This is a genomic window from Enterobacter cloacae complex sp. 2022EL-00981 (assembly GCF_028737495.1).
GTDB lineage: Bacteria > Pseudomonadota > Gammaproteobacteria > Enterobacterales > Enterobacteriaceae > Enterobacter > Enterobacter cloacae.
This window is the reverse complement of the sequence record NZ_JAQZRK010000006.1, coordinates 115,344-171,451: the sequence shown is the minus strand read 5'-3', so window position 1 is coordinate 171,451 and position 56,108 is coordinate 115,344. Positions and strand designations below refer to the sequence as shown.

54 protein-coding genes, 2 tRNA genes and 1 pseudogene (2 of these 57 cut by a window edge) are annotated in these 56,108 nt (G+C 56.9%); 26 read left to right on the top strand and 31 right to left on the bottom strand.

Going from position 1 to position 56,108, the window contains the following annotated elements:
- The 5 genes in view from PUZ33_RS08355 to PUZ33_RS08335 are tightly spaced (at most 57 nt apart) and all read right to left on the bottom strand, a layout consistent with a single transcriptional unit that may run on beyond the window.
- On the bottom strand, positions 1-1,285 hold the 5' portion of the coding sequence (locus PUZ33_RS08355; protein ID WP_058680351.1) for a beta-galactosidase. The gene continues 773 nt to the left of window position 1, outside the view; only the first 1,285 of its 2,058 coding nucleotides appear in the window; the start codon lies at positions 1,283-1,285; the stop codon falls past the left edge of the window.
- Positions 1,286-1,314: 29 nt separating this feature from the next.
- The gene (locus PUZ33_RS08350; RefSeq protein ID WP_013097214.1) at positions 1,315-2,517 is read right to left on the bottom strand and encodes a glycoside hydrolase family 53 protein; all 1,203 of its coding nucleotides are present in this window, start codon (positions 2,515-2,517) and stop codon (positions 1,315-1,317) included.
- A gap of 2 nt (positions 2,518-2,519) precedes the next feature.
- A complete protein-coding gene (locus PUZ33_RS08345; protein ID WP_013097215.1) occupies positions 2,520-3,371 on the bottom strand; it encodes a sugar ABC transporter permease in 852 nt (283 codons plus the stop codon).
- 11 nt (positions 3,372-3,382) lie between these two features.
- Positions 3,383-4,687, bottom strand: coding sequence for a carbohydrate ABC transporter permease (locus PUZ33_RS08340; RefSeq protein ID WP_058680350.1), 1,305 nt, complete (start codon positions 4,685-4,687; stop codon positions 3,383-3,385).
- Between the two features lie 57 nt (positions 4,688-4,744).
- Positions 4,745-5,959: an extracellular solute-binding protein gene (locus PUZ33_RS08335; RefSeq protein WP_058680349.1), complete on the bottom strand. Its 1,215-nt coding sequence runs from the start codon at positions 5,957-5,959 to the stop codon at positions 4,745-4,747.
- Positions 5,960-6,280: 321 nt separating this feature from the next.
- Between PUZ33_RS08335 and PUZ33_RS08330 the strand changes: the two genes are divergently transcribed.
- Positions 6,281-7,396, top strand: a complete 1,116-nt coding sequence (locus PUZ33_RS08330) for an ABC transporter ATP-binding protein (RefSeq protein ID WP_029883249.1) — start codon at positions 6,281-6,283, stop codon at positions 7,394-7,396.
- On the opposite strand, the gene hpxK is transcribed toward PUZ33_RS08330, so the two are convergent.
- The 7 genes from hpxK to hpxU all read right to left on the bottom strand — a co-directional run bounded on the left by hpxK (position 7,393) and on the right by hpxU (position 13,741).
- Positions 7,393-8,631, bottom strand: a complete 1,239-nt coding sequence (gene hpxK, locus PUZ33_RS08325; protein ID WP_058680348.1) for an allantoate amidohydrolase — start codon at positions 8,629-8,631, stop codon at positions 7,393-7,395. The genes PUZ33_RS08330 and hpxK overlap by 4 nt on opposite strands.
- Entirely contained in the window at positions 8,628-9,869 is a 1,242-nt protein-coding gene (locus tag PUZ33_RS08320) for a pyridoxal-phosphate-dependent aminotransferase family protein (RefSeq protein ID WP_058680347.1), read from the bottom strand. Before PUZ33_RS08320 ends, hpxK begins: the two co-directional genes overlap by 4 nt.
- A gap of 13 nt (positions 9,870-9,882) precedes the next feature.
- Positions 9,883-10,620: an amino acid ABC transporter ATP-binding protein gene (locus tag PUZ33_RS08315; protein WP_013097221.1), complete on the bottom strand. Its 738-nt coding sequence runs from the start codon at positions 10,618-10,620 to the stop codon at positions 9,883-9,885.
- Positions 10,601-11,257, bottom strand: a complete 657-nt coding sequence (locus PUZ33_RS08310; protein WP_020689664.1) for an amino acid ABC transporter permease — start codon at positions 11,255-11,257, stop codon at positions 10,601-10,603. Before PUZ33_RS08310 ends, PUZ33_RS08315 begins: the two co-directional genes overlap by 20 nt.
- Positions 11,257-11,922 (bottom strand): amino acid ABC transporter permease, encoded by a 666-nt coding sequence (locus PUZ33_RS08305; protein WP_020689665.1) that lies wholly within the window; start codon positions 11,920-11,922, stop codon positions 11,257-11,259. Before PUZ33_RS08305 ends, PUZ33_RS08310 begins: the two co-directional genes overlap by 1 nt.
- A gap of 4 nt (positions 11,923-11,926) precedes the next feature.
- Complete coding sequence (locus PUZ33_RS08300) at positions 11,927-12,709, bottom strand: transporter substrate-binding domain-containing protein (RefSeq protein ID WP_023620992.1); 783 nt, start codon at positions 12,707-12,709, stop codon at positions 11,927-11,929.
- Between the two features lie 192 nt (positions 12,710-12,901).
- Positions 12,902-13,741, bottom strand: a complete 840-nt coding sequence (gene hpxU, locus PUZ33_RS08295) for a MurR/RpiR family transcriptional regulator HpxU (RefSeq protein WP_014831361.1) — start codon at positions 13,739-13,741, stop codon at positions 12,902-12,904.
- Positions 13,742-13,886: 145 nt separating this feature from the next.
- Here hpxU and hpxW point away from each other — a divergent pair, with 145 nt between their 5' ends.
- From hpxW to hpxZ, 4 genes are read left to right on the top strand one after another with little or no spacing between them, the layout of a single operon-like run.
- Complete coding sequence (gene hpxW / locus PUZ33_RS08290; protein WP_058680346.1) at positions 13,887-15,470, top strand: oxamate amidohydrolase; 1,584 nt, start codon at positions 13,887-13,889, stop codon at positions 15,468-15,470.
- Between the two features lie 10 nt (positions 15,471-15,480).
- Entirely contained in the window at positions 15,481-15,669 is a 189-nt protein-coding gene (gene hpxX / locus PUZ33_RS08285) for an oxalurate catabolism protein HpxX (RefSeq protein ID WP_058680345.1), read from the top strand.
- A complete protein-coding gene (locus tag PUZ33_RS08280) occupies positions 15,666-17,063 on the top strand; it encodes an AtzE family amidohydrolase (protein ID WP_058680344.1) in 1,398 nt (465 codons plus the stop codon). Before hpxX ends, PUZ33_RS08280 begins: the two co-directional genes overlap by 4 nt.
- A complete protein-coding gene (hpxZ, locus tag PUZ33_RS08275) occupies positions 17,060-17,446 on the top strand; it encodes an oxalurate catabolism protein HpxZ (protein ID WP_047024024.1) in 387 nt (128 codons plus the stop codon). Before PUZ33_RS08280 ends, hpxZ begins: the two co-directional genes overlap by 4 nt.
- 115 nt (positions 17,447-17,561) lie before the next feature.
- Here hpxZ and puuE read toward each other — a convergent pair whose 3' ends face one another.
- From puuE to PUZ33_RS08260, 3 genes and pseudogenes are all read right to left on the bottom strand, one after another.
- On the bottom strand, positions 17,562-18,461 hold the full coding sequence (gene puuE, locus PUZ33_RS08270; protein ID WP_376739894.1) for an allantoinase PuuE: 900 nt from the start codon (positions 18,459-18,461) through the stop codon (positions 17,562-17,564).
- Positions 18,379-19,255 (bottom strand): annotated as a pseudogene (hpxA, locus tag PUZ33_RS08265) (allantoin racemase). The gene puuE and the pseudogene hpxA overlap by 83 nt, the downstream one beginning before the upstream one ends.
- The gene (locus tag PUZ33_RS08260) at positions 19,255-19,971 is read right to left on the bottom strand and encodes a GntR family transcriptional regulator (protein WP_058680341.1); all 717 of its coding nucleotides are present in this window, start codon (positions 19,969-19,971) and stop codon (positions 19,255-19,257) included. The pseudogene hpxA and the gene PUZ33_RS08260 overlap by 1 nt, the downstream one beginning before the upstream one ends.
- Before the next feature lie 144 nt (positions 19,972-20,115).
- On the opposite strand from PUZ33_RS08260, the gene PUZ33_RS08255 reads away from it, so the two are divergent.
- Positions 20,116-21,624 (top strand): NCS1 family nucleobase:cation symporter-1, encoded by a 1,509-nt coding sequence (locus PUZ33_RS08255; protein ID WP_058680340.1) that lies wholly within the window; start codon positions 20,116-20,118, stop codon positions 21,622-21,624.
- Complete coding sequence (gene guaD, locus PUZ33_RS08250; RefSeq protein WP_058680339.1) at positions 21,624-22,940, top strand: guanine deaminase; 1,317 nt, start codon at positions 21,624-21,626, stop codon at positions 22,938-22,940. Before PUZ33_RS08255 ends, guaD begins: the two co-directional genes overlap by 1 nt.
- Here the strand turns inward: guaD and uraH are convergent.
- Both uraH and uraD read right to left on the bottom strand, forming a co-directional pair.
- Complete coding sequence (gene uraH / locus PUZ33_RS08245; protein ID WP_013097234.1) at positions 22,920-23,243, bottom strand: hydroxyisourate hydrolase; 324 nt, start codon at positions 23,241-23,243, stop codon at positions 22,920-22,922. The two genes, guaD and uraH, sit on opposite strands and share 21 nt — an antisense overlap.
- Positions 23,240-23,740 carry a 2-oxo-4-hydroxy-4-carboxy-5-ureidoimidazoline decarboxylase gene (uraD, locus tag PUZ33_RS08240; RefSeq protein WP_045295752.1) on the bottom strand — a complete coding sequence of 167 codons (501 nt, stop codon included), beginning with the start codon at positions 23,738-23,740 and terminating at the stop codon, positions 23,240-23,242. The genes uraH and uraD overlap by 4 nt, the downstream gene beginning before the upstream one ends.
- A 240-nt stretch (positions 23,741-23,980) precedes the next feature.
- On the opposite strand from uraD, the gene hpxO reads away from it, so the two are divergent.
- The 3 genes from hpxO to PUZ33_RS08225 are packed head-to-tail and all read left to right on the top strand — an operon-like array spanning position 23,981 to position 27,150.
- The gene (gene hpxO / locus PUZ33_RS08235; RefSeq protein ID WP_058680337.1) at positions 23,981-25,135 is read left to right on the top strand and encodes an FAD-dependent urate hydroxylase HpxO; all 1,155 of its coding nucleotides are present in this window, start codon (positions 23,981-23,983) and stop codon (positions 25,133-25,135) included.
- Positions 25,136-25,152: 17 nt separating this feature from the next.
- Positions 25,153-26,187 carry a molybdenum cofactor-independent xanthine hydroxylase subunit HpxD gene (gene hpxD / locus PUZ33_RS08230; protein WP_038985564.1) on the top strand — a complete coding sequence of 345 codons (1,035 nt, stop codon included), beginning with the start codon at positions 25,153-25,155 and terminating at the stop codon, positions 26,185-26,187.
- Positions 26,188-26,199: 12 nt separating this feature from the next.
- The gene (locus PUZ33_RS08225; protein ID WP_058680336.1) at positions 26,200-27,150 is read left to right on the top strand and encodes a PDR/VanB family oxidoreductase; all 951 of its coding nucleotides are present in this window, start codon (positions 26,200-26,202) and stop codon (positions 27,148-27,150) included.
- 44 nt (positions 27,151-27,194) lie between these two features.
- On the opposite strand, the gene PUZ33_RS08220 is transcribed toward PUZ33_RS08225, so the two are convergent.
- Positions 27,195-27,282 (bottom strand) — tRNA-Ser (locus PUZ33_RS08220).
- 236 nt (positions 27,283-27,518) lie between these two features.
- Here PUZ33_RS08220 and PUZ33_RS08215 point away from each other — a divergent pair.
- From PUZ33_RS08215 to PUZ33_RS08205, 3 genes are read left to right on the top strand one after another with little or no spacing between them, the layout of a single operon-like run.
- A complete protein-coding gene (locus tag PUZ33_RS08215) occupies positions 27,519-28,523 on the top strand; it encodes an ABC transporter substrate-binding protein (protein WP_058680335.1) in 1,005 nt (334 codons plus the stop codon).
- Positions 28,523-29,554, top strand: a complete 1,032-nt coding sequence (locus tag PUZ33_RS08210; protein WP_058680334.1) for a FecCD family ABC transporter permease — start codon at positions 28,523-28,525, stop codon at positions 29,552-29,554. The genes PUZ33_RS08215 and PUZ33_RS08210 overlap by 1 nt, the downstream gene beginning before the upstream one ends.
- Complete coding sequence (locus PUZ33_RS08205; RefSeq protein ID WP_058680333.1) at positions 29,551-30,324, top strand: ABC transporter ATP-binding protein; 774 nt, start codon at positions 29,551-29,553, stop codon at positions 30,322-30,324. Before PUZ33_RS08210 ends, PUZ33_RS08205 begins: the two co-directional genes overlap by 4 nt.
- Positions 30,325-30,373: 49 nt before the next feature.
- Here the strand turns inward: PUZ33_RS08205 and PUZ33_RS08200 are convergent.
- A tRNA-Ser gene (locus PUZ33_RS08200) sits at positions 30,374-30,461 on the bottom strand.
- 143 nt (positions 30,462-30,604) lie between these two features.
- Positions 30,605-32,233 carry an ABC transporter substrate-binding protein gene (locus tag PUZ33_RS08195; RefSeq protein ID WP_045295746.1) on the bottom strand — a complete coding sequence of 543 codons (1,629 nt, stop codon included), beginning with the start codon at positions 32,231-32,233 and terminating at the stop codon, positions 30,605-30,607.
- A gap of 269 nt (positions 32,234-32,502) precedes the next feature.
- Between PUZ33_RS08195 and yccA the strand changes: the two genes are divergently transcribed.
- Entirely contained in the window at positions 32,503-33,162 is a 660-nt protein-coding gene (gene yccA / locus PUZ33_RS08190; protein WP_013097244.1) for an FtsH protease modulator YccA, read from the top strand.
- A gap of 87 nt (positions 33,163-33,249) precedes the next feature.
- Entirely contained in the window at positions 33,250-33,579 is a 330-nt protein-coding gene (tusE, locus tag PUZ33_RS08185; RefSeq protein ID WP_013097245.1) for a sulfurtransferase TusE, read from the top strand.
- Here the strand turns inward: tusE and yccX are convergent.
- Complete coding sequence (yccX, locus tag PUZ33_RS08180; RefSeq protein ID WP_013097246.1) at positions 33,576-33,857, bottom strand: acylphosphatase; 282 nt, start codon at positions 33,855-33,857, stop codon at positions 33,576-33,578. The genes tusE and yccX overlap by 4 nt on opposite strands.
- 92 nt (positions 33,858-33,949) lie before the next feature.
- On the opposite strand from yccX, the gene rlmI reads away from it, so the two are divergent.
- Entirely contained in the window at positions 33,950-35,140 is a 1,191-nt protein-coding gene (gene rlmI / locus PUZ33_RS08175) for a 23S rRNA (cytosine(1962)-C(5))-methyltransferase RlmI (RefSeq protein WP_013097247.1), read from the top strand.
- A gap of 60 nt (positions 35,141-35,200) precedes the next feature.
- On the top strand, positions 35,201-35,518 hold the full coding sequence (gene hspQ / locus PUZ33_RS08170) for a heat shock protein HspQ (protein ID WP_013097248.1): 318 nt from the start codon (positions 35,201-35,203) through the stop codon (positions 35,516-35,518).
- Between the two features lie 33 nt (positions 35,519-35,551).
- Here the strand turns inward: hspQ and PUZ33_RS08165 are convergent, their stop codons facing one another.
- Positions 35,552-35,968 carry a CoA-binding protein gene (locus PUZ33_RS08165; protein WP_020689684.1) on the bottom strand — a complete coding sequence of 139 codons (417 nt, stop codon included), beginning with the start codon at positions 35,966-35,968 and terminating at the stop codon, positions 35,552-35,554.
- Positions 35,969-36,139: 171 nt separating this feature from the next.
- On the opposite strand from PUZ33_RS08165, the gene csgI reads away from it, so the two are divergent.
- Positions 36,140-36,802 carry a curli synthesis inhibitor gene (gene csgI, locus PUZ33_RS08160; RefSeq protein WP_023619904.1) on the top strand — a complete coding sequence of 221 codons (663 nt, stop codon included), beginning with the start codon at positions 36,140-36,142 and terminating at the stop codon, positions 36,800-36,802.
- 80 nt (positions 36,803-36,882) lie between these two features.
- Positions 36,883-37,341: a methylglyoxal synthase gene (gene mgsA / locus PUZ33_RS08155; RefSeq protein WP_013097251.1), complete on the top strand. Its 459-nt coding sequence runs from the start codon at positions 36,883-36,885 to the stop codon at positions 37,339-37,341.
- An 83-nt stretch (positions 37,342-37,424) separates the two neighbouring features.
- Here the strand turns inward: mgsA and helD are convergent, their stop codons facing one another.
- Complete coding sequence (helD, locus tag PUZ33_RS08150; RefSeq protein WP_038985577.1) at positions 37,425-39,479, bottom strand: DNA helicase IV; 2,055 nt, start codon at positions 39,477-39,479, stop codon at positions 37,425-37,427.
- A 122-nt stretch (positions 39,480-39,601) separates the two neighbouring features.
- Here helD and PUZ33_RS08145 point away from each other — a divergent pair, with 122 nt between their 5' ends.
- Both PUZ33_RS08145 and yccS read left to right on the top strand, forming a co-directional pair.
- Positions 39,602-40,048 carry a YccF domain-containing protein gene (locus PUZ33_RS08145; protein WP_058680331.1) on the top strand — a complete coding sequence of 149 codons (447 nt, stop codon included), beginning with the start codon at positions 39,602-39,604 and terminating at the stop codon, positions 40,046-40,048.
- A gap of 19 nt (positions 40,049-40,067) precedes the next feature.
- A complete protein-coding gene (gene yccS / locus PUZ33_RS08140; protein WP_014831317.1) occupies positions 40,068-42,230 on the top strand; it encodes a YccS family putative transporter in 2,163 nt (720 codons plus the stop codon).
- On the opposite strand, the gene PUZ33_RS08135 is transcribed toward yccS, so the two are convergent.
- Entirely contained in the window at positions 42,187-42,813 is a 627-nt protein-coding gene (locus PUZ33_RS08135) for a TfoX/Sxy family DNA transformation protein (RefSeq protein WP_038985580.1), read from the bottom strand. The two genes, yccS and PUZ33_RS08135, sit on opposite strands and share 44 nt — an antisense overlap.
- Positions 42,814-43,030: 217 nt before the next feature.
- Between PUZ33_RS08135 and sulA the strand changes: the two genes are divergently transcribed.
- Together sulA and ompA are read left to right on the top strand one after the other, a co-directional pair.
- Complete coding sequence (gene sulA, locus PUZ33_RS08130) at positions 43,031-43,540, top strand: SOS-induced cell division inhibitor SulA (RefSeq protein ID WP_013097256.1); 510 nt, start codon at positions 43,031-43,033, stop codon at positions 43,538-43,540.
- A gap of 354 nt (positions 43,541-43,894) precedes the next feature.
- On the top strand, positions 43,895-44,950 hold the full coding sequence (ompA, locus tag PUZ33_RS08125) for a porin OmpA (protein ID WP_028027914.1): 1,056 nt from the start codon (positions 43,895-43,897) through the stop codon (positions 44,948-44,950).
- 63 nt (positions 44,951-45,013) lie between these two features.
- On the opposite strand, the gene matP is transcribed toward ompA, so the two are convergent.
- On the bottom strand, positions 45,014-45,466 hold the full coding sequence (gene matP, locus PUZ33_RS08120) for a macrodomain Ter protein MatP (RefSeq protein ID WP_013097258.1): 453 nt from the start codon (positions 45,464-45,466) through the stop codon (positions 45,014-45,016).
- Between the two features lie 186 nt (positions 45,467-45,652).
- Between matP and PUZ33_RS08115 the strand changes: the two genes are divergently transcribed.
- Both PUZ33_RS08115 and fabA read left to right on the top strand, forming a co-directional pair.
- Positions 45,653-47,413 (top strand): AAA family ATPase, encoded by a 1,761-nt coding sequence (locus PUZ33_RS08115; protein ID WP_058680330.1) that lies wholly within the window; start codon positions 45,653-45,655, stop codon positions 47,411-47,413.
- 68 nt (positions 47,414-47,481) lie between these two features.
- On the top strand, positions 47,482-48,000 hold the full coding sequence (gene fabA / locus PUZ33_RS08110) for a bifunctional 3-hydroxydecanoyl-ACP dehydratase/trans-2-decenoyl-ACP isomerase (protein WP_000227926.1): 519 nt from the start codon (positions 47,482-47,484) through the stop codon (positions 47,998-48,000).
- A 72-nt stretch (positions 48,001-48,072) separates the two neighbouring features.
- Here the strand turns inward: fabA and rmf are convergent, their stop codons facing one another.
- The 6 genes from rmf to rlmKL form a co-directional block, all read right to left on the bottom strand.
- On the bottom strand, positions 48,073-48,240 hold the full coding sequence (gene rmf / locus PUZ33_RS08105) for a ribosome modulation factor (protein ID WP_013097261.1): 168 nt from the start codon (positions 48,238-48,240) through the stop codon (positions 48,073-48,075).
- A gap of 256 nt (positions 48,241-48,496) precedes the next feature.
- Complete coding sequence (gene pqiC, locus PUZ33_RS08100) at positions 48,497-49,063, bottom strand: membrane integrity-associated transporter subunit PqiC (protein WP_020689691.1); 567 nt, start codon at positions 49,061-49,063, stop codon at positions 48,497-48,499.
- Positions 49,060-50,700, bottom strand: coding sequence for an intermembrane transport protein PqiB (gene pqiB, locus PUZ33_RS08095; RefSeq protein WP_045295738.1), 1,641 nt, complete (start codon positions 50,698-50,700; stop codon positions 49,060-49,062). The genes pqiC and pqiB overlap by 4 nt, the downstream gene beginning before the upstream one ends.
- 4 nt (positions 50,701-50,704) lie before the next feature.
- The gene (pqiA, locus tag PUZ33_RS08090) at positions 50,705-51,958 is read right to left on the bottom strand and encodes a membrane integrity-associated transporter subunit PqiA (RefSeq protein WP_028027912.1); all 1,254 of its coding nucleotides are present in this window, start codon (positions 51,956-51,958) and stop codon (positions 50,705-50,707) included.
- Between the two features lie 13 nt (positions 51,959-51,971).
- Positions 51,972-53,879, bottom strand: coding sequence for an ABC transporter ATP-binding protein (locus PUZ33_RS08085; protein ID WP_029883226.1), 1,908 nt, complete (start codon positions 53,877-53,879; stop codon positions 51,972-51,974).
- 12 nt (positions 53,880-53,891) lie between these two features.
- Positions 53,892-56,000, bottom strand: coding sequence for a bifunctional 23S rRNA (guanine(2069)-N(7))-methyltransferase RlmK/23S rRNA (guanine(2445)-N(2))-methyltransferase RlmL (gene rlmKL, locus PUZ33_RS08080; protein ID WP_038419040.1), 2,109 nt, complete (start codon positions 55,998-56,000; stop codon positions 53,892-53,894).
- 100 nt (positions 56,001-56,100) lie between these two features.
- Here rlmKL and PUZ33_RS08075 point away from each other — a divergent pair, with 100 nt between their 5' ends.
- Positions 56,101-56,108: the start of a YcbX family protein gene (locus PUZ33_RS08075; RefSeq protein WP_058680329.1), read on the top strand. 1,102 nt of this gene lie beyond the right edge of the window; 8 of the gene's 1,110 nt are visible here — the first part of the coding sequence; it begins with the start codon at positions 56,101-56,103; its stop codon lies beyond the right edge, outside the window.

Genomic DNA, 56,108 nt, shown 5'->3' with positions numbered 1-56,108 from the left:
CCATTCCCATATTGCGCGGACCTTCGGCATCATCCAGCGCCCAGCGGTTTTGCTGGTCGAAGACAATCGCCACCCGGGCCTCGGTACGGCAACCTGCGACCTCCGGCAGGCGTGCCAACATCTCGCCCAGGCGCGTCACTTCACGCCCGACGCGGGTATCCAGATGACCCACGTGGTCGATAACCGCGCCGTGGAATTTCTCCACCGACCCGCGGCTTTTACGCCACTGGAAGTACTGCACCGAATCCGCTCCGTGCGCCACCGCCTGCATCGACGAGAGAATATGCATCCCCGGCTTTTTCAGCTTGCTGGTTGGCTGCCAGTTGGTGGTGCTCGGCGTCGACTCCATCAGCACGAAGGGCTTACCGCCCTTCAGGCTACGCATCATGTCGTGATACATGGCGGTGTAGCAGGCGAGCGCCGTTTCGTCTTTCTCCTTGTGCCACATCGGATAGCTGTCCCAGGAGATAAAGTCGATCGCCTTCGCAAGCTGCCAGTAGTCGTAGTCGTAGAAATACTCCATAAAATTGGTGGTTACCGGCAGTTCCGCATTCGCTACTTTTAGCGGGGCCACTTCATGGCGGCAGAAATCGGTCACCTGTGCGGTATTGAAGCGACGCCAGTCGAGGTTGAGGCCGTGAATCGACACTTCTCCCTGCGGCGCAGGGGACTCTATCTGCGACCAGTCGGTGTAGGTGTGGCTCCAGAAGGTGCTCCACCACGCGTGGTTCAGCGCGTCCAGGGTTTTATAGCGCGCCTTCAGCCAGTCGCGAAAACGTGCCTGACACAGGTGACAGTGACATTCGCCGCCGTATTCATTAGAGATATGCCAGCCCAGCACCGCCGGATGGTGTGAATAACGCTCCGCCAGCAGGCGGTTAATGGTGAATGTCTTCTCACGGTACACTGGCGATGACATGCAGTGGTTATGCCGGCCTCCGTGCAGCGCGGGCACGCGGTTGCGCCCGACGCGCAGCACCTCAGGGTATTTTTGCGACATCCACGCCGGACGCGCGCCGCTTGGCGTAGCAAGGAAAATATGAATACCTGCCGCATACAGTTTTTCAATAATATTATCCAGCCACGCAAAATCATATTCCCCTTCACGCGGCTCCAGCTTTGCCCAGCTAAATATGCCCACCGACATCACATTACATTTTGCCTGCTGCATCATGGCAATATCTTTTTCAATAATACCGGGATAATTCTCCCATTGCTCCGGGTTATAGTCGGCGCCATGCAATAACGCCGCGACCTTTGGGCTTAAAGGCGCAAATTTATTCATATTAAAAACGTCCTGAATGAAGATAAAAATTATTTAAATACCGTTATTGATGGCAGCACTTTTCCCTGGCAATCAAATAACGCCTGATTCTCGCGGGCATTCCCCTCTTTCCATTCGTCATGGATATATTTCATGCCGGCTTTGGTCGCCCACGTGGTGCCCGGTACGGCAATCCATGTCGGCTCCCAATAAAAGATGCCTTTGCCACGGTGGTCCGGAACATCAATAACGGACTGCATTAAATCGTGAATATAATCGTACTGGCCCTGAACGGTACCCGGATAGCCGCCGTCTTTTTCTTCTTTCGCCTGGAAGCTGTTCTCAGCGTTATCGCAGTTGTCCAGCGTATAGCCGTATGCCGCTTCCACCACAATCACGTCTTTGTTATAGCGCCTGCTGATGTCATCCATATTGGCCTTCAGCGCGCTAATCGGGCCGTTCCAGTAGGTGTACATTGACAGGCCGATGATATCGAATGGCACGCCGCGCTTCGCGATTTCGTCAAACCACCAGCGGAAGGTGTCATTTTTAGTGCCTTCGGCCAGGTGCAGCATGATTTTCACCTGCTCGCCGCCGGTCAGATTCTCTTTTAGCCCGCCAATCGCGGCGTTGAGCAGTCCGGCCAGACGGTCAAACTCGCCGCCGCCCTGCCCCCAGCTTTTGCCTTCCGGCCACAGCATGCCGCCGTTGATTTCGTTACCGATTTGCACCATGTCCGGCAGTACGCCCTCTTGCTTAAAGCGGGCGATGGTGTCGCGGGTGTAGTCATGGATCGCCGTTTTAAGCTGCGGGTAGTCCATCTTCTCCCAGGCTTTCGGCTTGAACTGTTTGCCCGGATCGGTCCAGAAATCGCTGTAGTGGAAATCGAGCAGCAGCTTCAGGCCCTGCGCCTTCACGCGCTTCGCCAGCGCAATCGTGTTTTCCAGGTTGTTACTGCCACCGCCATAGGTCTTGCCGCTCGCATCCTGTGGATCAACCCACAGGCGCAGGCGTACATAGTTCACGCCGTTGGCCTTCAGGATCGCAATCGCATCCTGCTGCTGGCCGTTCTGGTTATAGAATTTCGCGCCGTGTTGTTCGGCTTCCAGTAGGGTCGAAATATCCGCCCCCTTAATAAAATCTGCAGGCATGGCGTTAAACGGACGCGTTTTCACCGCGTCGGCAGCAAAAGCACTCGCGGCAAGGCCACATGAGAGGCAAACGGCGAGCAAAGCGGGTTTGAGTCTTTTCATGGTTATCCTTTGGTACTCCCGGAGGTCAGGCCGGAGACGAAGTATTTTTGTAACGCCAGGTAGAGGATCGCCACCGGCACCGCAATCAGGACCGCGCCTGCCGCGTAGGTGGTGTAGCTGGCACCCATTTTTTGCGCCACCAGGTTATAAAGCCCGATGGGTAAGGTGTATTTGTCCGGGGTGCGCAAAATGGTGCTGGAGAGGATGAAATCCCCCAGCGGCCCGGTGAAGGAGAACAGCGCCACCACCGCCACAATCGGCTTCGAAAGCGGCATGATAATTTCGATGAATATCCGGAAATTACTGGCCCCGTCCATGCGCGCGGATTCATCCAGATCTTTCGGGATGGCATCGAGGTAGCCTTTCATCAGGTAAGTGTTCATCGGGATCATGCCGCCCACGTAGATCAGCACCAGCGCCAGATGACTATTGATAAGGCCCAGCAACTGCGACAGCACGAAGATGGCAATCAGCGCCGAGAACTGGGGGATCATCTGCAGCAGCAGGAACAGCATCAGACCGTTCTGGCGCCCCTTAAAGCGAAAGCGCGAAAACGCGTAGGCGGTAAAGCTGACGCTGATTAAGGTCAGTACCATGGTCAGGAAGCTGATTTTCATTGAGTTCCAGTACCAGGTCATGTAGTTCACCTGGCCGTTGAACAGGTCGGCATAGTGCTGTACCGAGAAGTTCTCTGGAATAATCGACGAGCTCAGCAGGCTATTACCCGCGTTAAACGACGCACCGACCGTCCACACCAGCGGGTAAATGATGATTATCGAGACCAGCACGATAACCAGCCAGGAGAGCGAGAGGCGAACCCACTTCTCACGTTTAATACTTTGTGATTGAGCCATTGTTACGTTCCTTACGCCATGTCGTCATTTTTGAACGATTTCGTGGCGCGGAACTGCCACAGCGCCAGCCCGACGACAAAGATCGACAGCAGGATAGTGATGGTCGCCGCAATCGCATATTGCGAAGAGGACATCGTCAGTTTGTAGATCCACGACACCAGGATATCCGTCCCACCCACATTCGACCCTACCACCGCCGGTCCGCCGTTATTAAACAGGTAGATGATGTTGAAATTATTGAAGTTGAAGGTGTATTGAGTGATCAGAATCGGCGCAATCGAGTAAAGCACCAGCGGCAGCGTGATGGTACGCAACTTAGTCGCGCTGCTGGCGCCGTCCATGGTCGCCGCTTCGTACAGATCGTCCGGAATGGCCTGCAGCACGCCGGTGGTCATGGCGAAAACAAACGGGAAGCCGAGCCAGGTCTGCATCATAATCAGCGCCGTTTTGGTCCAGAACGGATCGGTCATCCACGCTTTTGGCGCGATGCCGAAGAAGGCCAGAATGGCGTTGTTGATCACCCCAAAGGAGTCGTTAAACATTCCGGCAAACACCAGGATGGTGACAAAGCCCGGCACCGCCCAGGGCAGAATGAAGATGGTGCGGATCAGCGGCTTAAAGCGCAGATCTTTCTGGTTCACCAGAATAGCCAGCAGCACGCCTACCGAACATTGCAGCGTGGTAGCGAGCAGGGTCCAGACCACCGTCCACTGCAGCACGTCGAAGAAGGTCGAACGCCAGATGGAGAGCGTGAAGATATTGATGAAGTTCTTAAACCCAACCCAGTCCACCAGCTTAGCCGGCGGCGTGTGATAGAGGTTGTAGTTGGTAAAGGCGATGGCAAAGCCGAACAGGATCGGGAAAACCACTACAAACACCAGCAGGATAAAGCCGGGCGTGATCATCAGATACGGGAAGCCGTCGCTCAGCAACATCTGGTACTGCTTGCGCACGCTGTTAAGCGTAAGTCCCGCATCGCGTTTTCTGCCATTCACCCACGCATCACGCATCGACAGGTACCAGACCATCACGCCAAACGCGGCGATCAGCACGCTGATGATCCCCTCAGCCAGCAGGAAGATGGAGTTGTCCCGCGGCACCTCCTCGCCCAGCGTCACCAGCCCCCATAGCCCTTCGCGCAGAAAATCGGCAAATACGCCGAGAAAACTGACCAGCAGTACCAGGAAGATGATCCCTTTCAGCCACTGACGATGGTAGAACTGGCCGAAGCCGGGGATGAACGCCAGCAGCAGGCCGGTCCAGGCATGGCGCCCGGCCCCGTGCGGTCTGGCAAAATTTTCCGGGATGATACTCACAGACAACTCCTTTCAAAAAAACGGGAGAGAGTCCTCCCGTTTTGCGACGGCAGAAAATTACTGGTTGCTGGCCTGCATGGCTTCGATCTGCATCTGGACCTGTTTTTCTGCGCTATCCAGCGCGGCTTTAGGATCCTGTTTGCCGGTCAGGCTCAACTCCAGCGCGGCGTTGGCTGGCCCCCAGACTTCACCCATTTCAGGGATGCCCGGCATGGCAGTTGCGCGCGCCGACTGTACCGCGACGGCACTCGCTTTTTCGTCGTTTTTGATAATCGGATCGTCGATCATCGCGGTAATCGGCGGGATTTCACGCGTGGCGATGTAGCGCGTTTTCACATACTGCGGCTGGTTGATGAATTCGATAAATTTCTGCGCCAGGGCTTTGTCTTTGCTCCACGTGGAGACAACGTAGCCTTTCACGCCAAGGAAAGAACTCATAGGCTTGCCGTCGGGCAGCGTTGGCAGCGGCGCAACGCCGTAGTTGATCCCTGCCGCTTCATACGGCTGGAATGCCCACGGCCCATTGATCACGGCTGCCGCTTTCTTCTCGGTGAACAGGGAGTCAATGGCGTTCAGACCGTTGTCACCGACTATCCCGGCCGGGAAGATCCCGTCGGCGTAGAATTTTTTAAGGTACGTCACGGCCTCTACCGCGCCCGGCTTGTTCAGGCCAACGTCGCTGGCGTTATAGCCGCCCTTGTCGTTATGACCGAAGATGTAGCCGCCCATCGGAGAAATTGCCCCCCAGCTGTAGTAAATCTGGTCGAACTTGGCGAGCAGGCCGTACTGGTTTTTCGCGCGCTGCTGTTTCGAAAAGTCATACCAGTCCTGCAGCGAATTGAGGGGCTTGTCGATGAGGTCTTTGTTGTAAATCAGCACCAGCGTCTCGACCGCTTTCGGTACGCCGTAGAGGGCATTATCCATTTTGAAGGCATTGATTGAGGCCGGGGTGTACTGTTCGGTCTGCTTAGCCTCCAGATTCAGGGGGGTCAGCAACCCTTGCACTACGGCGCCGCCCAGCTGATCGTTAGGGATCACCAGCACGTCCGGGCCAATGCCCGCCGGGCCATCCAGACGCAGTTTTTCCAGCTGTTGGGCGTAAGGGGTTTCCTGGACGTTGACCTTAACGTCGTACTGTTTTTCAAAGTCAGCCACCGCCTCTTTTATACCGGATGACTTCTTGATGTCTTCCCAGACGTTAAGCTGCGTGGTGGCATGTACCTGCACCGAGAGCGTAGAGAGGATCAGAGCGGCAAGTAGGTTCTTTTTCATTACAAACCTCATGTGAAGGTATAACAATTTTATGGTTGTTATGACATTTAACGCCTTATCTGCCTCATCTAAAATTCAGCAAAATCAGATGCTGCACGTATGACGTCAAATATCTTTGATTTGGTATACGCTACCCTTCACATCATGATAACTCTACAAAAAACTGTAAGTTGTGTGATCGTCATAACATTAATGGAAAATCTGTATAGGGCGCATGAATACTGGAAGTTATAGTCAATACAGACAAATTGCACCGTCCAGCTATGTTGAACCTGATTGTTATACGTAAAACATAGACAGCGGTTTACTCGGGGAACACTGATGTCAAACATACAGTTAAGGAATGTCACCAAGCGCTTTGGCGACACCGTCACCTTGCACAACGTGAATCTTGAAATTGAAGACGGGGAATTCGCCGTCTTTGTTGGCCCTTCCGGCTGCGGTAAATCGACCATGCTGCGCATGATTGCCGGTCTGGAGGAGATTAGCGAAGGTGAAGTCTTAATCGGTAATGAGGTCATGAATGACGTCGCGCCTTCCCACCGCGGCGTGGCCATGGTGTTTCAGTCCTACGCGCTCTATCCGCACATGACGGTCGCCGAAAACATGGGCTACGGGCTGAAAGTGAATAAGGTCCCAAAAGAACAGATCCGTCACCAGGTGGAGATGGTGGCAAAAACGCTGCAGCTCTCCCACCTGCTGGACCGCAAACCTAAACAGCTTTCGGGCGGGCAGCGCCAGCGCGTGGCAATAGGCCGCGCCATCGTGCGTAACCCGCGCGTCTTTATGTTTGATGAACCGCTCTCTAACCTGGACGCCGAACTGCGCGTCGAGATGCGTCTGCACCTTGCCCGCCTGCATCAGGAGCTGAAAACCACCATGGTGTATGTCACGCACGACCAGATCGAAGCGATGACCCTGGCCGACAAGATCGTGGTCATGAACTATGGCAAGGTTGAGCAGATGGGCGCCCCGATGGATCTCTATTACAAACCGGCAAATAAGTTTGTCGCCGGGTTTATCGGTTCTCCGAAGATGAACTTTCTGCCGGCGACCGTTGAAGCCTGGCAGCCAGGTAAGCTTACCGTCAGGCTATCGCAACAGAAGTCGCTCACGCTCGCGATAACCACCACACCGCTGCAGCCGGGAAGTCAGGTCACGCTGGGCATCCGCCCGGAACATTTAACCACCGACCTTCACCGCGGCACGCGGCTGGAATTTAACTGTGAAGTGGTGGAGCGACTGGGAAACAATACTTACCTGTTTGGGCAATGCTATGGCCATGACAACGTGAAGATCTTGCTGCCGGGCGACGTGAAGTTCGCGCCCTGGCAGAAGATAGACGTGGCGTTTGACGACCATCACTGCATGGTTTTTGACGACCAGGATGTACGGGTGAGCGCTGATATCGAAGATGCGGTGCGTTCGGTGGCTTAACGCGCGCCACCGTCAGCCAGCGCTCTCACCGCCCGCCCAAACGCCTCAATCGCCAGCGCGACATCCTCAGCCATCACCGACTCCGCCGGATGGTGGCTGATGCCCCCCTTGCAGCGCACAAACAACATCCCCACCGGCCAGCGTTCTGCCAGCGCAATGGTGTCGTGCCCGGCACCGCTCGGCAGCGATAGCGTGCAGCCCTGAACCGATGTCACGGCCTCCCCTAACAACGATTGCAGCCTGGCATCGCACGGCGTGGCGGCGATCCGGTAAAACTCCTCGGCGCTGAAACTGAGCCCACGCCGGGCTGCGATCTCTTCCGCCTGAATGAGCAGTTCAGTGAGCAATGCGTCCAACGGGGCATCCTGCGGGCCGCGAATATCCAGCGAGAGCGCCACCTCGCCGGGAATCACATTGACCGCGCCGGGCAGGCAGCGTAACGCCCCCACCGTGGCAACCAGATTGCCGCCGCGCTGTCGGGTGGTGTTTTCAACCTGCACCATCCATTCGGCAGCTGCGGCCAGGGCATCTTTGCGGTGAGCCATCGGCACGGTACCGGCATGCCCGGCTTCGCCGGTAAAGAGACAGTTCAGACGCCGCGCACCGTTAATGGCTTCTACTACCCCCAGCGCCAGCCCCTCCTGCTCCAGACACGGCCCCTGTTCAATATGCAGCTCCAGACAGGCGCTGAAATCGTCCTGATGCCGCGCGGCAAGCGCTACCCGTGCGGGATCCAGCCCCGCCTGCACCATCGCCTGCGCCACGCTTATGCCACTGGCATCACAGGTATCAAGCCAATTCTCCGGCCAGGTGCCAGTCAGGCCGCGACTGCCTAACAGCGTGATGCCGAAGCGGGTTCCCTCTTCGTCGCAGAAGCCAACAATCTCGATACCCTGCGCCAGGCGCACGCCCTGCTGATGCAGACTGTCCACCACTTCAATGGCGGTGAGCACGCCAAGCATGCCGTCGTAGCGCCCGGCATTGCGCACGGTATCCAGATGCGAACCAAGCAATATCGCCGGTGCACCCTCCAGCTGCGCCTCATAGCGCCCGCAAATATTCCCGACGCTGTCCTGCCAGACGGTCATGCCCGCCTGGCTCATCCACTGCCCGACCAGCTGGTTGGCCTGCAGATGCTGCGTGGAAAGATAAACCCGCGTCAGGCCTTCCGGGGTTTCGCTGATGGCGGCCAGCGCATCGGCACGGGCCATCACCCGCTCTGCCGCCGGGCTCATTGTGACGTCTCGCGGCGATAATGATCCCACGCGGCCTGCATCGCCGCCCCCTGGGGGGTGGTGAATTTCAGGTAGTTCAGCACCGACTCCAGCGCGCTCAGGGTGGTCATCACGCAGTCTTTACGGGCGTTATAACCCATGGTGCCAATGCGCCATACCTTGCCGTGCAGCGGGCCAAACGAGGTGCCAATTTCGATACCGAAATCTTCCAGCATCAGCTTACGCACCTGATCGCCGTTAACGCCCTGCGGGATCACCACGCCCAGCACGTTGTTCATCTTGTGCTTCAGATCGCCAAAGGTCTCCAGCCCCATCGCCTGAATGCCTTTCAGCAGCGCATCGCCGTGCAGCTTGTGCCGGGCGATGCCGTTGTCCAGCCCTTCCTGGAGGATCAGCCGCGCGCATTCGCGGGCGCCAAACAGCGCGGTGGTGGCTTCAGTGTGATGGTTCAGCCGCTCCGGCCCCCAGTAATCCATCACCATGCCGAGATCGAAATAGTTGGAGTAGATCATCTCCTCGTCGCCGTCGCGATGGGCGTCGGTGCGGATCCCCTCCTCGACGCATTTGCGGCGGCGGATCGCCTCTTCCATGCGTGGGCTCAGGGTGATCGGTGACGTGCCGGACGGACCGCCAAGGCATTTCTGCATGCCAGCGGAGACGGCATCCAGCCCCCAGGCATCGGTTTCCAGCGCGTTCCCCCCCAGCGACGCGGTGGCGTCGGTGTAAAACAGCACGTCATAACGGCGGCAAATCGCGCCGAGCTCGGCCAGCGGCTGCAGCATGGTGGTGGAGGTATCCCCCTGCACGGTCAGCAGCAGACGGGGACGAATACGTTTGATGGCATCCTCCACCTGATCCGGGGTAAACACCTCGCCCCACGGCACCTCGATGGTATGCACTTCCGCCCGGCAGCGGCGGGCGATTTCGCACAGCAGATGGCCGAAGCGGCCAAACACCAGCACCAGCACTTTATCGCCCGGGCGAATGGCCGACACCAGAATCGCCTCAATGCCCGCGCGGGAGGTGCCGTCCACCAGCATCGTCCAGCGGTTTTCGGTGCGGAACACCCCGCGATAGAGCGCCATTACTTCGTTCATGTAGTGGGTCATCGCCGGGTCGTACTGACCAATCAGCTGGCTCGACATGGCGCGCAGCACGCGCGGATCGGCATTGATCGGCCCCGGCCCCATCAGCAGACGCTGCGGCGGATTAAGTTGCGGAAATTGAGCGATATCCATTGTTAAGTCCTTATCAGTTGAGGCCGCGCACGGAGGAGATGAACTGCTTCAGTTCGGTGGTCTGCGGGTTGGCGAAAAGCGTTTTGCTGTCGCCCTGCTCCCAGACTTTCCCCTGGTGCATAAACACCACGCGGTCGCCCACTTCGCGGGCAAAATTCATTTCATGGGTCACGAGAATAAGGGTCATCCCTTCTGCTGCCAGCTGCTCCAGCACCTTAAGCACTTCGCCCACCAGTTCCGGGTCGAGCGCGGAGGTGATCTCGTCACAAAGTAAGACTTTTGGCGACATCGCCAGCGCACGGGCAATCGCCACGCGCTGCTGCTGGCCGCCGGAGAGACTCGACGGGTAGTAATCCAGACGATCGCCGAGGCCGACTTTCTCCAGCATCTGCTGTGCCAGCGCCCGGCATTCGGCGGCGCTTTTCTTCAGCACCCGACGCGGGGCGAGCATTACGTTTTCCAGCGCCGTCATGTGCGGGAACAGGTTAAAGTTCTGGAACACCATCCCGACCGAGCGGCTGATTTCACGCGCCTGGGAATCCCGGTCGGTGATGGTCATGCCGCCAAGCTTGATGCTGCCGTCCTGATACCCTTCCAGACCGTTGATGCAGCGCAGCAGGGTGCTTTTGCCGGATCCGCTGCGCCCGATAATCGAAATCACCTGGCCCATGTCGATATCGAGATCGACCCCCTTCAGGACATGGTTATCGCCGTAGTACTTCTGCACCTGATTAATGGTGATGAGAGGCATTGAATTTCGTCTCCAGATAACGGCTGTAACGCGACAGCGGATAACACAGAATGAAGTAGCCCAGCGCCACCAGCGCAAAGACCTTAAACGGTTGATAAGTGACATTGGTGAGCATCGTCCCGGCTTTGGTCAGCTCGATAAAGCCGATGATTGACGCCAGCGCCGTGCCCTTAATCACCTGGACGGCAAAACCGACCGTCGGCGCAATCGCAATCCGCAACGCCTGCGGCGCGACCACCCGATAAAGCGTCTGGCCAAAGGTCAGCCCCAGACAGCGCGACGCTTCCCACTGCCCTTTGGGCAGCGCGCGAATGCTGCCAAACCAGATATCAAGCAAAAACGCGCTGGTGTAGAACGTGAGGGCCAGCGATGCGGCGGTCCATGGCGAGACATCGATGCCGAACAGCGCCACGCCGAAGAACGCCAGAAATAGCTGCATCAGCAGCGGTGTACCCTGAAACAGTTCGATATAGCCGCGGATCAGGCGCATGATCATTCGCCCGCCAGTGAGACGCAGCAGCAGCAGCGGCAGGGTCACCACCGCGCCGCCGACAAACGCCACCAGCGACAGCAGTATCGTCCAGCGCCCGGCCAGCAGCAGGTTGCGAATAATGTCCCAGTCGGTAAAGGTGGTCATCATGCCTGCACCCCCAGCCATTTGCGTCCTGCCGCCATCATCAGCTGACGCAGGGTAATCGACAGCGCTAAGTAAATCCCGGTTGTCACCAGATAAACCTCAAAGCTCAGAAACGTTCTGGACTGGATCAGGTTGGCGGCAAAGGTCAGCTCTTCATACGAGACCTGCGACACCACCGACGAGCCGAGCATCACGATAATGCACTGGCTCACCAGCGCCGGATAAATACGCTGTAGCGCAGGCGGTAACACCACGCGAATGAAGGTCTGGGTGCGGGTCAGCCCCAGCACGCGTCCGGCCTCCCACTGCCCTTTGGGTGTCACCTGAATGCCCGCCCGGACAATCTCCGTGCTGTACGCGCCCAGATTGATCACCATCGCCAGCAGTGCCGCCTCACCCGCCGTCATCTTCAGCCCCATATTGGGCAGGCCAAAGACGATAAAAAACAGCTGCACCACAAACGGCGTGTTACGGATAATCTCCACGTAACCGCCCCAGATCCGGCTAAACCACGTCGCCCGCCCGCTGCGAATAGCCGCCCCGAAAATACCAATCGCCAGACCGCCCAGGGTCGCCATCACCGTCAACTGGATGGTGACCCACAGCCCGGCCAGCAGCGCCGGCCAGTGCGGCCAGAGCTCAGAGAAATGGAGTTGCTCTGTCATTGCCTTACACGCCAAGGCTTGCCGGCAGCGGCGCCTTGAGCCACTGCTCAGAGAAGCCGTTCAGGGTGCCGTCTTTAATACCCTGTTCAATCAGCGCATCCACTTTCGCCTTCAGCGCTGGTTCATTTTTCTTCAGCCCGATAAAGCACGGTGAATCTTTCAGCATAAAGCTCGGCACCGGAGCTTTCTCCGCGTTCTGGCGCGAGATGGCCGCCACCACGAGGTTGCCGGTGGCCACATACTGTACCTGTCCGGACAGATACGCCGACAGCGTGGTGTTGTTGTCCTCATAGCGTTTTACGTCTGCGTCTTTCGGCGCCAGGCTGGTCAGCACCATGTCCTCGACCGCGCCACGCGTCACGCCGATGGTTTTACCGCTCAGGGCGGCGGCATCTTTCAGCTCTGCGCCTTTCGGGCCAAACACCCCGAGGAAGAACGGCGCATAGGCGCGGCTGAAATCGATCACCTTTTCACGTTCCGCATTCTTACCGAGGCTTGAAATGACAAGGTCAACTTTGTCGGTTTGCAGATACGGCACGCGGTTGGCGCTGGTCACCGGGACCAGTTGCAGCTTGACCTTCATCTGTTTGGCCAGATAACGCGCCATATCAATGTCATAGCCCTGCGGCTGCAGATCGGTTCCGACCGAGCCAAACGGCGGGAAATCCTGCGGCACGGCAATGCGAATGGTGCCGCGTTTTTCAATATTTTGAAGCTGGTCCGCCTTTGCCGGCAGGTTAGTGAAGAGACAAACGGCCCCGGCCAGTGCAATCAACAATTTTTTCATGGTGCTTCCCCGTAACGTTAACATGAAACAAAAGATTCTTTGAATTGGATTTTGCAACTAATGTGCCAGATAAAGCGAAACGCGGGATTTTGTTGTAAAGCCTGATAAAACAAAGGCGGGGCGAAAAAGCTGTCTCTTTTTCGCCCCGCCTCACTGCACCATTTCAATGCAAAGCACCACACCGATGCCCCATTATCGTTGTTCGAGCTCGTCCAGGTGCTGATACAGGGTGGCGATCTCATGAATGCGCGGACGGCCTTTATCGAGGATTTCATGCAGGAAGGCGTTTGCCAGCAGGTTGATCAGACTGTTGACCGAGGCGTAGCTGTCATAGGCTGAGACGCTGTCCAGCGGAGCGCAGAGCTGCCAGCTCGCCAGCGGAAACAGGCTGTGCGCCTGCGGCTCGCACATCAGCAGCACCGGAATACCACTGCCCTGAAGCTGCTGCAGCAGCGGGCGGATGATGCGCGGGCGGCGACGAAAGGCCATCATCACCACCAGATCGTCGGGGGTGAGATCCACCAGCTCTTCACTCAGGCTCTGCCCGGGCTGCGGCAACACCAGCACCTGCCCGCGCGCCTGCAACAGCTGCTGACGCAGGTGCAGCGCCGCGGGATAGGCGTTACGCATCCCGATAATGACAATGCGCCGTGCCTTTACCATGCACGCCATCGCGTCGGCAAACTGCCGGGCATCCAGGGCATTCACCCACTGGGTCAGATTAGCCATCTCCTGCTTATAGTGACGCGCCAGCAGCGTATTGCCCTGCACCGCGTCGCGGTTGTCCGTCAGCGGCATACCGCTCTGGCGCAGGGTACGCAGCTCATCGCGCATGTCTTTATACTTCTCATAGCCCAGACGCTTAAACAGGCGACTCACCGTGGCTTTCGACACCCCGCTCAGCTGCGCCAGCTCGGCGCTGTTGTAGCTGATCAGGTCGTCGAAGTGATCGAAAATAAAATCCGCCACCCGCTGCTCCTGCGGCGACAGTGACGCGTATTGTGCTTTCAGTCGTTCATCAAGCTGTTCCATAACGCCTCTGTAACGTTTGTTTCATCTCTTGCTCTCTATTCATTAAGCATGCCAGCTTATCAGCCGGGATGACATGAAACTTTTCTTTCATACCTGGAACAGCTTTTGCAGCGCCTTGTGACTTTCAGGGTTATGAGGACTGTTCATGCAAAGTAATGTCTCCGTACACGGAATGGCGGTTGCCCCCCATCATCTTGCCAGCCAGAGCGCGCTGTCTATGCTGCGCGATGGCGGTAGCGCGATTGAAGCGATGGTCGCGGCAGCGGCCACCATTGCCGTGGTCTATCCCCATATGAATGGCCTGGGCGGTGATGGCTTCTGGCTTATCGTGCCCCCCGGCGGCGAACCGATTGCCATCGATGCCAGCGGCGCGGCGGGATCGCTGGCGACGCTTGCCGCCTATGGCGATCTGGCGCACATCCCCCACCGCGGCCCCCGTGCGGCGCTGACCGTGGCGGGTACCGTCAGTGGCTGGGCGGAGGCGCTTAAGGTCTCACACGCGCTGACAGGCAACGCCCTGCCGCTGACGCGCCTGCTGGCAGATGCCATTGACTATGCCCGCAATGGCACGCCGGTCACGGCCTCGCAGGCCACTGCCACCGCCAGTAAATTCGACGAACTGAAAGACCTGCCCGGCTTTGCAGAAACCTGGCTGGTTGACGGCAAACCACCGGAGGTCGGCAGCCGGTTTTATCAACCGGCGCTGGCCTCCACGCTGACGCAACTTGCCGAAGAGGGTCTGGAGAGTTTTTATCGTGGTCCGCTGGCGGCGCGTCTGGCCCGTGCGATGGAGACGCTCGGCCTGCCCATTACGCTGGCGGATTTGAACGCGCATGTCGCCCGGCGCACCACGCCGCTGAAATTAGCGCATCAGCAGGGTGAGGTCTGGAACCTCGCCCCACCGACGCAGGGGCTGGTCTCGCTGGCGATCCTCGGCATCACCGACCGTCTGGCGATGGCCGATGCCGACGACGCCGGGACAGTGCACCGCATTGTGGAAGCCACCAAACTGGCCTTTGGCCTGCGCGATGCCCACATCACCGACCCGCGCGAGCTGAAAACCGATATCCAGAGCCTGCTGGATCCTGCGGCGCTTCAGGCGCTCGCCGACCGGGTTGACGATAACCATGCCGCGCCGTGGGGCACCGGCAAAGGCCCTGGCGATACGGTGTGGATGGGGGTAATGGATAACAGCGGCCTGGCCGTGTCGTTTATCCAGAGCATTTATCACGAGTTCGGCAGCGGCGTAGTGCTCCCGGATACGGGTATCGTCTGGCAGAACCGGGGGGCGTCGTTCAGCCTCGATCCCGCACATCTTCTGGCTCTCGCGCCGGGCAAACAGCCGTTCCATACCCTGAACCCGGCCGCGGCGCGTCTGAACGACGGACGGGTGATGGTCTACGGCTCCATGGGCGGTGACGGCCAGCCGCAAACTCAGGCCACGCTCTTTACCCGCTATGTGGTGCAGGGTCTGCCGCTGCAGGAGAGCATCTCCCGTCCGCGCTGGCTGCTGGGGCGCACCTGGGGACAAAGCTCAGACACCTTAAAGGTGGAAGGTCGGTTTTCCCCTGAAACGATCGCACGCCTGCAGGCGCTGGGTCACGAGGTGGAGATCTTCCCGGACTTTAGCGAAGCCATGGGCCACGCGGGCGCGATTGTCCGCCACCCGAACGGGCTGTTTGAAGGCGCGTTCGACCCGCGCAGCAACGGCGGCGCCGCCGGATACTGAGGAGAAAACCATGACAACACAACAACCTGACTGGCATGCCTACCTGGCGCAGATGGAGGCCGTGCTGGGCATTGAGCTGGATGACGCCCGCCGCGCGGAGCTTCAGCAGCAGTTTAGCCGCATTGCCGCCATGGCCGCCCCGCTGATGGTGCTGCCGCTTGATGACCGTCTGGAGATCGCAGGAGTATACAAAGCATGAGGCTACACGAGATGAGTATCAGCGCGATCCAGCAGGCGCTGAGTGCAGGCGAGTTAAGCGCCCGCGAGATCGCCCGTCAGACGCTGGAAGATATTGCGCGCATCAACCCGCAGATCAACGCCTGGACGGCGGTTACCGAAGCGCGGATGCTGGCCGAGGCAGAAAATATCGACACCCTGCGCCGGGAAAAGCGCCCCCTGCCGCCGCTGGCGGGCGTGCCTTACGCGGTAAAAAACCTGTTTGATGTGGCCGGGCACACCACCCTCGCCGGAGCCGAGCTGTTCAGCCAGCGTTCCGCTGCCAGCGCAGACAGCTTTGCGGTTCGCCAGCTACGCAGCGCGGGAGGACTGTTGTCCGGGATGGTCAATATGGATGCCTATGCCTACGGCTTTACCACGGAAAACAGCCACTACGGCGCCACGCGTAATCCGCACGATCTGACGCGCATTGCAGGCGGCTCCTCCGGTGGCTCTGCCGCCGCCGTCGCCGCCGGGCTGGTCCATTTTTCACTGGGTACCGACACCAACGGGTCGATTCGCGTCCCGGCGTCCCTGTGCGGAATTTACGGCTTAAAACCAACCTTTGGCCGCCTGTCACGCTCCGGCAGCCACCCGTTTGTCGCCAGTCTCGATCATATCGGGCCGTTTGCCCGCCGGGTGTGCGATCTGGCGTCCGTGTACGATGCGCTACAGGGACGAGACACCAGCGACCCTTTTCAGGCAGAGTCCTCCCGCGAGCAGACGCGGCCTTTGCTCGATCGCGGTCTGGATGGTTTGCGCTGCGCCGTCCTCGGGGGCTATTTCAGCACGTGGTGTAACGACGACGCCCGGGAAGCCGTCGCGCGCGCGGCACGTGCTCTTGACGTCCAGGAGGAGCTGCAGTTTCCTGAAGCCGCGCTGTCCCGCTCTGCCGCGTTTATCATCAGCGCCTCCGAAGGGGGGAACCAGTACCTGCCGTCACTTCGCCGTGAACCGGAGCGTTTTGAACCACACTCCCGCGAACGCCTGCTGGCTGGGGCGATGATCCCTTCCGCCTGGTATATTCAGGCCCAGCGTTTTCGCGCCCACGCCCGACAGGCCTGTAAAGCGCTGTTTGAGCAGGCCGACGTGCTGATCGCCCCGGCAACGCCGCGCAGCGCCACGACGATTGGCGAGCAGACCATGGAGATTAACGGTGAGCCACTGCCGGTGCGCGCCAGCATGGGGATGCTGACGCAGCCGATTTCATTTCTGGGTTTACCCGTCACCACCGTTCCGCTACGCACCGCCCAGGGGACACCGATTGGTCTGCAACTCATCGCAGCGCCGTTTAATGAACAAGCCTGCCTGCGCGTGGCGCGGGTCCTTGAAGCGAGCGGGATAACCGATGCTCGTCCTGCGGAGATGGCACAATGATGAATCACGACGACATTAACCTTCCCTGGGTGGTGGCGGACGTCACGGCCGCGTTTTATCGCTATGAAGATGCGCTGGTGAGCAACAACATTGCGGTGCTGGATGAGCTGTTCTGGCACGACAAAAACACGGTGCGACTGGGCGCGGGGGAAAACCTTTACGGCATTGATGAAATCCGCGCCTTTCGGGCGGCGCGCCCCTCCGCCGGGCTGCAGCGGACGTTGCGCAATACCGTGATCACCACCTTCGGAGAAGATTACGCGGTGTGCAGCACCGAATTTACCCGCGAGGGCACAGAACGCATTGGCCGCCAGCAGCAGACGTGGGTGCGGTTTGCTTACGGGTGGCGCATTGTTGCGGCACAGGTGAGTGTGATGGTGTAACGCTGAAAAACCTGCCCGGTGGCGCTGCGCTTACCGGGCCTGCAATGTCCCGTATACCCTGCGGGTGCTGTAGGCCGGGTAAGGCGCAGCCGCCACCCGGCAAAACACGGCACACTTACTTCTGAAACGGATGCACGTCCCGCCAGTGGTCAGCAATCTGCTGGCGGGTACAAACCCACACCCGCTCGTGCTCCTGCACATAATCAAGGAACCGCTGCAGCGCGCGAAAACGTCCCGGACGCCCCAGCAGACGGCAGTGCATGCCGATGGACATCATCTTCGGCGCACTTTCGCCCTCTTCATACAGCACGTCAAAGCTGTCTTTCAGGTAAGTATAAAACTGCTCAGCGGTATTAAACCCCTGGGCGGTGGCGAAGCGCATGTCGTTCGCATCCAGCGTATAGGGAACGATCAGGTGCGGTTTACGGCTGCCATCGCTGCAGGTCACTTCCGTCCAGAAGGGTAAGTCGTCGCCATAGTAGTCGCTGTCGTAGTCAAAACCGCCGTGCTCAACCACCAGCTGGCGCGTGTTGGGGCTGTCGCGCCCGGTGTACCAGCCCGTAGGCGGTTTGCCAAACAGATCGGTCAGCACGTGCACCGCTTTCTGCAGATGTTCCCGCTCCTGGTTGATATCCATATTCTGATAGTGGATCCAGCGCCAGCCGTGGCTAACCACGTCGTAATCCGCCGCCTTGATCGCCGCGACAATCTCCGGATGACGCGCCAGCGCCATCGCCACGCCAAAGACCGTCAGCGGCATGCCGCGTTTCTGGAATTCATTGTGGATCCGCCAGAACCCGGCGCGGCTGCCGTATTCGTACAGGGAGTCCATGGACATGTGTTTGTCGGGATAGCTGGCCGCTCCAATGATGTCCGAGAGAAACTGTTCCGACCCGGCATCGCCGTGCAGGACGTGGTTTTCTGCCCCCTCTTCATAATTGAGCACAAACTGCACGGCGATGCGTGCCTGATTCGGCCACTGCGCATGCGGCGGGTTGCCTGCGTAGCCACGCAGATCCCGCGGATAATCCTCTTCAAAAAGCACCATTGCTACCCCCCCAAAAATTAAAATGGATTCAATGCCTGAAAATGTCCGCTTAACGGTTTGTTCTCCGGGAAGGCCAGATCCCCGTGCTTGCTGGTTGACAGCCCCAGCGCCACCAGCGATTCCACCATCTTCACCGCCGCACTGACACCGTCGATCACCGGCACGCGCAGCTCGCGCGTCAGCTCCTGGGCGAGCGTTGCCATCCCGCCACAGCCCAGTACGATGGCACCGCAGCCATCCTCTTTCAGGGCCTGTATACAGCGGGCGCGCACCTTCTCCTGCGCCAGACCGGTGCCATCTTCCAGCGCCAGCACCGGGAGATCTATCGCGTGCAGGGCCGCGCAGCGATCGTGAAAGCCATACTGGTGCAGCAGATGACGGGCAATGATCAGCGTGCGCGGCAGCGTGGTGACAATGGAAAAGCGCGTCGCCACCAGCGTGGCCATATGCATGGCGGCTTCGGCAATGCCGACAACCGGCCCTTGCGCCAGCTCGCGCGCGGCCAGCAGCCCCGGATCGCCAAAGCAGGCAATCACGTGACCCGCCACCCCCTGCTCTCTGCCTTTTTTGATCTGTTCAAGGACACCCACGGCGGCAATGGCCTCATCAAAATGACCTTCGATTGAGGGCACACCTGCACTGGGGCAGACCGCGAGGATCTCCGTGCCCGGTGCAGCCACCGCGCGGGCGGCCGCGCCGATGGTTTCCGTCATTGCGAGGCTGGTATTGGGATTAATGACTTGTATACGGACAGACGACATTACGACTCCTTGTGGCTGGCGAACAGGCGGGCAAAATCGGGCAGGCATTCACCTGCCCGTTCGAAACAGAGGCTCGCGACGATGTGTTCAAAATGGTGCATTAAGGCATCACTGAGGGGTTGCAGCGCTTTCTGACGCAGCAGCTCCACAAGCTGTTCGTGTTCATTGCAGAGACACCCCTGACGCCACGGTGCGCCCCAGGTGGCAATCACCAACGAGGAGCGCTGGCTCAGGCGGGTCACCATCTCCGTCAGGACCTGATTGCCGGAGATGGCCTGCAGCCGAATATGGAAATTTGCGGAGTGGCGGATCGCCGCCGGGCCGTCGTAAGCCTCATGCGCCTGCTGCTCCTGACGGATGATTGACGCCAGCGCGGCCAGATGCGGCGGCTGACAGTGCGCCAGCACGTCCGGTAGATTGGCGACCTCCAGTAGCGCGCGGGTGCGAAAGATCTGCCGGGCCTCTTCGACCGTCGGGCTGGCAACGTGTGCACCACGTTTGGGCGTTAAGGTGACCATTTGCACAGCGGCGAGTCGCTGCAGCACCTTACGGATGCCCGTACGACTCACGCCAAAGACCTCCGCCAGCGCCTCTTCCGGCAATTTGCTTCCCGGCAGCAGCTGATGTTCGACAATCGCGGTCATCAGCGCCTGAAAGATGGATTCGTCTTTGTCTTGCAGGTCTGGCGCGGCGTGCAGACTGTTCACGTTGTTCATTAACCACTCCACTTTTTACTTTTCGCTATCGAATCGTATACATAAAAATAAAATATTGCATACAATATTTATTATTTTGGCCTGAATCCTGCAACACCGTCTGCACTCCCACTCAACGGGTTTTCATTCACAGGAGCAGGTTTCATGCCAAACAGACAAAATACGCAACACGGTACGGCCGCTGATTCCGGTGCGGTATACAGCCCACGGCTTTGCAATGAGGATCTGGCACCGACGCGTGACCAGAACTGGAGCTGGTACAACATCTTTTCTTTCTGGATGTCCGACGTCCACAGCATGGGGGGATACGTGGTCGCCGCGAGCTTCTTTACGCTCGGGCTGGCAAGCTGGCAGGTGTTGCTCTGCCTGCTGGTGGGAATTTGCATTGTGCAGCTGTGTGCCAACCTGGTGGCGAAACCGAGCCAGATGGCGGGCGTGCCGTATGCGGTGATCAGCCGTCAGGCCTTTGGTGTGTTCGGGGCGAACATTCCGGCGGTGATCCGCGGGCTTATCGCCTTTGCCTGGTACGGCATTCAGACCTATCTGGCCGCTAACGCCCTGATGCTGGTGGCGCTGAAGTTCTGGCCGTCGCTCTCGTCGCTCACCACCGGCGCGTTCCTCGGACTGTCGCACCTGGGCTGGGTCTGCTTTGCCATTATGTGGGTATTGCAGGCAATGGTCTTCTGGCACGGCATGAATGCCATCAAGCGCTTTATCGACATCGCCGGCCCGGCGGTGTATGTGGTGATGCTGGCGCTGGCAGGATGGATTGTATACAAGACCGGATTCGACGGGATCTCCTTTACCCTCGCCAGCAAATCCCTGAGCGCGGCCGAGCAGACCTGGCAGATGATCACCGCCACGGCGCTGGTGGTCTCCTACTTCTCAGGCCCGTTGCTCAACTTTGGTGATTTCTCCCGCTACGGCAAAAGCATGGGGGAAATCCGCCGCGGCAACCGCTGGGGCCTGCCGTTTAACTTCCTGCTGTTCTCCATCGTGACCGTGGTGATTGTCTCCGGTACCCAGTCGCTGTTTGGCCGCATGATCACCGACCCGATTGAAACCGTCAGCCGCGTGGGCAACGATCTGGCGGTGGCGATTGGTCTGTTGACCATGATCACCGCCACCATCGGGATTAACATCGTGGCCAACTTCGTCTCCCCGGCGTTTGATTTCTCTAACTGTTCCCCGCAGAAAATCAGCTTCCGCACCGGGGGAATGATTGCCGCCGTCGGCTCGATCCTGTTAACCCCGTGGAATCTGTTTAACTCCCCGGAGCTTATTCATTACACCCTGGATGTGCTGGGGGCATTTATCGGTCCGCTGTTCGGTATCCTGATTGCCGATTTCTACCTGATTAAGCGTGGCAAGGTATCCGTGGACGACCTGTTCGATGACACGCCAGAAGGGAAATACTGGTACCGCAACGGCTTTAACCCGAAAGCCATCGGCGCGCTGATCCCCTCGGTTGCCGTCGGGCTGGTGATAAGCTTCATCCCGGCGCTGCATGAGGTGGCAAACTTTAGCTGGTTCATTGGCGTGTTCCTTGGCGGGGTAACCTACCGCTGGCTGGCGCGTGAAGAGCGCGAAGGGGCGTCCGCCGCTCACTTCACGGCACGCGAGGCCACGCAAACAATCAGACAGGAGCCGTGATGGATTACCAGACTGCGATACGCGGTGCATTTTTCGATATCGCCCGGGTCTGCGACAGCGCAGACCTGATTGCCGACCATGCGCGCTACCAGCAGGACGGCCTGCTGTTTATTTACCACGGGAAAATCGTGGCGCTCATGGCCTGGCAGGAGGGAGAGCAATATCTTGACCCGCACAAGGGTTACACCGACCTGCGCGGCAAACTGCTGCTGCCCGGCTTTATCGATACCCACGTTCATTACCCGCAGACCGAGATGATCGGCGCCTTCGGCGAGCAGCTGCTGGAGTGGCTGACCACCTATACGTTTCCGGTGGAGAGCCAGTTTGCCGACGAGAGCTACGCAAAAGAGATCGCGGAATTTTTCATAAATCAACTGGTGAGCCACGGCACCACCACCGCAATGGTGTTTTGCACACTGCATCCGCAATCGGTGGATGCACTGTTTACCGAAGCATCGCGCCTGAATATGCGCCTAATCGCCGGGAAGGTGATGATGGACCGGCACACCCCGGACTACCTGACCGAAACGGCACAACAGAGCTACCAGCAGACGCGGGATCTAATCCAGCGCTGGCACCACCATGGACGGCTGGGGTATGCCATTACGCCACGCTTTGCGCCCACCTCATCACCGGAACTGCTGGCGGCGGTGCGTTTACTCAGAGAGGAGTTTCCGGACACCTGGCTGCAGACCCATCTGAGCGAAAACCCGAACGAAGTGGCTTGGGTTAATGACCTGTGGCCGGAGCATGAACGTTATCTGGATGTCTATCACCACTACGGCCTCACCGGCGAGCGCAGCGTGTTTGCTCACGGGATCCATCTGCACCACAGCGAGTGGCAGTGCCTGCACGACACCGGATCGGCGGTGGCGTTTTGCCCTACTTCCAATCTGTTTCTTGGCAGTGGGCTGTTTCGGTTACCCGCCTGCTGGCATCACAAGGTGCGAATGGGTATCGGCACCGACGTCGGCGCGGGTACCACCTTCAGCATGCTGCGCACGCTGGGGGAAGCTTACAAGGTGGGTCAGTTGCAGAGCTATCGCCTGCGCGCCAGCGAGGCCTTTTATCATGCCACGCTGGGTGGCGCGCATGCCCTGCGTCTGGATGACAAAATTGGCAACTTCGCACCAGGCAAAGAGGCCGATTTTATCGTGATCGACCCGGCCGTCACCCCGCTGCAGCGCCTGCGTAGCGGGCGCTGCAAGGATATCTACGAGCAACTGTTTGTGCTGATGACCCTGGGCGACGAGCGTAATATCAGCCAAACCTGGGTCAACGGCGAGCCAGTGTGGTCAGCTGCCGCGGTAGGTTGACCAGCCGCCAGGGGCAATCACAAACGGCAGATGGAAGTGCTCATCTGCCGTTTCGCCGATAAGAAAATCAATCTGCGCGCAGGGATAGAGCGTGTCGCGCCCCGTTTCGCTAAACCAGGCGCCAGTCTCGGCCACCAGCCGATAGCGGCCCGCAGGTAGGACGGGAACAAATTCGGTGATGCGGCCCTGCGCGTTGGTCACGCCAGTTGCGATGATCTCCGCGTCCTGTTCAAGACGTACCGTCACCCCCTGCGCGGGTTTCCCCGTCGAGATATCCAGAATATGTGTACTGAGCGTGCTCATGCGCCAATGACTCCTTCCAGTCGTAATAAGGTAATTTCCCGCAGCTGATCCAGTGCGGCCTGCACCTCCTGCGCATCGCTGTTTTCCAGCCGCGCGTTCAGGGCCTGCAGGATCTCCTCCCCGCTGCGGCCTTTGGCGCGGATCAGAAAGACGCGCCCGAAACGGCTTTCGTAGCGGGCATTGCCTGCCCGTAACGCCTCAGCAAGCCGGGCATCATCATGATTCACCGCTCCCTGCTCCCGACGCGACAGCGCCGCCTCCGCCTGCGTGCCCATGGGCTTCTCACCGATGCGCGGATGCGCGCTCAGGGCCCGCGTGAGCGCGTGTTCATCCCAGCTTTTCGTCAGCGCCTGGGCCGCATCAAACAGAGCATCCCGGCTCGGATAAGGCCGCCCGGCGACCAGCGCCTCGGCCCAGCCGGGAATGGCCACGCAAGGGTGTAATAGCGTAAGCACCTCTTCGTGACTCCGGTAATTAAAATCGTCCAGCGTTATCATGGTTCCTCCCGTGTCATCATCGTCCCTGAACATTGCACAAAACACGCCACTCTTGCCTGAGACCTGAAACAGTTGATTCCTTAACCCTAAACCGGAAATTATTGATTCATAAAAAGGCATTCCCACCGCGATAACGCACCTTAGCAGTGCAAACATCCCTCCCACAACGCCCTTTACCGCACTCTGCAGCCTGGTACGCAAATTGCTGATGTTAATGACACCCGGCAAAAGGAGAGAAGCATGAAAGCAATCGTCATTGGTGCGGGCATTGGTGGCCTGAGCGCCGCTGTCGCGCTGGAAAAGGCGGGCATCGACTGTACCGTGTTTGAAGCAGTAAAAGAGATCAAACCCGTTGGCGCGGCCATCTCCATCTGGCCCAACGGGGTGAAATGCATGCAGCACCTCGGCATGGGCGACATCATTGAGACATACGGCGGGCCGATGCGTTTTATGGCCTACAAGGATCACCGGCGCGGCGACACGTTGACCCGCTTTAGCCTGGCCCCGCTGGTGGAGCGCACCGGGGGACGCCCCTGCCCCGTCTCGCGCGCTGAACTGCAGCGCGAGATGCTGGACTTCTGGGGTCGCGAGCGGGTGCAGTTCGGCAAGCGCGTCGAACACGTCCGGGAAGATGATGCTGGCGTCAGCGTAACATTTACCGACGGCAGCACGGCGACGGGCGATTTTCTGATTGCCGCCGATGGCAGCCATTCGGCGGTGCGCCCGTACGTGCTGGGGTATACCCCCGAGCGCCGCTACGCCGGTTACGTTAACTGGAACGGACTGGTGAAGATTGATGAAGAGATTGCCCCCGCCCACCAGTGGACCACGTTCGTGGGTGAAGGCAAGCGTGTGTCGCTGATGCCCGTCTCCGGTGGCCGCTTCTATTTCTTTTTTGATGTCCCGCTTCCCCTCGGTCTGGCGGAAGATCGCACCACCCTCATAGCCGATCTCACGGGTTACTTCCGCGGCTGGGCGCCGCCGGTGCAGAAGCTGATCGCCGCGCTGGATCCGGATACCACCAACCGCATTGAAATCCACGACATTGAGCCCTTCGACAGCCTGGTACGCGGCCACGTGGCGCTGCTCGGCGATGCGGCGCACAGCACCACGCCGGATATCGGCCAGGGCGGCTGCGCGGCGCTGGAGGATGCGGTGGTGCTGGGTGATTGTCTGCGCGAAAACCACAACATTACGCTGGCGCTGCGGCAGTACGAAGCCCTGCGCTGCGACCGGGTACGCGACCTGGTGCTGAAGGCTCGCAAGCGCTGTGACGTCACGCACGGTAAAGATATGGCGTTAACCAGAGCCTGGTATCAGGAGCTGAGAGAGGAGACCGGGGAGCGCATCATCAACGGTTTGTGCGACACCATTCAGGGCGGACCATTAGGCTGAACGTAAGAGGGATACACATGAATAAAGCACCTGTACCACCCGCCCATTGCACGTTTGAGCCAGAGGACTGGCTGCGTCTGGCAAAGTGCTGGCATCCGGTTGCGCGCGCCTGCGACATTGGCGCGGCGCCGGTTAAGGCGACCCTGCTGGACGAAGCGCTGGTTATCTACCGCGTGAACGGCCAGGTCGTGGTCGCTCGCGACGTTTGTCCACATCGCGGCGTGCCGCTGACGCTGGGCTTTCATGATGAGCACGGGATTATCTGCCCCTACCATGGCCTGCGCTTCGGGGAAGATGGCCGCTGCAACCGTATTCCCTCCAGCCCCGACCAGCCGGTACCGGCGAAGCTGAACCTGATTAACTACGCCGTGGAGGAGCGCTTTGGCTTGATCTGGACGTGTCTGGCGTTTGACCCGGACAACCCGATGCCGCTGCCCACCATGCCGCACTGGGATGACGACGGCTTTCAGCAGATCAACTGTCCGGCGTTTGAGGTGAATGGCTTCGCTGGCCGCCAGGTGGAAGGATTTCTGGATGTGGCGCATTTTGCGTGGATCCACACCAGCACCTTTGCGGACCCGGATAACCAGCTCGTCCCGACCTATCAGCCACAGGAAACACCGTTTGGTTTTGTAGCGGACTACTGGAGTTCGGTGAGCAATTATCCCGCCAGCGCTGACGTGCAGGCGCCGGAAGGTTTCCAGTGGCTGCGCCATTTTGAAATGCATTTGCCGTTTACCGCCACCCTGACGATCCATTTTCCGGGCGAATCCCGGCTGGTGATCATGAACGCCGCGTCGCCGGTCTCGTCACGCGTCACCCGCATGTTTGCCCCGATTGCGCGCAACTTTGATCTGCATATCCCGGTGGAAGAGGTGCATGCCTTTAACCTGCGGATTTTTGAGGAAGACCGCCTGATGGTCGAGACCCAGCGCCCGGAAAGTTTGCCGTTGGATCTGACCCTTGAAGCCCATATTCCCGCGGATAAAAGCTCGATTGCCTATCGCCGGGGGCTGAAAAAGATGGGTTTTGGCGCGTTTTTCCTGGTCTGATGGAGGGCTGTCATGAGTGATATTTTAAGCGTTATCGTCGACGGGCTGTGGCGGCAGGGGAACAAAAGCCTCGCCGTCAGGCTGGTGGCGGAAAACGGTGAAGCGCTGCCAGAGTGGCAGCCCGGTGCACATATCGACGTGCATCTGCCCTGCGGGGTTATACGTCAGTATTCCCTGACCGGCCCATGCGGGCGTGAAGGCTATCTGATCTGCGTGGGCCGGGAAACCGCCTCGCGTGGCGGGTCGCGCTATATTCATGAGACGCTGCGTCCCGGTCAGACGCTGCTGATCTCCGCACCGCGCAATCTGTTTGCCCTGCAGAAGGCCGAACGGGTGTTGCTGCTGGCTGCGGGGATCGGGATTACGCCACTGTATGCCATGGCCCTGCAGCTGGAAGCAGCCGGAACCCCGTTCACTCTGCACTATTATGTCAGACACGCTGAAAGCGCGGCTTTCGCCCGCGAGCTGGCGCAGCTGAAGCACGGCGAATGCGTTATCCATACCACCAGCCCGCGCACGTTGCTGGCAGAGCATATACCGGTGGCCGCGGCGGGTCTTCACGCCTGGGTCTGTGGCCCGGCCGGGTTTATGGAAAAAGTACGTGAGGTGGCGACGGCGAAAGGCTGGGATGGCGCCACGATCCACAGCGAGGCGTTTCAACCCGCTGCGCCTGATACCGGCGCTGAAAGCGGCGAGATCTTCACGGTTAAACTGGCCTCCTCCGGAGAGCGCTGGCCTGTGCCCGCAGATAAAACTATTGCCCAGGTGCTACAGGAAAACGGTGTGGCCGTTCCACTCTCCTGCGAGATGGGGATCTGCGGTGCGTGTCTGACACCGGTGATTGACGGCATTGTGGATCACCGGGACAGCGTACAGTCAGAGGCAGAGAAAAACGCCCCGAACCCGCATGTGGCGCTGTGTTGCTCAAGAAGTCATTCCGCTGAGCTGGTGATTGGGCTATAAAACGAAAAAACCCTGCGATAGTGCTATCGCAGGGTTTTCGAATTTGGCGGAAGCGTAGAGATTCGAACTCTAGAACCCTTTCGGGTCGCCGGTTTTCAAGACCGGTGCCTTCAACCGCTCGGCCACGCTTCCAAAGTGAGGCGCACTATAAACATCTCTGAGCATGATGTAAAGCGTGAAATTGCATAAAGTTACACTTGCTCACCATCACCCCGCCCTCTGGCGTCATGACTCACTTCGGCGACGTTAATCTGGATGTGAAGTTTCCCTCTCATTACAGGCACCGGCAAATGTCCGGCAGGCAGCGTGTTGCGCTCAATCACAATATATGCATTATGTTATAACATAACAATTTGGGATTGATTTTTATGCTTCTGAAAAAAGGGTTATTACTGACAGTACTGCTGGCCATGGCACCAGCCACGTTTGCAGCAACAACTTACCCGCTGACGATTGAAAATTGCGGCGTCAGGCAGACCTTTACGCAAGCGCCACAGCGCGTCGTTACCGTGGGTCAGCATGAAACGGAATTGCTGCTCGCGCTGGGGCTGGAAAAATCTGTCGCCGCAACTTCAGTCTGGTTCGGCAAACTCCCGGATTCGCTGGCTGATGCCGGAAAAAAACTCCCCCGGCTTGCGGATAACTCCCCCTCTTTTGAAGCCGTGGAGGGACAAAAACCGGAACTCGTCCTCGCTCAGTATCACTGGCATATTGGCCCGCAAGGCGAGGTGGGAACACGCGAGCAGTTTGCATCACTGGGGATCAAGACGTGGATCTCCCCTGCCGACTGCACGGACAAAACGGTGACGGCAACCTCAAACTCAGACGGGGCACGGAGCACGCCGTTTTCACTGGCAGAAATAAAACACGAAGTCACAGACCTGGCCGCCATCTTTGATGTTCCCGCGCGCGGCGAGCAGCTCAATCGTGAGCTGACAGAACGGATTCAGAAAGCGCAGGCGCGCATCTCAGCAAAACCCCTGAAGGTTGTCTTCTGGTTTTCAAGCAGCCGCCTGAATGGCGATCCCTGGGTGGCAGGGAATTACGGCGCGCCTGGCTGGATAAGCCGCACGCTGGGGTTAAAGAACGTTATTGACTCGCATGATGAATGGCCCGCTGTCACCTGGGAACATATTGCCCAAATGCAGCCAGACGTTATCGTCATCGCTCAGATGTCACGCAGGCTCTACCCTGCCGATGACGCCGCGGTAAAAGAGGCCTTTTTACGACGCGATCCGGTGACAAGAAACATTCCGGCGGTCAGGAATAATCAGATTATTGTGGTGCCCGCAATGTCGTTAAACCCTTCTTTGCGTAACGTCGACGCGGTTGAGCTTATCAGCGATCGGCTGGCTTCATTCCAGGACGAATAATGAGTCATGTATTTTCTCCCCGCCGCCAGCAAGGGTTAATGGCGGCAGGCGCCGTGGCATTGCCGCTGATGCTGGTCTTTGCCGCGAGTATCGGCGATATGCCGGTATCATATGCCGTTACCGGAAAAGCGATCCTCAATGGTCTTGGGCTGACTGCATACGTTCTGCCGCAACCCGAGGAAGGCATTGTCTGGCAGTACCGCATGAGTCGCGCACTCATGGCTGCTTGCAGCGGCGGCGGCCTGGCGCTGTGCGGGCTGGTGCTCCAGTCAATACTGCGCAACCCCCTGGCGGAGCCCTATCTGCTGGGCATCTCAGCAGGCGCTTCGCTGGGGGCCGTCTGCGTGATGCTGCTCGGTATCGGGGGGAGCGTGATTGGCGTGAGCAGCGGTGCGTTTGTTGGCGCCTGCGCCGCTTTTGCGCTCATCATGTTGATTACAAACGGCATGAGCGCAAGCCCGTCGCGCATTTTGCTGGCAGGCATTGCGGGCACACAGCTCTTCAACGCCATGACCGCGTATATCGTCAGCACCTCCGCCAATGCCGAGCAGTCGCGTAGCGTTATGTTCTGGTTAATGGGCAGCCTGAGCGGTGTGCGCTGGCCGGACGCGCTGCTGGCGCTGGTCGTTACGTTAACGGGCCTGCTGATGGTATGCCTCTTTGCGCGGGCGCTGGACACCTTTACCTTTGGAGACGAGGTCTCTACCACCCTCGGGATTCCGGTGACCGCTGTACGAATTATCCTGTTGCTGACCTGCGCGTTCGTCACCGCAACCCTGGTCAGTGCCATAGGCGCAGTGGGATTTGTGGGGCTGGTCATTCCCCATGTGACGCGCATGCTCAGCGGTCCGGGCCATCGCCGCACGATCCCGCTGACGTTTCTTATCGGCGCGCACTTTATGATCCTGGCCGATGTCGTGTCACGCACGCTGATTGTGCACCAGGTGCTTCCCATCGGCGTGGTGACGGCACTGGTGGGCGCACCTGTCTTTGTGGCGCTGCTTTATCAAAACCGGAAGGAGCATCCATGAATATTTCCGTCTCCGGGTTAAGTGTGACCCGACAAGCACAGACGGTGCTTGAGGATATCGATCTCGACCTGTCATCCGGGCAGATTGTCGGCCTGTTAGGGCCAAACGGCTCGGGCAAATCAACGCTGCTACGCTGTCTTGCCGGGCTGTTTCCACACCACAGTGAACGCGTCGCGCTTAATGGCACGTCGCTTAGCGTGATGCCGTTAAAAACGCGCGCGCGGCAGTTAGCCTTCGTCCCGCAACATGCCAACGTTGAGGGAGAACTGACCGTCGAGGAAATCGTGCGGCTGGGACGTACGCCTTACCGGAAGGCGTTTCAGAGAAGCACTCGCGATGATGATATGGCGGTGGAAGAGGCGATTAGCCTCATGCGGCTATGCGGATTACGCCAGCGGCGGTGGCAGCAACTGTCTGGTGGGGAGCGTCAGCGAACCCAGATAGCGCGAGCGCTGGCACAGCAGCCCCGGGTGTTGCTGCTTGATGAGCCGACAAACCACCTGGACATTCAGCACCAGCTGGAGCTGATGCGACTTATATCGCAACTGCCTCTTACGGTGGTGGTGGCGCTGCACGATCTCAATCTGGCGGCCAACTACTGCCAGCGGCTGATCCTTCTGAAGGCCGGGCGTATCGCGGCCACGGGCGCGCCTGCGGAGGTGCTCACCCCTGAAAATATAGAGCAAACCTGGTGTGTCAAAGCGAGCGTCTACAGGGCAGACGCCGGGATGACGATCGGCTACAACATGGGCGGCATGGCGGAAGTGTAGAGCCAAAGCAAAAAACCCTGCGATATTGCTATCGCAGGGTTTTCGAATTTGGCGGAAGCGTAGAGATTCGAACTCTAGAACCCTTTCGGGTCGCCGGTTTTCAAGACCGGTGCCTTCAACCGCTCGGCCACGCTTCCTAAGTGAGGCGAACTATAAACACCTCACCGCAGGCTGTAAAGAGCACGCGCATTCGTTCGCTTTAAAAATAGCCAAATTACGTTTAATCGGTTGAATAGACAACATATTGGCCATTTTGCCAGCACAACATCCAGCGATTGTCTTAGTGTTTTTTGATGTACATATCTTTCGTATAGTAATACCCGAGCTTATCCGGCGTGAATCCCCCCACCCACGGCTTCACCAGGTGCGTACGAACGTAGTGATAGACAGGGATCGCCGGCACATCACGCCCCAGCAAATCCTCTGCCTGTTGATAAAACTTACCGCGCTCTTGTGCCGTTTTCGACTTCGCCGCATTCACCAGCGCTTGATCGTACTCAGGATTGCTGTACTGCGTGGTGTTTTGGCTATCCCCGGTACGGAAGTTATTCAGGAATGTGGAGGCGTCATCGTAATCGGCAATCCAGGCGTAGCGCACCGCGTCAAAGTTATGGGTGTGCATGGTATCGAGCATGGTTTTCCACTCCTGGTTCTGCAGCTTCGCCTCGACGCCCAGATTTTTCTTCCACATTGAGCTGGCAGCAATCGCGATACGCTGGTGCGTTTCAGAGGTGTTATACAGCAGATTAAAACTCAGTGGATGGCTGGCGTTATACCCGGCCTCTTCGAGCAGTTTTTTCGCCTCGGCAATTCGTTTGTCCCGCGGCCAGCTGGCGTAATCCGGGTTCTGTAACTTAACGCCACCAATGTCCGGCTGGCTGATAAGCCACGCCGGACGCTGTCCCTGCCCCATCACTTTATCTGCGATGATGTCTTTATCGAGCGCCATATTGAGCGCCTTACGCACGCGCGCATCGTTGAACGGCGGGCGGGCGGTGTTGAATTCGTAATAGTAGGTGGCAAGCTGCGGGGAGACATCCAGCTGACTGCCCAGCGTTTTCTTAAGCTGGGCGAACTGGTTGACTGGCACCGTGTAGACAATATCGATTTCTCCCGCTTTATAGCGGTTCACATCAGCCGCCTCGGAGGTGATAGGCAGATATGTCACCTTGTTGATCACAGTATGGGCATTATCCCAGTAGCGCGGGTTACGCTCCGCCACAATGCGTTCGTTAACTACCCATGAGGACAGCTTATAGGCGCCGCTGCTGACGATGTGCTCGGGCTTGGTCCACTTATCGCCGAAACGCCCCACCAGGACTTTATCTATCGGCACCAGAGACGGGTGTGCCAGCATCGCCAGGAAAGCAGCATTAGGCTGCGAAAGCGTGACTTCCAGCGTGGTGTCATTGATGGCTTTCACGCCCAGCGTATCGGGCGCTTTTTTGCCTTCGGCAATTTCATTACCGTTGACAATAAGCATGCTTCCGGGATAGCTGGCATACGGTGAGGCGGTTTTTGGATCGACCAGTCGCTGCCAGCTCCAGACGATATCTTCCGCGGTGATGGCGGTACCGTCGCTCCAGGTGATGCCCGGACGCAGATGGAACGTCCAGACGGTGTTGTCCTTGTTCTCCCATTTTTCCGCCAGCCGTGGCTGGATTTCACCCGCCGGGGAGACACTGACCAGCCCGTCGAATAAATCGCTGATAATATTGAATTCGACATCGCTTTCGACTTTATGCGGGTCGAGCGAAGCGGGTTCACTTCCGTTATTCCTGACCAGTTCCTGCTTATCGGCCAGCTGCGTTCCTGCCGGCACGTTAGCCGCCCAGGTTGCCGTGCTGGCGCACAGGATCCCGGCCGCCAGTAAAGAGAGTGTAAAGTGAATGCGTGTTTGTGGTTTCATTTCCTTCGCCTTATTGTCTGTTTTGTGACGATCCGGAAATAACTCTTAGCGGCCTTATGGTAATAAGGCAATATTTTTCAGTAACCTATAAGAGCTTGATCTGATTAATTGTGCCAAACCGCTGTTCATACTGATGAAACGTCTTTTTGCAGAAGAAATAACCAGCTCCGGCGCTAACCTGCTGAGTAAAGATGGGTAAAACCACTTTGAGACTGGCGCGCCGTTTCCTATTCTTTCCGTTAATTACATCTGTCATAAGAGAGTGACTCATGGATCGTATAATTACTTCCTCACGCGACCGCACATCGCTACTCAGCACCCACAAGGTGCTGCGCAATACGTACTTTATGCTCAGCCTGACGCTGGCGTTTTCGGCGATCACCGCCACCGCCAGCACCGTGCTGATGCTGCCGTCTCCGGGGCTGATCCTGACGCTGGTGGGGATGTACGGTCTGATGTTCCTGACCTACAAAACCGCTGACAAACCGGTCGGTATTCTTTCCGCGTTCGCCTTTACCGGCTTCCTGGGTTATATCCTGGGGCCAATCCTGAACGCATACCTGTCTGCCGGCATGGGTGATGTGATCGGTATGGCGCTGGGCGGCACCGCGCTGGTGTTCTTCTGCTGCTCCGCCTACGTGCTAACCACCCGCAAGGACATGTCCTTCCTCGGCGGTATGCTGATGGCAGGTATCGTGGTGGTGCTGATTGGTATGGTGGCTAACATCTTCCTGCAGCTCCCTGCCCTGCACCTGGCGATTAGCGCGGTGTTTATCCTGCTGTCATCCGGCGCGATCCTGTATGAAACCAGCAACATCATTCACGGCGGTGAGACCAACTACATCCGCGCCACCGTGAGCCTGTATGTGTCGCTGTACAACATCTTCGTCAGCCTGCTGAGCATCCTGGGCTTCGCCAGCCGGGATTAAGCCAGAGTGTTGTGTACCGAGCCCCGCTTATGCGGGGCTTTGTTTTTTGGTACACTGCGGCGGTTTTTGACTGATGCGTGAATAACTATGTTGAGCTTTGAAGGTAAAGAGATCGAAACCGATAACGACGGTTATCTGAAAGACAGCCACCAGTGGAGCGAGGCGCTGGCGGAAGTGATTGCAGAAAAAGAGGCGATCGCGCTCTCCCCTGAGCACTGGGAAGTGGTGCGCTTTGTGCGCGAGTTCTATCTCGAATTCAATACCTCTCCGGCTATCCGGATGCTGGTTAAAGCCATGGCCAATAAATTCGGTGAAGAGAAAGGCAACAGCCGCTATCTGTATCGTCTGTTCCCGAAAGGCCCGGCCAAACAGGCCACCAAAATTGCCGGCCTGCCTAAACCGGTGAAATGCATTTAGTAGCGAATACCGAAGTTCATGTATTCCCGGCCGGGTTGATGCGGTTCGGTTAAGACCTTATCAACCCGGGCACTGCGCGGCCCACCCGCTTTCAGCCACGCCAGCAGTTTTTCAACCTGCTCTGCCTCGCCACAGGCGACCACCTCAACGCTGCCATCATCCATGTTTCGCGCATATCCCGTTAGCCCAAGCTGAACGGCCTCGCGCTGCGTGCTGTAGCGGAAGCCCACGCCCTGAACGACGCCGTGAACCCAGGCGATAGTGCAGACTTTTGACATCTTCCTTCTCCTTATCCGTCTGGCGCGTTGCATTTCCCCGGCGAACTCGGGAAAATGGCGGCCATTTTCTTGAATCGACAGAATAGCAAATTATGAGTGTACGTTTAGTGTTGGCCAAAGGGCGCGAGAAGTCATTACTGCGCCGTCATCCCTGGGTCTTTTCCGGCGCGGTTGCCCGTATGGAAGGTAAAGCCAGCCTCGGTGAAACCATTGATATTGTTGACCATCAGGGGAAATGGTTAGCACGAGGCGCCTACTCGCCAGCCTCCCAGATCCGCGCGCGCGTCTGGACCTTCGACAAAGATGAAACCATCGATATCGACTTCTTCGTGCGTCGTTTGCAGCAGGCGCAGCAGTGGCGCGACTGGCTGGCCAAACGCGATGGTCTGGACAGCTACCGCCTGATTGCCGGAGAGTCCGACGGTCTGCCGGGCGTGACCATTGACCGCTTCGGTAACTTCCTGGTCCTGCAGTTACTGAGCGCTGGGGCGGAATACCAGCGCGCCGCGCTGATAAGCGCCCTGCAGTCTCTGTTCCCGGAGTGCGCCATCTATGACCGCAGCGATGTGGCTGTGCGTAAAAAAGAGGGAATGGAACTGACCCAGGGTCCGGTGACCGGCGAACTGCCGCCTGCCCTGCTGCCTATCGAAGAACACGGCATGAAGCTGCTGGTGGATATTCAGGGTGGTCATAAAACGGGCTATTACCTCGACCAGCGTGACAGCCGTCTGGCCACGCGTCAGTACGTTGCCGACAAACGCGTGCTCAACTGCTTCTCTTACACCGGCGGCTTTGCGGTATCGGCTTTAATGGGCGGCTGCGCGCAGGTGGTGAGCGTGGATACGTCTCAGGAAGCGCTGGATGTGGCAAAACAGAACGTCGAGCTGAACAAGCTGGATCTGAGCAAAGCCGAATTCATTCGCGACGACGTCTTCAAACTGCTGCGTAAATATCGCGATCAGGGTGAGAAGTTTGACGTTATCGTGATGGATCCGCCCAAGTTTGTGGAGAACAAAAGCCAGCTGATGGGTGCCTGCCGCGGCTATAAAGATATCAACATGCTGGCCATTCAGCTGTTGAACCCAGGCGGCGTGCTGCTCACCTTCTCCTGCTCTGGACTGATGACCACAGATTTATTTCAGAAAATCATCGCCGATGCCGCAATAGATGCTGGTCGTGATGTACAATTTATAGAGCAGTTCCGTCAGGCAGCCGATCACCCGGTGATCGCTACCTACCCGGAAGGGCTGTATCTGAAAGGGTTTGCCTGTCGCGTCATGTAACTTGAAAAGAGAAATATTGCCCGCACATAGAGTGTAAGTAGTGTTTCCCGGGAGGTGACTATGATTGCCAGCAAATTCGGTATCGGCCAGCAGGTCCGCCACACTTTGCTCGGGTATTTGGGTGTGGTCGTGGATATCGACCCGGAGTATTCCCTTGATGAACCGTCGGCGGATGAGCTGGCGGTGAACGCAGAGCTTCGCGCCGCACCCTGGTACCATGTGGTGATGGAAGGTGATGATGGACAACCCGTCCATACTTATCTTGCTGAGGCGCAGCTAAGCAGTGAATTGCAGGATGAGCATCCGGAGCAACCCACGATGGATGAACTGGCTCAGACTATCCGCAAACAGTTACAGGCTCCGCGCCTGCGGAACTAAGCGTGTAAAAAAAGCCCGATAACGGGCTTTTTTTTATGACTTTGTCAGCCCCAGCCGGGGGATTTCAATCGCCGGACAGCGGTCCATCACTACCTTCAGCCCCGCCTCGCGCGCCAGCACCGCAGCCTGTTCGTTAATAACGCCTAACTGCATCCACAGCGTTTTCGCACCGATGGCAATGGCCTCCTGCGCCACGCCCCATGCAGCCTCGGAATTACGGAACACATCCACCATATCCACCTTTTCCGGTACGTCGTTTAGCGTGGCGTATCCTGGCTGGCCCAGCAAGGTCTTACCGGCCACTTTTGGTGACACAGGGATAACATGGTAGCCCTGATCGAGAAGGTACTTCATTACCCGATAGCTTGGACGATCCGGTTTATCGCTCGCCCCCACCAGCGCAATGGTGCGTGTGGACGTCAAAATCTCGGCAATATCATTCTCTTTCATGCTTTTCCTCCTGGCTTTTTAACAAGTGTATGTCAAAGCGCACATCTCAACCATCCATCCCATACAGATGTATGAGAGCAAAAGGCCAGAATATGTCTATATGTTAGTAAACATGATTATCGACAAATTTAGATACATTATCGCGGTAAGCGAACGTAAACAGGAGCCCCTATGAAAGCCGGCCTTGCCACTGCTGTGATTGCGTTAGTGATGCCGGTTTGCGTTTTTGCAACCACGCTGCGGCTTTCTTCTGACATTGACCTGCTGGTGCTGGACGGGAAAAAAGTCTCCAGTTCGTTATTACGCGGTGCCGACAGCATCGAACTGGATAACGGCCCTCATCAGGTGGTGTTCCGGGTGGAAAAAACCATCCGCCTTGCTAATCATGAACAACGAACGTACCTCTCTCCTCCGCTGATTATGAGCTTTAACACCCAGCAGGTAAGCCAGGTGAACTTTACGTTGCCGCGTCTGGAAACAGAAAAAGAGTCGGCGACGTTTGACGCCTCGCCGCGTGTGGAACTGGTGGATGGCGATGCCACCCCGATCCCGGTGAAGCTGGATATTCTGGCGCTGACGTCGTCATCGACGGGCACAGATTATGAGGCCGCAACGCAAGCCTATAACAAAGCGGGTAAGCGCGCCTCGCTGCCCCGGTTTGCCTCCATGATGGCTGACGACAGTACACTGCTGTCCGGCGTCTCAGAGCTGGATGTGATCCCCCCTCAATCCCAGACGCTGACAGAACAACGCCTGAAATTTTGGTTTCAGCAGGCCGATCCCGACACGCGAGCCCGCTTTTTACAGTGGGTGAAGCAACAACCTTCGTCGTAAGCCACATTTTTTTCGCCTTTCTCTTGCAGCATCAGGCGGTTCCCGTCATCGTGTAGCCAGTTAACCTGATGGATATGATTATGGAACTGACAACACGCACATTACCGGCACGCAAGCACATTGCGCTGGTTGCGCACGATCACTGTAAACAAATGCTGCTTAACTGGGTTCGTCGCCATCAGTCCTTGCTGGAAAAGCACGCCCTCTCGGCGACGGGCACCACCGGTAACCTTATCCACCGCGAAACGGGTCTGGAGGTGAACGCCATGCTGAGCGGCCCGATGGGTGGCGATCAGCAGGTGGGCGCACAGATTTCTGAGGGGAAAATTGATGTTCTGATCTTCTTCTGGGATCCGCTGAATGCGGTTCCGCATGACCCGGACGTGAAAGCGCTGCTGCGTCTTGCCACCGTCTGGAATATTCCGGTGGCGACAAACCTGTCGACGGCGGATTTCATCATTGAATCACCGCAGTTCAACTCGCCGGTTGAAATTCTCATCCCGGATTATCAGCGTTATCTTTCCGAGAGACTGAAGTAGCGTTATGCCCGGCGGCGCTACGCTTGCACGGGCCAACGAGTTTTGTCGGCCGGGTCAGGCGAAGCCACCACCCGGCAATCCCGCTACGGCTTGCGCGCCACCGGCACATCAATACTCTTCAGAATATCGACAAATACTGACGGCTCCTCTTTGTTGAACAGCAGCCACACGCGATGACGCGCGCGGGTGATCGCCACGTACAGCAAACGCCGCTCTTCGGCATCCGGGAAATCCTCCGGTACCGGCAGTAATGCTTCTTCCATCACCGACTCACGGGCAGGGGCCGGGAACCCATCGCTCCCCTCTTTCAGCCCGACCACAATGACGTAATCGGCCTGCTGGCCTTTGCTTGCGTGGATGGTCATAAAATCAAGCTGCAGCTTCGGCCAGCGAGTCGCCGCCTTCTCCAGCGCCGCAGGTTTTAGATGGTGATAACGCGCCAGTACCAGAATACGTTCATCTGGCTTTGCGTAGCCGCTGAGTTTGTCCAGCAGCGGCTCAAGCTGGTCTTCCGCCAGCAGGGTTACGGCTTTTTTATCTCCCGCCCTCAGGCTATTAAGCGGCTTGGCCAGCTGATGGGGGTTCTGCTGAATAAAGCGGTTCGCAATTTCGCCAATTCGGGAGTTAAAGCGGTAGGTAGTATCCAGATCGCTGCGATCGCCTTCGCCAAAATAGTGATGGAACGCGGTGGTCAGTGAAAGCTGCGCGCCGCTAAAGCGGTAGATGGCCTGCCAGTCATCCCCTACGGCAAACAGAGAGGTATGTTTATTTTGCGCCCGTAACGCCGAAAGCAGCGCGGCACGCTGCGGAGAGATATCCTGGAACTCATCAACCAGAATATGTTTCCACGGGCTGACAAAGCGTCCCTTCTCCAGAATGATGATGGCCTGATGGATCAGGCCTGAGAAGTCGACGGCGTTTTCCTCCTTCAGCGCCGTTTTCCAGGCTTTCAGCAGCGGCGCCATCAGTTTGACCCGCTTTGAAAAAAGCGCGCGGATGTCCTCCGGCGCACTCTCAATCATCTCAGCCTGCGTTCCACCGTGCATGCGCATCAGGCTCACCCAGCGGTCGAGACGCGAGCCAAGCCGTCGCGCCAGCTTTTCATCCTGCCAGAAACTGCCTTCCGGCACGTCCCAGTTGAGCTCGTCTTCCAGCCATTGTCGCCACCCTTTCGCCTGCGCTTTTTTCTCGCTGCACTGCTGCCGCCACGCCTTAATAAACAGGGCCTGACGCGCCTGGGTGTCGTTTTCCAGTTTACTGATGGAAGGGACTTTTTTGCTGCCCTGCTGAATGATGTGCAGGGCAAGGGCATGGAAGGTTCGGGCGGTAATATCCCGGGTGTGCAAACGCTCCTGAATGCGTTCGTCCATCTCCTGCGCCGCCTTGCGACCAAACGCCAGCAGCAGGATCTGATCGGCGACGGCCTCGCCCGTTGTCAGCAACCACCCCGCCCGCGCGACCAGTACGGACGTTTTGCCGCTCCCGGCCCCCGCGAGCACCAGCAGCGATTGTTCGCCGTTAACCACGGCGCGAGCCTGGGCAGGATTCAGCGGCGACGACTCCACCGTACTGAAGAAATCGGCATAGCGGGTGAGCATTTCGTCAGTCCACGCCTGGTTATGCGCCAGCCGGCTCTTGTCTGCGTCGCTCAGCCAGGCCTGACACTGTCGCCAGGCGTCACGGCAATTATCAAACTCATTGAGACGCGTCACCGGTAACGGCAGCGCCGTCAGCGCCTGCCTGATTTTTTGCTGCAGACCGGCGGTCTGCTGACGGGTCAGCCACGTTTGTTGGGCATTACTCTGCGCGATATCACTCAGCACCTGCTGCAGGACCTGTGCGGCTATCACGCTCATATCGTGACTCCACTGCTGCCAGAGCTGGTTCAGATGATGATGAAAACGCTGGGTTTCGCCCCACTCCGTACCGTGAAGACGTACGACTTTATCTGCAGGGAGCACAAACTCCAGTTCGCCCCATACCAGCCCGCGTTTGCAGTGGATGGCCAGGAGTTGATTGAACGGAATGAGGTATTCGTGGCGTTCACCGGAGACCTTTACTCCCGCGTTGAGGAGGACAACCTTGTCGTAAGGGTGTTGCGCCAGGCGTTTGCCCATTGAAGTTGCTTTCAGTTCCATATCCAGCCGGATCCACGAAGAGATGATTGCCTGATAGTTTAACTGCCAGTTTTAAGGTGCTCCAGCCTAAAAAAACGTTACAATCATTGGGCGTTAATTTTATCGAAAGGAAGTGAGGGTTTATGCGTACCGTTCTGAATGTGTTGAATTTTGTGCTGGGCGGTTTTGCCACCACCCTTTCCTGGCTTTTTGCCACCCTGGTGAGCATCGTCCTGATTTTTACGCTTCCCCTGACCCGCTCCTGCTGGGAAATCACCAAACTCTCCTTTATCCCTTACGGGAATGAAGCGGTTCACGTTGACGAACTGAACCCGGAGAATAAAAGCGCGCTGATGAACACGGGCGGAACCGTGCTGAACATTCTGTGGCTGATTTTCTTCGGCTGGTGGCTGTGCGTAATGCATATTTTTGCCGGTATTGCGCAGTGCATCACAATCATTGGTATTCCGGTGGGGATCGCGAACTTTAAGATCGCCGCCATCGCTCTGTGGCCTGTCGGGCGCAAGGTAGTTCCGGTCGAAGTGGCCCAGGCGGCGCGTGAAGCGAATGCACGTCGTCGTTTTCAGTGATTAAGGACTGGCCGCGTCTATGCTAAGCCCACTGCTTCGCCGTTACACCTGGAACAGCTCCTGGCTCTATAACGTCAGGATTTTTATCGCACTTTGCGGCACGGTTGCGCTGCCGTGGTGGCTGAACGATGTCAAGCTCACCATTCCGCTCACGCTGGGGGTGGTTGCGGGAGCGCTGGCGGATCTCGACGATCGCCTTGCCGGGCGTCTGCGCAACCTGGTCATCACCCTTGTCTGCTTTTTTATTGCCTCCGCGTCCGTGGAGTTGCTGTTCCCGTGGCCGTGGCTGTTTGCTTTAGGCCTTACGCTTTCCACCAGCGGGTTTATTTTGCTGGGTGGGTTGGGGCAGCGCTATGCCACCATCGCGTTTGGCGCCCTGCTGATTGCCATCTACACCATGCTGGGGGTGTCACTTTACGACCAATGGTATCAGCAGCCTGTACTGCTGTTGCTGGGGGCCATCTGGTATAACCTGCTGACGTTAACCGGCCATCTGATCTTCCCGGTTCGTCCTCTGCAGGATAACCTTGCCCGCAGTTACGAGCAGTTGGCCCACTATCTTGAGCTCAAATCCCGGCTGTTTGACCCGGATATCGAAGAGGAGAGCCAGGCTCCGCTCTACGATCTGGCTCTGGCGAACGGCCAGCTTGTCGCCACGCTTAACCAGACAAAAGCGTCGCTGCTTACCCGGCTTCGCGGCGACCGTGGCCAGAGAGGGACGCGCAGAACGCTGCACTATTACTTTGCCGCTCAGGATATTCATGAACGCGCCAGCTCGTCTCATGTTCAGTATGCGGCCCTGCGCGAGAAGTTTCGCTACAGCGACGTTATGTTCCGCTTCCAGCGTCTGCTTTCCATGCAGTCCCAGGCGTGCCAGCAGCTGGCGCGCTCCATTCTGCTGCGCACGCCTTATCAACACGATCCACGCTTTGAACGCGTGTTCAGCCATCTTGATGCGGCAATTGACCGCGTGCGAGCCAGCGGAACGTCGCCGGAGCACATTAAAGCGTTGGGATTTTTGCTCAATAACCTGCGGGCGATTGATGCTCAGCTGGCAACGATTGAGTCTGAACAGGCCATGGCGCTGCCGGGCAATGAGGCGGACAGTCAGCTCGCGGATGACAGCGTGCACAGTTTTAGCGATATGTGGCTCCGGCTAAGCCGAAACTTTACGCCGGAATCTGCCCTGTTTCGCCATGCGGTACGCATGTCGCTGGTGCTGTGCGTGGGCTACGCCTTTATCCAGATCACCGGTTTACACCACGGGTACTGGATCCTGCTGACCAGCCTGTTCGTCTGCCAGCCGAACTATAACGCCACCCGACACCGCCTGGCGCTGCGTATTATCGGCACGCTGGTGGGGGTCGCAATCGGGCTACCGGTGCTCTATTTTGTGCCCTCGGTGGAAGGCCAGCTGATCCTCATCGTAATCACCGGGGTGCTGTTCTTCGCCTTTCGTAATGTGCAGTACGCCCACGCGACGATGTTCATCACCCTGCTGGTGCTACTCTGCTTTAATCTGCTGGGCGAAGGGTTTGAAGTTGCCCTGCCCCGCGTGATCGATACGCTGCTCGGCTGTGCTATCGCCTGGGCGGCAGTGAGTTTTATCTGGCCCGACTGGCGTTTTCGTAATTTGCCGCGCGTCCTGGACAGGGCGATGAATGCCAACTGCCGCTATCTGGATGCCATTCTTGAACAGTACCACCAGGGACGCGATAACCGTCTGGCTTACCGCATTGCCCGACGTGATGCGCATAACAGCGATGCTGAACTGGCTTCCGTAGTCTCTAATATGTCAACGGAGCCGCGCGCCACGGCAGAAATTCGTGAAACGGCTTTCCGCCTGCTGTGCCTGAACCATACCTTCACCAGCTATATCTCAACGCTCGGTGCCCACCGCGAAAAACTGACAAACCCGGGCATCCTTGCCTTGCTGGATGATGCTGTCTGCTATGTCGATGATGCGCTACATCACCGCCCAGCCGATCAACCGCGTGTCCAGCAGGCGCTGGATGAACTGGCTCAACGGATTGCGCATCTTGACCCAGGAAACGACAGCAAAGCGCCGCTGGTTCTCCAGCAGATTGGTCTGCTTATCGCTCTGCTGCCAGAAATTTGCCGACTGCAACAGCAAATCGCTACCTGGAGGAGCGATTCTCCTGTGGCTCAGGCAGCGCATTAAACCACTCCGTCAGCTCCCGGCGAATTTCCGCCGGGAGTGCCGCTTCATGCAGGCCTTCAATCGCTCCTTCCAGGGCAAACAGTACTTTGATACTGAGCGCTTTATTTTTTGCCCGCAGCTTTAGCCAGCTCGTTCTGGCTCCCAGCGACCGGAGGGTATCTTCGTTGGTAATCCCGGCTTCACAGAGCAGCACTTCCAGCTGAAAAGTCAGGTTGGGCAGATCCTTTAGCCGGTTTCGCTGGTAGCGTTGTATGCGCTCTTTACGCGCGGCATTAAGCGCGTAAGAGGAAAGCTGAAGCAGCCGCTCCCTGTCCTGCCAGAGACCGTCATCCACACGATAATAGTTGAGAAGGATCGGCCGGCCGCGTTTCATTAAGGTCAAAAAGGAGGATCCGTTTTTTACATAGTACTTCGCACTTTCCTCACAGGCGCGAAGGTAAAGCTCACCGTCTGACACCATGGCAAACACCGCCTCATCGACGGCCAGGGTATAGCCACCAAAAAGCGCACGATGATGAATTTCTCCTAATGGAGAGAGGTATTCCTGGGATTTATAAATCCGTTCATAAGATATCTTTTTCATGATATTTCCATTAAAAATCAGATATTAACGACGACATTTCTTACTAACGGATCCGTTAACAGGAAAATAGGCAACTTATTGCCGATGAGCAAGATGATTTTTTCAGGTTCGCCAGGAATGAATGAATTTTGCGAGTCGCTTTCCGAAATTGAGGTTGATCTTTATGCATACAGGGGTTACTGTATATTTATACAGTAACTACAGGGCTGGAATGATTATGTACACTTCAGGCTATGCAAATCGCTCAACATCTTTCTCTTCTACCGCTGGCGATGTCGCACAGAACGCCGTCGGGCGTGTTTCGACAGGGCTTATCAGTGAAGTGGTTTATCGTGAAGACCAGCCCCTGTTGACCCAACTTCTGTTACTGCCGCTCTTGCAGCAGCTTGGTCAGCAATCGCGCTGGCAGCTCTGGCTGACGCCGCAGCAGAAACTAAGCCGGGAATGGGTTCAGTCTGCAGGCCTGCCGCTGACGAAGGTCATGCAAATTAATCAACTCTCTCCTTGCGATACGGTTGAGTCGATGATCCGGGCATTACGTACAGGGAATTACAGCGTGGTGATTGGATGGTTATCAGACGAATTGACGGAGCAGGAACATTTTCGCCTCACCGAAGCGGCAGAAGAAGGCAATGCGATCGGCTTTATCATGCGCCCGGTTCGCCAGGATTCTTACCGCAGAGGACAACTTTCAGGGCTAAAAATTCACTCAAATTTGTATCACTGAGCAAATTTAAGAGTTTTCCTGGAATTTTTTTCGACCTTAAGATGCGCTTTTAGTTCCATCGTCCAAAACGGCGGCAAGGCTTGTCTGGTGCGGTTCTTCTTAATTTTATTGCACAAATTTCGTTCAGAAATTGTTAAATAATCGGTATACGGAACTTTTTTTTTCATATGCCTGACGGACTTCACACTTGTAAGTTTTCAGCTACGTTGTAGACTTTACATCGCCAGGGGTGCTCGGCCTAAGCCGAAGATATCGGTAGATTTATATTTGACCACGCCCCCCGGTGAAGGATTTAACCGTGATTCTCGATTGAGATTTTCATGGCGAATTTTGGATGATAACGAGGCGCAAAAAATGAAAAAGACAGCTATCGCGATTGCAGTGGCACTGGCTGGCTTCGCTACCGTAGCGCAGGCCGCTCCGAAAGATAATACCTGGTATGCAGGTGGTAAACTGGGCTGGTCTCAGTTCCACGACACCGGCTGGTACAACAGCAGCCTGAACAATGATGGCCCGACTCACGAGAGCCAGCTTGGTGCAGGTGCGTTCGGTGGCTATCAGGTTAACCCGTATGTTGGCTTTGAAATGGGTTACGACTGGTTAGGTCGTATGCCATACAAAGGCGACACCGTAAACGGCGCTTTCAAAGCTCAGGGCGTTCAGCTGACCGCTAAACTGGGTTACCCAGTAACTGACGATCTGGACGTGTACACCCGTCTGGGCGGCATGGTATGGCGCGCTGACTCCAGCAACAGCATCGCTGGCGACGACCACGACACTGGTGTTTCCCCAGTATTCGCTGGTGGCGTTGAGTGGGCTATGACCCGTGACATCGCTACCCGTCTGGAATACCAGTGGGTTAACAACATCGGTGACGGTGCTACCGTTGGTGTTCGTCCAGACAACGGCATGCTGAGCGTAGGTGTTTCCTACCGTTTCGGCCAGCAGGAAGATGCAGCACCAGTTGTTGCTCCAGCGCCGGCTCCAGCTCCAGAAGTACAGACCAAGCACTTCACTCTGAAGTCTGACGTTCTGTTCAACTTCAACAAAGCGACCCTGAAACCAGAAGGTCAGCAGGCACTGGATCAGCTGTACACCCAGCTGAGCAACCTGGATCCTAAAGACGGTTCTGTAGTGGTTCTGGGCTTCACCGACCGTATCGGTTCTGACGCTTACAACCAGAAACTGTCTGAGAAACGTGCTCAGTCTGTTGTTGATTACCTGATCTCTAAAGGTATCCCAGCTAACAAGATCTCCCCACGTGGTATGGGCGAATCTAACCCAGTTACTGGCAACACCTGTGACAACGTTAAAGCTCGCGCTGCTCTGATCGACTGCCTGGCACCAGATCGTCGCGTAGAGATCGAAGTTAAAGGCGTTAAAGACGTTGTAACTCAGCCAGCGGCTTAAGTTATCGTCTTATAAAAAAACCCCGCGATGCGGGGTTTTTTATTATCTGAAGAAACTCAAAAGTTATTTTTTACCCAGCAGCGCCTGAAGATCGTTCTTCAGCGTAGACATCTGGTTGGCGTATTTTTCTTTATGCTCGGCATCTTCAATCAACTGCACCACCGTTTCTGACAACGTTTTTCCCCGCCGTTGCGCAAGCCCTGCAAGACGCTGCCAGACCATGAATTCCAGGTCGATGGATTTTTTACGGGTGTGCTGATGCTCAGCATTAAAATGCCGTTTGCGTCGTGCGCGGATAGTTTGCTTCATCCGGTTCAACAGTGCCGGATTGATATGTTTCTCAATCCAGCCATTCACCTGTACCGGTTCATTTTCGAGGGTCAGCAAAATATCCACGGCCTCTTGTGCGGCGCTGGCTTCGATGTAGCAGGTAATCAGCTCCCCTTCTCGGTGCTTCTTGACCAAGTACTTCCATTTCCAGCCGCTTTCGAGATTTTCCAGTTGTTGATATTTCATTGCGATCTCAGTGTTACCACGTAACTCTGTTCAGAATATCAGTTTTTTAGCAATCTGCTGAAAAGAAATCATATCCTGTGAAGCATTGCAGGCGATTCGCTTCCCGAAAACCCCAATCCTGCTTGGGAAGAGCCCCCCGCTTACGGTATACTCCACGGTTTTACATCTGACTAAAAAACATCAACTTTGACCATTACGAAACTTGCATGGCGTGACCTTGTTCCGGATACCGAAAGCTATCAGGAATTGTTTGCACAGCCAGACCTCGCACAAGAACACGAATTCATACTTAGCGATACACAACCGCGTTTGCATTACGCACTGGAGCAGGTGTTAAGCCCGTGGGCGACATCTCCCTTCATGCTGCTCAAAGCCCCGGAAGAAGCCGAGTATTTAACGCTTCTGGGTGATGCCATGCGCCAGTTGCAGCCGGAAGCCAATGCTATTTACGGCGGCCAGTATCGTATTTCAGGACATGATGTCTCTTTCGAACCCGCAGAACAGGCTGATGGCCGTTTTGCGGTAAAGGGCGAAGTGGTATCCGCTAACTGGGCCGAGGCCGAACAACTCTTTGGTTGCCTTCGCCAGTTCAACGGTGAGTTATCGCTGCAACCGGGCCTGGTGCATCGCGCCAATGGCGGCGTACTGATCATTTCCCTGCGTACCCTGCTCTCCCAGCCGCTGTTATGGATGCGCCTGAAAACGATTGTGAGCCAGCAACGATTTGACTGGGTGGGCTATGACGAGTCTCGTCCTCTGCCGGTCTCTGTCCCTTCCATGCCGCTGTCGTTGACCGTGGTGCTGACGGGTGACCGTGAATCGCTGGCTGATTTCCAGGAAATGGAGCCGGAGCTGGCTGCACAGGCGGTGTACAGCGAGTACGAAGACAATATTCAGATTGCTGATGCCGATGACATGGCGCAGTGGTGTCAGTGGGTGATGGCCGTTGCTGCCCGCTTTGCCCTGCCGACGCCTGCGGCTGACGCCTGGCCGGTACTTATCCGCGAAGCGGTTCGCTATACCGGTGACCAGGAGACGCTGCCGCTGTGTCCGCTCTGGATCAGCAAACAGCTGCGTGAAGTGGGTGCGATCAGTGGGAATGGCGCATTTACCGGTGAGCAACTTTCCCAGATGCTGGCCCAAAGAGAGTGGCGGGAAGGCTATCTGGCCGATCGTATGCAGGATGAAATTCTGCTGGAGCAAATTCTGGTCGAGACCGAAGGCGAGCGCATCGGACAGATCAATGCCCTGTCGGTGATTGAATTTCCCGGGCATCCGCGTGCGTTTGGCGAGCCTTCACGCATCAGCTGCGTCGTCCATATTGGCGATGGCGAGTTTACCGACATCGAACGGAAAGCCGAGCTGGGTGGAAACATCCACGCCAAAGGCATGATGATCATGCAGGCGTTCCTGATGTCAGAGCTGCAGCTTGAGCAACAAATCCCCTTCTCTGCCTCGCTGACGTTTGAGCAATCCTACAGCGAAGTGGATGGTGATAGCGCCTCTATGGCCGAGCTGTGTGCCTTAATCAGCGCCCTGGCGGAAGTCCCGATCAATCAGAACATCGCCATTACCGGTTCGGTCGATCAATTTGGTCGTGCCCAGCCAGTGGGGGGCCTGAATGAAAAGATTGAGGGCTTCTTCTCTATTTGTCAGCAACGCGGGTTAAACGGCAAACAGGGTGTGATTATTCCAGCACCCAACGCACGCCATTTAAGCCTCAGCCAGGCACTGCTGGATGCGGTAGAGCAGGGACAATTCTCCCTCTGGGCCATCGAAGGCGTCGAGGATGCACTACCCTTACTGACAAACCTGGTATGGGACGGCGAGGGACAAACGACCCTGATGCAGACCATCCAGGAGCGCATTGCTCAGGCGACCCAGCAAGATGCTCGTCATCGTTATCCGTGGCCGTTACGCTGGTTAGGTTGGTTTAGTTCAAACTGATCGGACTTGTTCAGCGTACACGTGTTAGCTATCCTGCGTCCTTCACTAAAATAAGGCTTACTGAGAACATGGTAGATAAACGCGAATCCTATACAAAAGAAGATCTTCTTGCCTCTGGTCGCGGTGAACTGTTTGGCGCGAAAGGCCCACAGTTACCGGCCCCGAACATGCTGATGATGGACCGTGTCGTGAAAATGACCGAAACCGGCGGCAACTTCGATAAGGGTTACGTAGAAGCAGAACTCGATATCAATCCGGACCTGTGGTTCTTCGGTTGCCACTTTATTGGCGATCCGGTAATGCCTGGCTGCCTGGGCCTGGATGCGATGTGGCAGCTGGTTGGCTTCTACCTGGGCTGGCTGGGCGGCGAAGGTAAAGGCCGTGCGCTGGGCGTGGGTGAAGTGAAATTCACGGGTCAGGTTCTGCCAACTGCGAAGAAAGTGACCTATCGTATTCACTTCAAACGCATTGTTAACCGCCGCCTGATTATGGGCCTGGCGGATGGCGAAGTGCTGGTAGATGGCCGTCTGATCTATACCGCGAACGACCTGAAAGTGGGCCTGTTCCAGGATACATCTGCTTTCTAAACGCTGCTATACGCGGCTTCAGAAAGGCGAAACCTCCGCATTGCGGAGGTTTCTGTTTTTAAAGAGACGTTATCAGGCTATGAGTGCCCTGTCGCCGATGGCTTCTCGCCAGCCTCCCAGCCATTGTGACCTTTGATTAATCGTCTGATAAGGACACATTTCTTTAGATCGTCCAGCGATGCCGGCCTGATAACCACGTTGATGAGCCCGTTCCAGGCGATCTCGTTTCTGTCTCTTCATGCCTCGTTTCCCTCATTCTTTTGTCTGGTGGAAAGAAAACAGTGACTGCACAATGCGTGCAGGCACAGATAACGAATACCCCGAATTAGTCGTAGCGTCAACGTTCAAAATTCATACGGATGTCATATTTGTGAGCTAGCCAGAAGATCATTTGTACAAAAATTGTGACCCGGGACAAGTAACGGTCTGACGTGAAAACGAAAAAAAAACCGCAATCAGTGGCAGACCGATTGCGGTTTTTTATGATGAATTTTACTTATGGCAGCCGGGAGATTTCTCTCGCGATGTTGGCCGATTCCTGTGCCCACCCCTGGGCAAGCACTTTCACCATTTCATCATAGCCATCTTTTTGCTGCTTGAGCTCCAGATGGAACGGACGCTTAATCAGCTGTCCCTGATGGTTAAGCAGCCATTCTCCGCTGATGACAACGGCACCGTCATAACGACCATGGAAGCCCGTTACCGTCACGTTCAGCGTGTCCTGGTCGCTTCCAAGAGGCTGGGAGGCGACAACCCAGCCCGGAAGCTGGCTGCTGAGATTCGCCACCAGCGTATTGCGTAACTGTTGATCCAGCGGGCTGGCCCACAGGTTATTATTCGCAATCACATACTGCACATCGCTGGTCTGGTAAACCACCCCGTTGCCGGCCAGATAATCTGGCACAGCCACTTGCTCAACCCACAGCAGACGGTTGCCCTGCGAGGCGGTGCTCTGCGTACCCGCCTGCGCCATCAGCGGCAGCTGATAGTAGCTTTTCGTTTCACTCCCTGAGCTACAGGCCGTGAGCACCATCGCACCTACAATCGCTAGCCATTTTTTCATTGTTTCGCCCTCTTCGGCTCAGGATCCTTTTTATCTTTTGCTTCAAACACCAGCGCGTTGCTCTTCTCATTGAGCGTTTTCAGTACGGGCTGCAGTTCACGCAAGACCTGATCAAGACGCTGCATATCTGCCACCATCTTGTTGTAGGCCGCTGAACCAGGCTGGAAGCCCTGCATGCTACGGTTCAGTTCACGCAGCGTTTTCTGCATATCCTGCGGCAATTGCTGCATGCTCTGGCTTGCCGTGAGCTTATTGATGTTATCCAGCGTGGTTTGCAGACGCTGCATCGTCTCCTGGCTCTGATGCAACGAGCCTGTCGCCGCTTCAATCATCGGATTCAGTGGCAGATTGTTGATCTTATCCAGTGTTTCCATCAGACGCTGCTGGATTTGAGCCAGACCGCTGCTCACCGTTGGAATGATCTTGTAGCCGCCAAATTCACGGATACCGGTAATCGGCGGAGCTTTTGGATAGAAATCCATATCCACATACAGCGCACCAGTCACCAGGTTGCCAGTCTTCAGCGAGCCGCGCAGGCCACGGTTCATCAAATCAGTAATATGCGCGCCGATATCCTGATTCTCGCCAATCTGGTTAACCAGACGCTCTGGCTCAATGCGGATCAGCACCGGAATACGATAGTCATCATCAAGTACCTGCTGAAGTCCCGGCACAAAGAACGGCACCTGTCCGACCGTACCCAGACGAATACCGCGGAACTCAACGGGCGCCCCCGGCTGCAGGCCGCGGACGGAATCTTTAAAGAACATCAGGTAATCAATATGATCGGTATAGAGCGCGTCCTGAATGCTTCTTTGATCGTCAAAGAGCCTGAAGGCCGTTTTCTCGGCCACCGGCTGCCCCAGATCCAGCCCTTCCGGCACGTCAAAGCTGACGCCGCCGCCAAACAGGGTGGTCAGCGACCCCATTTCAACGCGCATACCTGCTGAGGTGAGATCGACCGCGATCCCGCTGTCTTTCCAGAAGCGTACGTTGCTGGTCACCAGACGATCGTTTGGCGCATTGATGAACAGCTGATAGCTGATGGTCCTTTTTTGCGGATCAAAGGTGCTGGTCTCGACTGAGCCAACACGATAGCCGCGGAACAACACCGGGTCGCCAGGTGAGAGCTGGCCCGCTTTTTTACTGTCGAGAATCACGCGGATCCCTTTTGCATCAGGCGGCGCAAGCGGTGGAGAGTCTAAAAGCTGATACTGGGCTGGCTGCGTCCCTTTTGCCCCCGGCTGTAGCTCAATATACGCGCCCGAGAGCAGCGTGCCTAAACCACTGATCCCTTCCCGGCCGACCTGCGGTTTAACCACCCAAAAAACGGAGTCACCGTGAAGCAGCTTTTCCATCCCGGCATTTAACCGCGCTTTAATTTCTACGTGCGTTAAATCATCCGTCAGGGTGGCGCTTTCAACCACCCCTACATCCACGCTGCGGCTTTTGATGGTCGTTTTACCGCCCTCAATCCCCTCGGCATTGGTGGTGATGAGCGTCACTTCCGGTCCCTGATGGCTGTAATGATAAAACAGGATCCATGCACCGATCAGCGCCGTCACGATGGGAAAAATCCACACCGGTGACCAGTTTTTGACCTTCTGCACTTTCGCCTCTCCACTCTTATTTTCCATGCTCTTACTCTTCCTCATGGCTTGATTCAGGCTCACGATCCCACGATAAACGAGGGTCGAAGGTCATGGCCGCAAACATGGTCATAATGACGACCAGCGCAAACATTAAAGCCCCCATCGCAGGATAAATACTCATCAAACCGCCCATCCGCACCAGTGCAGAGAGAACGGCAATGACAAACACGTCAATCATTGACCAGCGTCCAACAAACTCGACAACTTCATAAATGAGGTGCATGCGTTCGCTGTCGCGTTTGCCGTGCCCTTTCGCATCCCAGCAGAGCCAGGCAATCGCGATCATTTTTAAAGTAGGCACCATAATACTGGCGATAAAAATCACCCCAGCCACCGGATAAGATCCCTCGCCCCACAGCAATATCACCCCGGCGAGGATCGTCGAGGGCATTTTGTCACCGAGCAAATCGGTGATCATGATCGGCAGAATATTCGCGGGAAGATACAGCATCACAGAGGTCACCAGCAGCGCCATGGTCCACTGCAGGCTATTTTTGCGTCGCACATGGCCTTTGGTTTCACAGCGTGGGCAGACGTCCAGATCCGCGGGCAGCACGGCAGTACAGCAGGAGCAAGAGCGCAGTCCCTGGCGGATCCCCGGCACGCCAACCTTCACCGTCTGGGCAAGTGTGGGAGCAGGAGCGATATCATCCCATGCCCAACGTCGGTCAACGCACTGGAATGCGCGCAGCTGCAGCACGCAATAGAGACACCACGGGATAAAGCTGCTGCCAATCCCCACGTCACCGTAGGCCATCAGCTTTACGAAGCTGACCAGAATACCCGCCAGAAAAATCTCGGCCATCCCCCAGCTTTTAAGCTGAAACAGGACTCGCGCCAGTTTGATTTTCAGGGCTGCGGGCATTTTTACGCGGTTGACCAGCAAAAGGATGACAACCAGACAAAAAGCCGGAACGATCTGCACAAACAGAAGAAAGAAGGTGCCGAGGCTGGCGTAATCTTCCGAGAACATCACTCCCGGAATTTCAAGCAGATCGACCTGGCTTGTCATCCCTCCCACCTTCATATAGATGAAGGGGAAGAGATTAGAGAGCAGCAACATGAACAACGCGGCCAGCGCATACGCCGTGGGACGCTGTCTTGGCGCGTCCCATTCGGTTGTCAACGTTGTGCCGCAACGCGGGCACAGGGCCTTATGTCCGTGACCAAGCTCTGGCAACGCCACGAGCATATCGCATTGCGAGCATAGTATATGCCTGTCGGCATGGTGCTGGTCACACATATGTTATCCCTGTTTATGCGCCGTTTTTCAGAGACTCAAGGTACTCCCAGCGCTCAAATGCTTCTTCCAGAGCTTTTTCAGCTGCGGACAATTCGGCCAGGACTTTTTGAGTATAGTCGTGCGATTGGGTGAAGAAGGATGCATCGGCAACCTGCGCTTGCAGCGCCTCCAGCGCGGCCTCCAGCTCCTCAAGACGCTGAGGCAAACCCTCCAGTTCGCGCTGCAGGTTATAGCTTAGTTTAGCCGAGGTTTTCTTGACAGTTTCTGCTTTTGTTACAACAGGTTCAGTCGTTGTTTTAGACTTCGCCTGTTTTTGCGCCAGCGACTGTGCCTGCTGCCCTTTCGCGTCGTGGTAGCCACCCACATATTGACCAATCCGCCCTTCGCCTTCGAAGATCCAGCATTCGGTCACGGTGTTGTCAACGAACTGACGGTCGTGGCTCACCAGCATCACGGTGCCCTGATAACCATCGATCAGCTCTTCCAGCAGTTCGAGCGTTTCGACATCGAGGTCGTTGGTTGGTTCATCGAGAATCAACAGGTTACTTGGTTTCAGGAATAACCGCGCCAGCAGAAGACGGTTTCGCTCACCGCCAGACAGCGCACGCACCGGGGTCATCGCCCGTTTAGGGTGGAACAGGAAGTCCTGGAGATAGCCCAGCACATGGCGCGGCTTACCGTTTACCATGACCTCCTGCTTACCTTCGGCAAGGTTATCCATCACCGTTCTGTCCGGATCCAGCTCCGCGCGGTGCTGGTCAAAATAGGCCACTTCCAGTTTGGTACCGCAGTGAATTCGGCCACTATCCGCCTGCAACTGGCCCAGCATCAGCTTCAGCAGCGTGGTTTTACCGCAGCCATTGGGGCCAATCAGGGCGATTTTATCCCCGCGCTGAACCTGGGCGGAGAAGTCTTTCACCAGCACTTTCCCGTCAACCTGGTAGTTAACGTTTTCCATCTCGAAGACGATCTTGCCGGAACGGGAGGCCTCTTCTACCTGCATTTTGGCGCTGCCCATCACTTCACGACGTTCGCTGCGTTCACGACGCATCGCTTTCAGGGCACGAACGCGGCCTTCGTTGCGGGTACGGCGGGCTTTGATACCCTGACGGATCCACACCTCTTCCTGCGCCAGTTTGCGGTCGAATTCGGCGTTTTGCAGCTCTTCCACGCGCAGGTTTTCTTCTTTTTCCAGCAGATAAGTATCGTAATCGCCGGGATAAGTGACCAGCTTGCCACGATCGAGATCGACAATGCGCGTCGCCATATTGCGAATGAAGGAACGGTCGTGGGAGATGAAGATAATGGTACCGCTGAAAGTTTTCAGGAACCCTTCAAGCCAGTCGATCGCTTCAATGTCCAGGTGGTTGGTTGGTTCATCCAGCAGCAGCACCTTCGGCCCGCTGACCAGCGCGCGGCCCAGTGCCGCCTTACGCAACCAGCCGCCAGATAGCGCAGACAGCTGCATATCCGGCTCCAGGCCCAGCTGAGCCAGCACCTCGTTAATACGGTTCTCCAGCTGCCACAGGCCGTGATGATCGAGCATCTCCTGGACTTTCGCCAGTTCGTTAAGATTTTTGTCGCTCGGGTCGGTCATCACCAGATGAGAAATCTCGTGATAGCGCTTCAGGTATTCAGCCTGCTCCGAAATCCCTTCCGCCACGAAATCGTACACGCTGCCGGTGACATGACGCGGCGGATCCTGCTGCAGACGGGAGACAATCAGATCCTGCTCGTAAACAATACGCCCGTCATCCAGACCCTGCTCGCGGTTGAGGATTTTCATCAGCGTGGATTTACCCGCGCCGTTACGGCCCACCAGACAGACGCGTTCGTTGTCTTCGATGTGCAGTTCAGCATTGTCGAGAAGCGGTGAGTCGCTGAAGGAGAGCCACGCACCGTGCATACTAATTAAAGACATTTATTTTTCCTTTCAGGCCGCGGTGATAAGCCAGCAGTTATGGATCTGACGATTACGGGCAAAGTCCTGAGACAGCGTTTTTTGGCTGATTTCTTGTGCTTTCAGTCCCAGAGCGGCCAGGCCGTCGTGATCCATGCGGAAACCGCGTTTGTTATTCGAGAACATAATCGTGCCGCCTTTACGCAGGAGGCGCTTCAGGTCGGTCATCAGGCGCAGGTGATCGCGTTGTACATCAAAGCTATCCTCCATACGCTTGGAGTTGGAGAACGTTGGCGGATCGATGAAGATCAGATCGAACTGTTCATCGGTGTCACGCAGCCAGCCCAGGACATCAGCCTGCATCAGACGATGCTGGCGTCCGGTCAGGCCATTGAGACGCAGGTTGCGCTCCGCCCACTCCAGATAGGTGCGCGACATATCCACCGTAGTGGTGCTGCGCGCGCCGCCCAGGCCCGCGTGCACGCTGGCGCTACCGGTGTAGGAAAACAGGTTAAGGAAGTCCTTACCTTTGCTCATCTGGCCCAGCATACGACGGGCAATGCGGTGGTCGAGGAACAGCCCGGTATCGAGGTAATCCGTCAGGTTAACCCACAGGCGAGCGTTATATTCGCCCACTTCAATAAAGTCGCCCTTCTCACCCATCTTCTGATACTGGTTTTTCCCTTTCTGACGCTCGCGGGTTTTCAGCACCAGCTTGTTTGGCGCGATGCCAAGCACGGCAATCGTCGCTGCGATCACGTCCAGCATGCGCTGGCGCGCTTTTTGCGCATCAATGGTTTTTGGTGGAGCATATTCCTGAATCACCACCCAGTCTGCATAGCGGTCAACCGCCACGTTGTACTCCGGCAGATCGGCGTCATACAGGCGATAGCATTCAATGCCTTCCTGTTTGGCCCATTTTTCAAATTTCTTCAGGTTCTTGCGCAGACGGTTAGCGTAATCTTCCGCCACGCCCGACGGTTTGCTGTCCGCCGCTTTCTCCGCCAGATGGTAGTTTTTCTGCACACAGTCCAGCGGGCCGTTCTTCGCCTTAAACTGGCGATCGGCACGCAGCTGCAGACAGCTCAGCAGTTCTGGTGAAGCGCTAAACAGGGAGAGATTCCAGCCGCCAAAGTAGTCTTTCATATTGCGGCCCAGCAGGCTGTGCAGGGCAATCAACGCCGGTTCGCTATCCAGACGCTCGCCGTATGGCGGGTTGCTGATAACGGTACCGTAGGGGCCTTTCGGCAGCGGGTTGGTCAGGTTCGCGACATCTTTCACTTCAAAGGTCACCAGCTCACCGATACCTGCGCGACGGGCATTGCTGCGCGCACGTTCAATGACGCGCGGGTCGCTGTCAGAGCCATAGAAATGGGAGGTATACTCCGCCAGGCCTTTACGCGCACGGGCCTGCGCTTCGGCTTTGACCTCTTTCCAGAGTGTTTCATCGTGCTGCGCCCAGCCGCTAAAGCCCCAGTGGCCGCGATGCAGGCCGGGAGCGCGGTCGGTGGCCAGCATCGCGGCTTCAATCAGCAGCGTACCGGAACCACACATTGGGTCGAGCAGCGGCGTGCCCGGCAGCCAACCGGAGCGCATCACGATGGCGGCAGCCAGCGTTTCTTTGATGGGCGCCATACCGGTGCGATCGCGGTAGCCACGCAGATGCAGACCTGCCCCGCTCAGATCCAGAGAGATGCTGGCGGTATCGCCATTGAGCCAGACGTTAATGCGCAGATCCGGGTTTTCACGATCGACGTTTGGTCGTTCTTTGTTTTTACGGGTAAAGCAGTCCACGATGGCATCTTTCACGCGCAGCGCGCCGTACTGGCTGTTGCGGATCTCATCGTTTACACCGTTAAAATGCACTGCGAAGGTCGCGTCTGGCGTGAAGATCTCTGTCCAGTCGATCATCTGTACGCCGGTATAGAGATCAAGATCGCTGTAGACCTTGCACTCTTTCATCGGCAGCATGATGCGCGACGCCAGGCGGCTCCACATCAGGCTCTGGTAAATAAGCCGTGTGTCGCCCTCAAAATGGACACCACCCTGAACCACCTGGCACTCTTGCGCGCCCAGGGCTTCCAGTTCAGTTTTTAACAGCTCTTCCAGCCCACGGGCCGTACTGGCAAACAGAGAATTCATATCGTCACTTTTACTCTAAGAAAATTGTCGCGCATTATAGCTAATATGACGTGTATGTCATAAAGTTGAAGGCTTATTTTCATTCGAGGGACTGTGCACAGTGGCGAC

Excerpts from the sequence above, each read along its gene's own strand:
- PUZ33_RS08305 (WP_020689665.1), bottom strand. The coding sequence starts at position 11,922 with ATGACAGAGCAACTCCATTTCTCTGAGCTCTGGCCGCACTGGCCGGCG.
- PUZ33_RS08205 (WP_058680333.1), top strand. The coding sequence starts at position 29,551 with ATGAATATTTCCGTCTCCGGGTTAAGTGTGACCCGACAAGCACAGACG.
- guaD (WP_058680339.1), top strand. The coding sequence starts at position 21,624 with ATGGATTACCAGACTGCGATACGCGGTGCATTTTTCGATATCGCCCGG.
- rlmI (WP_013097247.1), top strand. The coding sequence starts at position 33,950 with ATGAGTGTACGTTTAGTGTTGGCCAAAGGGCGCGAGAAGTCATTACTG.
- yccS (WP_014831317.1), top strand. The coding sequence starts at position 40,068 with ATGCTAAGCCCACTGCTTCGCCGTTACACCTGGAACAGCTCCTGGCTC.
- yccA (WP_013097244.1), top strand. The coding sequence starts at position 32,503 with ATGGATCGTATAATTACTTCCTCACGCGACCGCACATCGCTACTCAGC.
- PUZ33_RS08085 (WP_029883226.1), bottom strand. The coding sequence starts at position 53,879 with ATGTCTTTAATTAGTATGCACGGTGCGTGGCTCTCCTTCAGCGACTCA.
- hpxU (WP_014831361.1), bottom strand. The coding sequence starts at position 13,741 with ATGGAACAGCTTGATGAACGACTGAAAGCACAATACGCGTCACTGTCG.
- fabA (WP_000227926.1), top strand. The coding sequence starts at position 47,482 with ATGGTAGATAAACGCGAATCCTATACAAAAGAAGATCTTCTTGCCTCT.
- helD (WP_038985577.1), bottom strand. The coding sequence starts at position 39,479 with ATGGAACTGAAAGCAACTTCAATGGGCAAACGCCTGGCGCAACACCCT.
- pqiC (WP_020689691.1), bottom strand. The coding sequence starts at position 49,063 with ATGAAAAAATGGCTAGCGATTGTAGGTGCGATGGTGCTCACGGCCTGT.
- hpxD (WP_038985564.1), top strand. The coding sequence starts at position 25,153 with ATGAATAAAGCACCTGTACCACCCGCCCATTGCACGTTTGAGCCAGAG.
- hpxO (WP_058680337.1), top strand. The coding sequence starts at position 23,981 with ATGAAAGCAATCGTCATTGGTGCGGGCATTGGTGGCCTGAGCGCCGCT.
- rmf (WP_013097261.1), bottom strand. The coding sequence starts at position 48,240 with ATGAAGAGACAGAAACGAGATCGCCTGGAACGGGCTCATCAACGTGGT.
- PUZ33_RS08345 (WP_013097215.1), bottom strand. The coding sequence starts at position 3,371 with ATGGCTCAATCACAAAGTATTAAACGTGAGAAGTGGGTTCGCCTCTCG.
- hpxX (WP_058680345.1), top strand. The coding sequence starts at position 15,481 with ATGACAACACAACAACCTGACTGGCATGCCTACCTGGCGCAGATGGAG.
- PUZ33_RS08195 (WP_045295746.1), bottom strand. The coding sequence starts at position 32,233 with ATGAAACCACAAACACGCATTCACTTTACACTCTCTTTACTGGCGGCC.
- hpxZ (WP_047024024.1), top strand. The coding sequence starts at position 17,060 with ATGATGAATCACGACGACATTAACCTTCCCTGGGTGGTGGCGGACGTC.
- PUZ33_RS08225 (WP_058680336.1), top strand. The coding sequence starts at position 26,200 with ATGAGTGATATTTTAAGCGTTATCGTCGACGGGCTGTGGCGGCAGGGG.
- PUZ33_RS08350 (WP_013097214.1), bottom strand. The coding sequence starts at position 2,517 with ATGAAAAGACTCAAACCCGCTTTGCTCGCCGTTTGCCTCTCATGTGGC.
- uraH (WP_013097234.1), bottom strand. The coding sequence starts at position 23,243 with ATGAGCACGCTCAGTACACATATTCTGGATATCTCGACGGGGAAACCC.
- PUZ33_RS08280 (WP_058680344.1), top strand. The coding sequence starts at position 15,666 with ATGAGGCTACACGAGATGAGTATCAGCGCGATCCAGCAGGCGCTGAGT.
- PUZ33_RS08300 (WP_023620992.1), bottom strand. The coding sequence starts at position 12,709 with ATGAAAAAATTGTTGATTGCACTGGCCGGGGCCGTTTGTCTCTTCACT.
- matP (WP_013097258.1), bottom strand. The coding sequence starts at position 45,466 with ATGAAATATCAACAACTGGAAAATCTCGAAAGCGGCTGGAAATGGAAG.
- PUZ33_RS08215 (WP_058680335.1), top strand. The coding sequence starts at position 27,519 with ATGCTTCTGAAAAAAGGGTTATTACTGACAGTACTGCTGGCCATGGCA.
- tusE (WP_013097245.1), top strand. The coding sequence starts at position 33,250 with ATGTTGAGCTTTGAAGGTAAAGAGATCGAAACCGATAACGACGGTTAT.
- uraD (WP_045295752.1), bottom strand. The coding sequence starts at position 23,740 with ATGATAACGCTGGACGATTTTAATTACCGGAGTCACGAAGAGGTGCTT.
- hpxK (WP_058680348.1), bottom strand. The coding sequence starts at position 8,631 with ATGAGCCCGGCGGCAGAGCGGGTGATGGCCCGTGCCGATGCGCTGGCC.
- PUZ33_RS08135 (WP_038985580.1), bottom strand. The coding sequence starts at position 42,813 with ATGAAAAAGATATCTTATGAACGGATTTATAAATCCCAGGAATACCTC.
- PUZ33_RS08310 (WP_020689664.1), bottom strand. The coding sequence starts at position 11,257 with ATGACCACCTTTACCGACTGGGACATTATTCGCAACCTGCTGCTGGCC.
- PUZ33_RS08320 (WP_058680347.1), bottom strand. The coding sequence starts at position 9,869 with ATGGATATCGCTCAATTTCCGCAACTTAATCCGCCGCAGCGTCTGCTG.
- PUZ33_RS08330 (WP_029883249.1), top strand. The coding sequence starts at position 6,281 with ATGTCAAACATACAGTTAAGGAATGTCACCAAGCGCTTTGGCGACACC.
- mgsA (WP_013097251.1), top strand. The coding sequence starts at position 36,883 with ATGGAACTGACAACACGCACATTACCGGCACGCAAGCACATTGCGCTG.
- pqiB (WP_045295738.1), bottom strand. The coding sequence starts at position 50,700 with ATGGAAAATAAGAGTGGAGAGGCGAAAGTGCAGAAGGTCAAAAACTGG.
- ompA (WP_028027914.1), top strand. The coding sequence starts at position 43,895 with ATGAAAAAGACAGCTATCGCGATTGCAGTGGCACTGGCTGGCTTCGCT.
- PUZ33_RS08335 (WP_058680349.1), bottom strand. The coding sequence starts at position 5,959 with ATGAAAAAGAACCTACTTGCCGCTCTGATCCTCTCTACGCTCTCGGTG.
- sulA (WP_013097256.1), top strand. The coding sequence starts at position 43,031 with ATGTACACTTCAGGCTATGCAAATCGCTCAACATCTTTCTCTTCTACC.
- PUZ33_RS08210 (WP_058680334.1), top strand. The coding sequence starts at position 28,523 with ATGAGTCATGTATTTTCTCCCCGCCGCCAGCAAGGGTTAATGGCGGCA.
- pqiA (WP_028027912.1), bottom strand. The coding sequence starts at position 51,958 with ATGTGTGACCAGCACCATGCCGACAGGCATATACTATGCTCGCAATGC.
- yccX (WP_013097246.1), bottom strand. The coding sequence starts at position 33,857 with ATGTCAAAAGTCTGCACTATCGCCTGGGTTCACGGCGTCGTTCAGGGC.
- PUZ33_RS08315 (WP_013097221.1), bottom strand. The coding sequence starts at position 10,620 with ATGCCTCTCATCACCATTAATCAGGTGCAGAAGTACTACGGCGATAAC.
- PUZ33_RS08260 (WP_058680341.1), bottom strand. The coding sequence starts at position 19,971 with ATGAACAACGTGAACAGTCTGCACGCCGCGCCAGACCTGCAAGACAAA.
- hpxW (WP_058680346.1), top strand. The coding sequence starts at position 13,887 with ATGCAAAGTAATGTCTCCGTACACGGAATGGCGGTTGCCCCCCATCAT.
- PUZ33_RS08165 (WP_020689684.1), bottom strand. The coding sequence starts at position 35,968 with ATGAAAGAGAATGATATTGCCGAGATTTTGACGTCCACACGCACCATT.
- PUZ33_RS08255 (WP_058680340.1), top strand. The coding sequence starts at position 20,116 with ATGCCAAACAGACAAAATACGCAACACGGTACGGCCGCTGATTCCGGT.
- hspQ (WP_013097248.1), top strand. The coding sequence starts at position 35,201 with ATGATTGCCAGCAAATTCGGTATCGGCCAGCAGGTCCGCCACACTTTG.
- csgI (WP_023619904.1), top strand. The coding sequence starts at position 36,140 with ATGAAAGCCGGCCTTGCCACTGCTGTGATTGCGTTAGTGATGCCGGTT.
- PUZ33_RS08145 (WP_058680331.1), top strand. The coding sequence starts at position 39,602 with ATGCGTACCGTTCTGAATGTGTTGAATTTTGTGCTGGGCGGTTTTGCC.
- rlmKL (WP_038419040.1), bottom strand. The coding sequence starts at position 56,000 with ATGAATTCTCTGTTTGCCAGTACGGCCCGTGGGCTGGAAGAGCTGTTA.